The 56,897-nt window shown below is 65.3% G+C and carries 51 protein-coding genes (2 of these 51 only partly in view); 21 read left to right on the top strand and 30 right to left on the bottom strand.

Features of this window, described 5'->3' with window-relative positions; genetic code table 11:
* The 12 genes from gdhA to BZF61_RS02465 form a co-directional block, all read right to left on the bottom strand.
* Positions 1-490, bottom strand: partial view of an NADP-specific glutamate dehydrogenase gene (gene gdhA, locus BZF61_RS02520; RefSeq protein WP_086617060.1) — the start only. The gene continues 866 nt to the left of window position 1, outside the view; 490 of the gene's 1,356 nt are visible here — the first part of the coding sequence; its start codon is at positions 488-490; its stop codon lies off the left edge, out of view.
* 130 nt (positions 491-620) lie between these two features.
* A complete protein-coding gene (hemN, locus tag BZF61_RS02515; protein ID WP_086617059.1) occupies positions 621-1,931 on the bottom strand; it encodes an oxygen-independent coproporphyrinogen III oxidase in 1,311 nt (436 codons plus the stop codon).
* A gap of 79 nt (positions 1,932-2,010) precedes the next feature.
* Positions 2,011-2,244, bottom strand: coding sequence for a hypothetical protein (locus BZF61_RS02510; protein ID WP_086617058.1), 234 nt, complete (start codon positions 2,242-2,244; stop codon positions 2,011-2,013).
* Positions 2,241-2,393 carry a cbb3-type cytochrome oxidase assembly protein CcoS gene (ccoS, locus tag BZF61_RS02505; protein WP_086617057.1) on the bottom strand — a complete coding sequence of 51 codons (153 nt, stop codon included), beginning with the start codon at positions 2,391-2,393 and terminating at the stop codon, positions 2,241-2,243. Before ccoS ends, BZF61_RS02510 begins: the two co-directional genes overlap by 4 nt.
* On the bottom strand, positions 2,390-4,513 hold the full coding sequence (locus BZF61_RS02500; RefSeq protein WP_086617056.1) for a heavy metal translocating P-type ATPase: 2,124 nt from the start codon (positions 4,511-4,513) through the stop codon (positions 2,390-2,392). The genes ccoS and BZF61_RS02500 overlap by 4 nt, the downstream gene beginning before the upstream one ends.
* A complete protein-coding gene (locus BZF61_RS02495) occupies positions 4,510-4,965 on the bottom strand; it encodes a FixH family protein (RefSeq protein ID WP_086617055.1) in 456 nt (151 codons plus the stop codon). Before BZF61_RS02495 ends, BZF61_RS02500 begins: the two co-directional genes overlap by 4 nt.
* Positions 4,962-6,389: a cytochrome c oxidase accessory protein CcoG gene (ccoG, locus tag BZF61_RS02490; protein WP_086617171.1), complete on the bottom strand. Its 1,428-nt coding sequence runs from the start codon at positions 6,387-6,389 to the stop codon at positions 4,962-4,964. The genes BZF61_RS02495 and ccoG overlap by 4 nt, the downstream gene beginning before the upstream one ends.
* A 118-nt stretch (positions 6,390-6,507) precedes the next feature.
* Positions 6,508-7,437 (bottom strand): cytochrome-c oxidase, cbb3-type subunit III, encoded by a 930-nt coding sequence (gene ccoP, locus BZF61_RS02485; RefSeq protein WP_086617054.1) that lies wholly within the window; start codon positions 7,435-7,437, stop codon positions 6,508-6,510.
* Positions 7,418-7,591, bottom strand: a complete 174-nt coding sequence (locus BZF61_RS02480; RefSeq protein WP_086617053.1) for a cbb3-type cytochrome oxidase subunit 3 — start codon at positions 7,589-7,591, stop codon at positions 7,418-7,420. Before BZF61_RS02480 ends, ccoP begins: the two co-directional genes overlap by 20 nt.
* On the bottom strand, positions 7,588-8,355 hold the full coding sequence (ccoO, locus tag BZF61_RS02475) for a cytochrome-c oxidase, cbb3-type subunit II (RefSeq protein WP_086617052.1): 768 nt from the start codon (positions 8,353-8,355) through the stop codon (positions 7,588-7,590). Before ccoO ends, BZF61_RS02480 begins: the two co-directional genes overlap by 4 nt.
* Before the next feature lie 27 nt (positions 8,356-8,382).
* Entirely contained in the window at positions 8,383-10,047 is a 1,665-nt protein-coding gene (gene ccoN, locus BZF61_RS02470; protein WP_086617051.1) for a cytochrome-c oxidase, cbb3-type subunit I, read from the bottom strand.
* 74 nt (positions 10,048-10,121) lie between these two features.
* Complete coding sequence (locus tag BZF61_RS02465; RefSeq protein WP_086617050.1) at positions 10,122-10,877, bottom strand: Crp/Fnr family transcriptional regulator; 756 nt, start codon at positions 10,875-10,877, stop codon at positions 10,122-10,124.
* A gap of 147 nt (positions 10,878-11,024) precedes the next feature.
* On the opposite strand from BZF61_RS02465, the gene BZF61_RS02460 reads away from it, so the two are divergent.
* Both BZF61_RS02460 and acs read left to right on the top strand, forming a co-directional pair.
* Positions 11,025-11,723 (top strand): OmpW/AlkL family protein, encoded by a 699-nt coding sequence (locus BZF61_RS02460; RefSeq protein WP_086617049.1) that lies wholly within the window; start codon positions 11,025-11,027, stop codon positions 11,721-11,723.
* Between the two features lie 306 nt (positions 11,724-12,029).
* Complete coding sequence (acs, locus tag BZF61_RS02455) at positions 12,030-13,961, top strand: acetate--CoA ligase (protein ID WP_086617048.1); 1,932 nt, start codon at positions 12,030-12,032, stop codon at positions 13,959-13,961.
* Between the two features lie 20 nt (positions 13,962-13,981).
* Here acs and BZF61_RS02450 read toward each other — a convergent pair whose 3' ends face one another.
* From BZF61_RS02450 to BZF61_RS02425, 6 genes are all read right to left on the bottom strand, one after another.
* Positions 13,982-14,419 carry a hypothetical protein gene (locus BZF61_RS02450; RefSeq protein WP_086617047.1) on the bottom strand — a complete coding sequence of 146 codons (438 nt, stop codon included), beginning with the start codon at positions 14,417-14,419 and terminating at the stop codon, positions 13,982-13,984.
* Between the two features lie 84 nt (positions 14,420-14,503).
* On the bottom strand, positions 14,504-14,935 hold the full coding sequence (locus BZF61_RS02445; RefSeq protein ID WP_086617046.1) for an META domain-containing protein: 432 nt from the start codon (positions 14,933-14,935) through the stop codon (positions 14,504-14,506).
* A 2-nt stretch (positions 14,936-14,937) separates the two neighbouring features.
* On the bottom strand, positions 14,938-15,342 hold the full coding sequence (locus BZF61_RS02440; RefSeq protein WP_086617045.1) for a hypothetical protein: 405 nt from the start codon (positions 15,340-15,342) through the stop codon (positions 14,938-14,940).
* Positions 15,343-15,484: 142 nt separating this feature from the next.
* On the bottom strand, positions 15,485-15,784 hold the full coding sequence (locus BZF61_RS02435; protein WP_086617044.1) for a hypothetical protein: 300 nt from the start codon (positions 15,782-15,784) through the stop codon (positions 15,485-15,487).
* A gap of 157 nt (positions 15,785-15,941) precedes the next feature.
* Positions 15,942-18,797 (bottom strand): M16 family metallopeptidase, encoded by a 2,856-nt coding sequence (locus tag BZF61_RS02430; protein WP_086617043.1) that lies wholly within the window; start codon positions 18,795-18,797, stop codon positions 15,942-15,944.
* A 46-nt stretch (positions 18,798-18,843) separates the two neighbouring features.
* Entirely contained in the window at positions 18,844-21,063 is a 2,220-nt protein-coding gene (locus BZF61_RS02425) for an acylase (protein WP_086617042.1), read from the bottom strand.
* A 215-nt stretch (positions 21,064-21,278) separates the two neighbouring features.
* Between BZF61_RS02425 and clpB the strand changes: the two genes are divergently transcribed.
* The 3 genes from clpB (at position 21,279) to BZF61_RS02410 (ending at position 29,786) form a co-directional block, all read left to right on the top strand.
* A complete protein-coding gene (clpB, locus tag BZF61_RS02420; protein ID WP_086617041.1) occupies positions 21,279-23,855 on the top strand; it encodes an ATP-dependent chaperone ClpB in 2,577 nt (858 codons plus the stop codon).
* A 355-nt stretch (positions 23,856-24,210) separates the two neighbouring features.
* Positions 24,211-27,639, top strand: a complete 3,429-nt coding sequence (locus tag BZF61_RS02415) for a TonB-dependent receptor domain-containing protein (protein WP_086617040.1) — start codon at positions 24,211-24,213, stop codon at positions 27,637-27,639.
* Between the two features lie 152 nt (positions 27,640-27,791).
* A complete protein-coding gene (locus BZF61_RS02410) occupies positions 27,792-29,786 on the top strand; it encodes an alpha/beta hydrolase family protein (RefSeq protein WP_086617039.1) in 1,995 nt (664 codons plus the stop codon).
* A gap of 100 nt (positions 29,787-29,886) precedes the next feature.
* On the opposite strand, the gene BZF61_RS02405 is transcribed toward BZF61_RS02410, so the two are convergent.
* A complete protein-coding gene (locus BZF61_RS02405; RefSeq protein WP_086617038.1) occupies positions 29,887-30,216 on the bottom strand; it encodes a hypothetical protein in 330 nt (109 codons plus the stop codon).
* A gap of 105 nt (positions 30,217-30,321) precedes the next feature.
* Positions 30,322-33,297 (bottom strand): TonB-dependent receptor plug domain-containing protein, encoded by a 2,976-nt coding sequence (locus tag BZF61_RS02400; protein ID WP_169711927.1) that lies wholly within the window; start codon positions 33,295-33,297, stop codon positions 30,322-30,324.
* Between the two features lie 462 nt (positions 33,298-33,759).
* Here BZF61_RS02400 and BZF61_RS02395 point away from each other — a divergent pair, with 462 nt between their 5' ends.
* From BZF61_RS02395 to BZF61_RS02380, 4 genes are all read left to right on the top strand, one after another.
* Positions 33,760-34,929: an acetyl-CoA C-acetyltransferase gene (locus tag BZF61_RS02395; RefSeq protein ID WP_086617037.1), complete on the top strand. Its 1,170-nt coding sequence runs from the start codon at positions 33,760-33,762 to the stop codon at positions 34,927-34,929.
* Positions 34,930-35,017: 88 nt separating this feature from the next.
* A complete protein-coding gene (locus BZF61_RS02390) occupies positions 35,018-35,803 on the top strand; it encodes an SDR family NAD(P)-dependent oxidoreductase (protein WP_086617036.1) in 786 nt (261 codons plus the stop codon).
* 270 nt (positions 35,804-36,073) lie between these two features.
* A complete protein-coding gene (locus BZF61_RS02385) occupies positions 36,074-36,946 on the top strand; it encodes a crotonase/enoyl-CoA hydratase family protein (RefSeq protein WP_086617035.1) in 873 nt (290 codons plus the stop codon).
* Positions 36,939-37,400 (top strand): MarR family winged helix-turn-helix transcriptional regulator, encoded by a 462-nt coding sequence (locus BZF61_RS02380; RefSeq protein ID WP_086617034.1) that lies wholly within the window; start codon positions 36,939-36,941, stop codon positions 37,398-37,400. The genes BZF61_RS02385 and BZF61_RS02380 overlap by 8 nt, the downstream gene beginning before the upstream one ends.
* A gap of 63 nt (positions 37,401-37,463) precedes the next feature.
* On the opposite strand, the gene BZF61_RS02375 is transcribed toward BZF61_RS02380, so the two are convergent.
* The 7 genes from BZF61_RS02375 to BZF61_RS02345 form a co-directional block, all read right to left on the bottom strand.
* Complete coding sequence (locus BZF61_RS02375; protein WP_086617033.1) at positions 37,464-38,483, bottom strand: type II secretion system F family protein; 1,020 nt, start codon at positions 38,481-38,483, stop codon at positions 37,464-37,466.
* A gap of 15 nt (positions 38,484-38,498) precedes the next feature.
* The gene (locus BZF61_RS02370) at positions 38,499-39,470 is read right to left on the bottom strand and encodes a type II secretion system F family protein (RefSeq protein WP_086617032.1); all 972 of its coding nucleotides are present in this window, start codon (positions 39,468-39,470) and stop codon (positions 38,499-38,501) included.
* 99 nt (positions 39,471-39,569) lie between these two features.
* Positions 39,570-40,856, bottom strand: a complete 1,287-nt coding sequence (locus BZF61_RS02365) for a pilus assembly protein CpaE (RefSeq protein ID WP_086617031.1) — start codon at positions 40,854-40,856, stop codon at positions 39,570-39,572.
* 3 nt (positions 40,857-40,859) lie between these two features.
* Positions 40,860-41,534 (bottom strand): CpaD family pilus assembly protein, encoded by a 675-nt coding sequence (locus BZF61_RS02360; protein ID WP_169711926.1) that lies wholly within the window; start codon positions 41,532-41,534, stop codon positions 40,860-40,862.
* A gap of 43 nt (positions 41,535-41,577) precedes the next feature.
* A complete protein-coding gene (locus tag BZF61_RS02355) occupies positions 41,578-43,164 on the bottom strand; it encodes a type II and III secretion system protein family protein (protein WP_086617030.1) in 1,587 nt (528 codons plus the stop codon).
* A gap of 83 nt (positions 43,165-43,247) precedes the next feature.
* Positions 43,248-44,342: a Flp pilus assembly protein CpaB gene (gene cpaB, locus BZF61_RS02350; protein ID WP_086617029.1), complete on the bottom strand. Its 1,095-nt coding sequence runs from the start codon at positions 44,340-44,342 to the stop codon at positions 43,248-43,250.
* 89 nt (positions 44,343-44,431) lie between these two features.
* Positions 44,432-44,923: an A24 family peptidase gene (locus BZF61_RS02345; protein WP_086617028.1), complete on the bottom strand. Its 492-nt coding sequence runs from the start codon at positions 44,921-44,923 to the stop codon at positions 44,432-44,434.
* Positions 44,924-45,043: 120 nt separating this feature from the next.
* Here BZF61_RS02345 and BZF61_RS02340 point away from each other — a divergent pair, with 120 nt between their 5' ends.
* From BZF61_RS02340 to BZF61_RS02330, 3 genes are all read left to right on the top strand, one after another.
* On the top strand, positions 45,044-45,991 hold the full coding sequence (locus tag BZF61_RS02340; protein ID WP_086617168.1) for an alpha/beta fold hydrolase: 948 nt from the start codon (positions 45,044-45,046) through the stop codon (positions 45,989-45,991).
* Positions 45,988-47,106, top strand: a complete 1,119-nt coding sequence (locus tag BZF61_RS02335) for an NAD(P)/FAD-dependent oxidoreductase (protein ID WP_086617027.1) — start codon at positions 45,988-45,990, stop codon at positions 47,104-47,106. Before BZF61_RS02340 ends, BZF61_RS02335 begins: the two co-directional genes overlap by 4 nt.
* 62 nt (positions 47,107-47,168) lie before the next feature.
* Complete coding sequence (locus BZF61_RS02330) at positions 47,169-47,345, top strand: YegP family protein (protein WP_086617026.1); 177 nt, start codon at positions 47,169-47,171, stop codon at positions 47,343-47,345.
* A gap of 20 nt (positions 47,346-47,365) precedes the next feature.
* Here BZF61_RS02330 and rnhA read toward each other — a convergent pair whose 3' ends face one another.
* Genes rnhA through ispH form a run of 3 tightly spaced genes read right to left on the bottom strand, consistent with a single transcriptional unit; the run spans position 47,366 to position 49,823 of the window.
* On the bottom strand, positions 47,366-47,812 hold the full coding sequence (gene rnhA, locus BZF61_RS02325; RefSeq protein WP_086617025.1) for a ribonuclease HI: 447 nt from the start codon (positions 47,810-47,812) through the stop codon (positions 47,366-47,368).
* Between the two features lie 27 nt (positions 47,813-47,839).
* Entirely contained in the window at positions 47,840-48,811 is a 972-nt protein-coding gene (locus BZF61_RS02320; RefSeq protein ID WP_086617024.1) for a homoserine kinase, read from the bottom strand.
* A 19-nt stretch (positions 48,812-48,830) separates the two neighbouring features.
* Positions 48,831-49,823 (bottom strand): 4-hydroxy-3-methylbut-2-enyl diphosphate reductase, encoded by a 993-nt coding sequence (ispH, locus tag BZF61_RS02315; RefSeq protein ID WP_086617023.1) that lies wholly within the window; start codon positions 49,821-49,823, stop codon positions 48,831-48,833.
* A gap of 94 nt (positions 49,824-49,917) precedes the next feature.
* Between ispH and BZF61_RS02310 the strand changes: the two genes are divergently transcribed.
* From BZF61_RS02310 to tatC, 9 genes are all read left to right on the top strand, one after another.
* Positions 49,918-50,568 carry a hypothetical protein gene (locus BZF61_RS02310; protein ID WP_086617022.1) on the top strand — a complete coding sequence of 217 codons (651 nt, stop codon included), beginning with the start codon at positions 49,918-49,920 and terminating at the stop codon, positions 50,566-50,568.
* 222 nt (positions 50,569-50,790) lie between these two features.
* A complete protein-coding gene (gene argS, locus BZF61_RS02305; RefSeq protein WP_086617021.1) occupies positions 50,791-52,539 on the top strand; it encodes an arginine--tRNA ligase in 1,749 nt (582 codons plus the stop codon).
* Between the two features lie 25 nt (positions 52,540-52,564).
* Positions 52,565-53,245 (top strand): SPOR domain-containing protein, encoded by a 681-nt coding sequence (locus BZF61_RS02300; RefSeq protein ID WP_086617020.1) that lies wholly within the window; start codon positions 52,565-52,567, stop codon positions 53,243-53,245.
* 78 nt (positions 53,246-53,323) lie between these two features.
* Positions 53,324-54,346, top strand: a complete 1,023-nt coding sequence (gene nagZ / locus BZF61_RS02295) for a beta-N-acetylhexosaminidase (RefSeq protein ID WP_086617019.1) — start codon at positions 53,324-53,326, stop codon at positions 54,344-54,346.
* A 20-nt stretch (positions 54,347-54,366) separates the two neighbouring features.
* Positions 54,367-55,176 carry a segregation and condensation protein A gene (locus BZF61_RS02290; protein ID WP_245804484.1) on the top strand — a complete coding sequence of 270 codons (810 nt, stop codon included), beginning with the start codon at positions 54,367-54,369 and terminating at the stop codon, positions 55,174-55,176.
* The gene (scpB, locus tag BZF61_RS02285) at positions 55,173-55,793 is read left to right on the top strand and encodes an SMC-Scp complex subunit ScpB (protein WP_086617018.1); all 621 of its coding nucleotides are present in this window, start codon (positions 55,173-55,175) and stop codon (positions 55,791-55,793) included. The genes BZF61_RS02290 and scpB overlap by 4 nt, the downstream gene beginning before the upstream one ends.
* 107 nt (positions 55,794-55,900) lie before the next feature.
* Positions 55,901-56,143: a twin-arginine translocase TatA/TatE family subunit gene (locus BZF61_RS02280; RefSeq protein ID WP_086617017.1), complete on the top strand. Its 243-nt coding sequence runs from the start codon at positions 55,901-55,903 to the stop codon at positions 56,141-56,143.
* A 38-nt stretch (positions 56,144-56,181) separates the two neighbouring features.
* A complete protein-coding gene (gene tatB, locus BZF61_RS02275) occupies positions 56,182-56,541 on the top strand; it encodes a Sec-independent protein translocase protein TatB (RefSeq protein ID WP_086617016.1) in 360 nt (119 codons plus the stop codon).
* A protein-coding gene (gene tatC / locus BZF61_RS02270) for a twin-arginine translocase subunit TatC (protein ID WP_086617015.1) crosses the window boundary here: on the top strand, positions 56,534-56,897 show its beginning. Its footprint extends 446 nt past the window's final position; 364 of the gene's 810 nt are visible here — the first part of the coding sequence; it begins with the start codon at positions 56,534-56,536; the stop codon falls past the right edge of the window. Before tatB ends, tatC begins: the two co-directional genes overlap by 8 nt.

Below are 56,897 nucleotides of genomic sequence, written 5' to 3'. Positions count from 1 at the left end.
CATCGGCGCCGATGTGGCGATAGAGCTCGGTCATGAAGGACTGGCAGAAGCGCATGATCTCGCGCACCGACTTGCCCTTGGGATTGAAGTTGGCCCCGCCCTTTCCGCCGCCCATCGGCAGGCCGGTGAGCGCGTTCTTGAAGGTCTGTTCGAAGGCCAGAAACTTCAGCACCGACTCGTTCACCGAGGGGTGGAAGCGGATGCCGCCCTTGTAGGGGCCGATCGCATTGTTGTTCTGCACGCGCCAGCCGCGCTGCACGCGGATGTTGCCGTTGTCGTCCTCCCAGCACACCCGGAACGAGACCACGCGATCAGGCTCAGCGATGCGGCGCAGGATCTGCTGCGCGTGATACTCCTCCTTGTCCTGGATGAATTCGAAAATGTCCTCGGCCACTTCCTGCACGGCCTGGACGAATTCCGGCTGATGCGGATTGCGCTTCTTCACGCCCTCCATGAAGCCGTTCAAGTCGACGTGATCAGTAACCGCCATGAGATTCCCCCCCCCTCTCGAATAGATCTGATTATGCGATCGATGGAAACTCCGCTTGTCGTTATGCGGCAAATTATCAGCGCAAGGCGAGATTCCTGCAAGCGGGTTTCGGGAGGGTGTCGGGGCAGGTTTAGATGGCCGAACTGAAGCGGCGCCGGGTGACGGCACGATAGCTGTCGAACAGCGCGGCGATGCCGCGCGCATAGGGCAGGCCGCCTGGCATGATCCGCAAGATGTTGCCATCGAGGCTAGCAAGGCCGCGGGCAATGTAGGGCGCGAGCCGCGGACGCGCCTCGGCGATGAGGCAGGGCGAAAGCGCCGCTTCATGGCGGCATAGGAGCGCCGTAATCACCTCGCCGCGCAAACGGTCTTCGGGTGAGCGGATGATGCCGTGACTGGCCGAAAGCCGCCCCTCGGCTGACAGCGCGCGGTAGCGGCCATTGTGCTTCTCGTTCTGCGCGAGCAGACCGGGAAAGCCACTGATCGCGGTGGCGCCCATGCCGATCAGCACTTCGGCGCAATCATCGGTGAAGCCCTGAAAATTGCGCCTAAGCGTGCCGTCGTGCGTTGCCTTGGCCAGCGCGTCATGGGGCAGGGCGAAGTGATCGAAGCCGACCGCCGCATAGCCGCCTGCAGTGAGGAATTCATGCGCCTTGGCGGCCATGGCAAAGCGCGCTTCGGCACCCGGCAGGGCGTCTTCGGGGATCATCGTCTGGCGCGGCACCATGTGCGGCACATGGGCATAGCCGAACACCGCCACCCGGTCCGCGCCGAGCATTCGTGTATGTTCCAGACTGTCGAGCAAATCGACCATGGTCTGGTGCGGTAAACCGTACATCAAATCGAAATTGAGCGAGGTGACCCCGCCGCTGCGCAGCCAGTCGATGCTGCGGCAGATCATGCCGATGGGCTGTTCGCGCCCGATTGCCTTCTGGCAATGGGCGGCGAAGGTCTGCACCCCCATGCTCGCCCGGGTGATCCCGGCCTCGCGCACCAGATGGCTCCACTCGGCCGTCAGGCTGCGCGGATCGAGTTCGATCGACCATTCGGGCGCGACCAGCGGGAAGTGAGCGTGCAGCGCTTCCACAAGCGCCATGAATTCGCGCGGCTCAATCGCATTGGGGCTGCCGCCGCCAAAGGCGATGCGTCGCACACGTGCAGCTTGCGGCAGCAGGCTGGCGACCGTGGCGAGTTCCTGATGTAGCGCTGCAAGATAAGCCTCAACCCGCGCCCGCTTGCCCGATGCGCCGGTGTTGCAGCCGCAATAGTAGCAGATCTTCTCGCAGAACGGGATGTGGAGGTAGAGCGAGACATCGCCCTCGGCCCCGGCAATCGCGCGTTCGATCGCACCTTGTGCAAGCGGCCCGAAATCCGCGGCGGTGGGATAGCTGGTGTAGCGCGGCACCGGCGTGGCGAGCAGTTCGGGGTGATAGGTCCACATTTTTGTCGGGCGCTCCCTCTTTGCGGCAGACCGCCCGCCCCGCGGTTCGCGCCAGCAAACCCTCGATAAGGCAACGCCGTCAGGCGTCTTTGCGCGAGATCAATTTGCCCGATTTGTCCTTACGACAGGTGCCGGCGTGGCAGCCCTTGGGGTGGCAGTTGCGGTCTTGCTCCGGGGCGCCGTCGCCGACCGGAATGGTAATCGTCCCGCCGTTGCACAGCCGCGCGGTGATCGTGGCGCCTTGTGCCGGGAGCGGCCCGATCATCACCGGCACCAGCGCGGCAAGGGCAAAGGGGAGCAGGGCGGCGTTCATGCGTCCTCCTCCTCCTCATCGATCAGGATGCGGTTGGCTGCGCCTTCCAGGTCGTCATACTGCCCGTCCTTCATCGACCACAGGAAGGCGACAAGCCCCAGCAGCCCCATGCCGAGCGCGATCGGGATAAGGAAGGCGAGGCCGGTCATTGTGCCGCTTTCGCAAGGCGCAGCGAATTGGCGACCACCACCAGCGAGCTCACCGACATGGCAATCGCCGCAATCAGCGGGGTAACGAGGCCAAACAAGGCGAGCGGCACCGCGATCAGGTTATAGGCGATCGCGAAGGCGAAGTTCTCGCGCACGATCCGCATCGTCTTTCGCGCGACCTGCACTGCCAGAGCCACCGGCATCAGCTTTTCGCCGATGAACACCGCATCGGCGGCCTGCTGGCTGGCATCCGAGGCCGTGCCGGGCGCGATCGAGGCGTGGGCGGCGGCAAGCGCGGGGCCATCGTTAAGCCCATCGCCCACCATCAGCGGGCGGCGGCCTTGGGCTTTCAGAGCCTCAAGCGCGGCGAGCTTGGCTTGCGGGCTGGCCTCGGCCGTGGCGGCTAGGCCCAGCTCGCGGGCGAGGGTCTCGACCGGCGCGGCGCGATCGCCCGACAGGATGCTGGCGGACACGCCTTGTGCCGCGAGCGCGGCGAGCGTCGCGGCGGCATCGCAGCGCAGCGGATCGGTGAAGGCGATGATGTGACGCTCGCTACCGATCCTGAGGCAGGTGGCGAGGCCCTGGCCTGCATCCTCCGGTCGTTCGAGGGCAACCTCGATGCCCTCCCAGCGCCCCGTCAACCCGGCACCGCTGACTTCGCGGATAGCGCCCACCGCGGCAGGCTCGACCCCTTCGCGCACCAGCGTGGCGGCGAGGCCACGGCTGAGCGGATGGCGGCTCGTCTGCGCCAACCCCAGCGCGATCGCGCGCTGGTTCTGCGTGAGCGCTCCCACATCGGCGCGTGGGCTTCCAAGCGTAAGCGTGCCGGTTTTGTCGAGCAGGGCGATATCGCATTCGGCAAGGCGTTCGAGCGCGCTTCCGTCCTTCACCAGCAGGCCGCGCCGCAGCAGCGCGCCCGACGCCACCACCTGTGCGGCGGGCACCGCAAGGCCCATCGCGCAGGGGCAGGTGATGATCAGCACCGCGATGGCGATGACGAGCGACTGGTGCCAGCCCGCGCCCGCGATCATCCATCCGGCGAAGGCCAGCGCCGCAAGGCTGTGCACCACCGGGGCGTAAAGGCGCGAGGCGCGGTCGGCGATGCGGACATAGGAACTGCGCGATTGCCCCGCCTCGTCCATCAGCCGGGCGATTTCGGCGAGCGCGGTGTCCTCGGCCACATGGGTCAGGCGGATGCGCAAGGGAGCGGAAAGGTTGATCGCCCCGGCATGGACGATGCTGCCCGGCCCGACCGGCTCGGGCGCGCTTTCGCCGGTGAGCATCGCATTGTCGATCGCGCTGGTGCCGTCCACCACCTCGCCATCGGCGGCCAGCGCCTCGCCGGCCGCGACCAGCACAAGCATTCCCGGATCAAGTTCGGCGGCGGCCATCCGGCGGGTTGTGCCATCGGGGCCGATCACGCTGGCGCTCTTGCCCATCCGCCCGAGCAGCGCGCCAATCTCGGCACGCGTGCGGTCGCGCATCGCCGCATCGAGCGTGCGGCCCGCGAGCAGGAAGAACAGCAGCATCACCGCGCTTTCGAAATAGGCGTGCCCGCCCCCGGCGACGGTTTCGTAGAGGCTGAGCGCCGTAGCGAGGATCACCCCGATCGAGATCGGCACGTCCATGTTGGTGCGGCGGTGGCGCAGCGCCATCCATGCGCTGGCAAAGAACGGGCGGCCCGAATAGGCGATCACCGGCAGGGCGATCAGCGCGCTGAGCCAGTGGAACAGATCGCGCGTCGCGCCGTCCGCGCCCGACCAGATGCTGACCGAGAGCAGCATGATGTTCATCATGCCAAAGCCCGCCACGCCCAGCGCGCGGGTCAGGCGCTTGCGCTCCTTGTCCTCGATCCCCATCGGGTTGTCGGCCACCGGCTGGGCTTCGAAGCCGAGATCGCGCAGGGCTTCGACGAGGCGGCTTTCGTCCATTGCCGGATCGTGCCGGATCGCCACGCGCTTGGCCGAGAAATTGGCACGCGCGGCGGCGATGCCGGCAAGCTTGGGCAATTCTCGCTCGATCTTGGCGATGCACCCGGCGCAGCGCATTCCCGGCACGGTAAAACGGGTGGAGACGAGCGCGGAGGTCTCGCCAACGGGGGCAGGCGAGGGCGCGTTCATGGCAGGGTGCGCTCCTCGGCCCAGGCCCCTTGCGGTGCGACAATGGCGATGCGCATCCGCCAGCGTCCGTCCGCCAGAGCCTTGTCGGAAATCCACCGGCCTTCGCCCGCGCGGGCAAAGGCAAGCAGCCTCGCCTCGCAGTCGCCGAGCGGGCGCTCGGCCTCGGCGGTGACCCGTGCGGCCGTAGGAACCCCGGCGGTGTCGAGCACCACCCGGCCATCGGCGCGCTGCGATGCCTGCACTTGCCATCCGAGCCGGCGCGAGGCTTCGGCCTTGGCCAACCAGTCGTTGTAATTCTGGCTGGCGACGTAGGAATTTTCGACCACCGTGCCGTGGAAGCTGCCGACCGCAATGCGCGCCATTGCCAGATTGACCGCGATCACGATACCGAACCCGCCGGCCAGCGCCAGCGCCATGTGCTTGCCGGTGAAGGTGCCCGATTTGCGCATCATTCGTTCCCCGGCATGGCAAAGGTGGTTTCGGCGAGATCGCTTTCCCTTTGTTCGTCAAGGCTGGTGAGGCGGAAGCGGAAGCTGTTCGCGGCCTCGCCCGGCGGCAGCATGACATAGGCGCGCACCAGCTTGGTGGCGTTGGCGGGCACTTTGATTACCTGCTTGGGCGCGGCATTTTCCATGCTGACCGCCTCGGTCCACATCACCGCGCCCTGCGGCATTCCTTCGAGCGCCACTTCCATCTCGCGCGGGCGGGCTTCCATGTTGCGCAGGCGCAGGGTGTAGGCGTTGCGCACCGATCCATCCTTGAGCAGCATGAACGGCGGGTTGCGATCGGGCGAGACGGTGAGATCGGTATGGGTGCGGGTGCCGAGCGCGAACAGCAGCCCCGCGCCGATCGCCGCCCAGACGCTGAAATAGATGAAGATGCGCGGCCGCAACAGGGCTTTCCACGCCGGGGTGGCGGGCGCACCGGCGGCTTCGGCCTTGCACTGTTCGAGCGTGGCGTAGTCGATCAGCCCGCGCGGGCGGCCGACTTCCTTCATCACCTTGTCGCAGGCATCGATGCACAGCCCGCAGGTGATGCAGCCGATCTGCTGGCCTTCACGGATGTCCACGCCCGTCGGGCACACAGCCACGCACATGTTGCAGTCGATGCAGTCGCCGTATTGGTCAGGGTTCTTGGCTGCCTTCTTGAGGCTCCCGCGCGGTTCCCCGCGCCAGTCCTTGTAGGTGACGATGAGGCTCTTTTCATCGAGCATCGCGGTCTGGATGCGCGGCCAGGGGCACATGTAGATGCACACCTGTTCGCGCATGAAGCCGCCAAGCCAGAAGGTGGTGCCGGTGAGGATCGCGACCGTGGCATAGGCGACCGGCGCGGCGTTGCCGGTCCAGAAATCCACCGTCAGCGTCGGCGCGTCGGCGAAATACATGATCCACGCGCCGCCCGTCCAGAAGGCGATCGCGAGGTAGACCGCCCACTTGGCGGTGCGCCGGGCGATCTTGGAGGCGGTCCACGGGGCCTTGTCGAGCTTGATGCGGGCGTTGCGATCCCCGTCGAAGAAGCGGTCGACATGCTGGAACAGGTCGGTCCAAACCGTCTGCGGGCAGGCATAACCGCACCACGCCCGGCCAACGGCGGTGGTGACGAGGAACAGGCCGATGCCCGCCATGATCAGCATCCCGGCGACGAAGTAGAATTCGTGCGGCCATATCTCGATGTCGAACATGTAGAAGCGGCGGTTGGCGAGATCGATCAGCACGGCCTGATCGGGGGCATAGGGCCCGCGGTCCCAGCGGATCCACGGGGTGGCGTAATAGATCGTCAGCGTAACGAGCATCACCAGCCACTTGAAGCGCCGGAAGGGGCCGTTGATCCGCTTGTTGTGGATCGTCTTGCCCTTCTCGTAGAGCGCCGAACCCATGAAGCCCACGTCCTCCGCCACCGCGGCGAGGCGCGGGGTTTGGGCATCGGAACCGAGCGCACTGGCCCAGTCGGGAGGGGTGTCCGCCTGCGCGGCGGGGCGCTCGATGTCCTGCTGGTCAGCCATCATTTTCGGCCTTCGGGCTGTGGGCGACATCGCCCGTCGCTTCGCCTGCGGGGACGGCTGGGGCGGCCTGCTGGCCCCCGCCGCGCGAATGGACATAGGCCGCCAGCATCTTGATCGTCACCGGATCGAGCCGCTCGTTCCACGCCGGCATGACGCCGTGCTTGGGGCTGAGGATCTGCCTCTTCACATCGGCAGCCGTGCCGCCGTACAGCCAGATCGCATCGTTGAGCGCGGGCGCGCCCATCGCCACCATGCCTTCCCCGCCCGCGCCGTGGCAGGCCGCGCAGTTGTCGGCGAACAGCTGCGCGCCTGCGGCGTTGGGCTTGGCCTTGCCCGAGAGCGAGAGCACATGGCCTGCCAGCGCGTCCACCTGTGCGCTCTCGATCACGCCCGCAAAAGCAGGCATGAAGTTGGCGCGGGTTGCATCGGAACTTTCCCAGCGGATGCCGTGGGTGATGGTGTATTCGATGTCGCTGAGCGTGCCGCCCCAGATCCAGTCATCATCATTGAGGTTGGGATAGCCCGGCGAACCCGCCGCGCCCGCGCCGTGGCATTGCACGCAGTTGACCTTGAACGCTGCGGCGCCCCCGGCAATCGCGGCCTGCATCAGTTCGGGCGAAGCGGGGAGCTGTTCGATGTCGGTTGCGGCGATCTTGCGCACCACGGCTGCCCGCGCGGCCTGGGCGGCGCTCATTTCGCTGGCGAGCTGGCCACGGCTCGACCAGCCGAGCACGCCGGCCGTGGCCCGATCGATCATTGGCCAGGCCGGATAGAGCACCACATAGACCAGCGCGAAAAGGATCGTCGTGTAAAAGGTCCACAGCCACCAGCGCGGCAGCGGCGTGTTGAGTTCCTCGATGCCGTCCCATTCATGGCCGACGGTCTCGGTGCCGGTGGGTTGGTCAATCCGCTTGTTGGCCATGGTCTTCGTCCTTGAAAATCGAATGCTTGGCGGCGTCCACGTGGCGTTTGGCGCCGGGGCGGAAGTGCCACAGGCACAGCGTCAGATAGAGCGCGAAGATCACCGCCAGCCCGTAGCTGTCGGCAAAGTGGCGAAAGGTTTCGTAGGCGCTCACCGTCCCTTCTCCCCGGCGAGTACCTCCTGCGCCGCGGCGCTTTCGACATCGACCAGCGTGCCGAGCATCTGGAGATAGGCGACCAGCGCGTCCATCTCGGTCACGCGGGTGGGATCGCCGTCATAGTCGCGGATCTGCGCCTTGGGATAACGCTCCGCCAGATCGCCGGCATCGGCATCGGGATTGGCCTGTGCCATTAGATCGTCGGCCGCCTTGGCAATGTCGGTATCGCTGTAGGGCACCCCGACCCGCCGCAGCGCCGTCAGCGTCGCGGCCGGATCGGCCACCTTGAGCTCGGTTTCGGCAAGGAAGCTGTAACTCGGCATGATGCTTTCGGGCACCACGCTGCGCGGGGCCTTGAGATGCTGGACGTGCCAGGCGTCCGAATAGCGCCCGCCCACCCGTGCCAGGTCCGGCCCGGTGCGCTTTGATCCCCACTGGAAGGGGTGATCATACATCGATTCTGCGGCGAGGCTGTAATGGCCGTAGCGTTCGACCTCGTCCCTGAAGGGACGGATCATCTGGCTGTGGCAGACATAGCAACCTTCGCGAATGTAGATATCGCGACCCGCCTGTTCGAGCGGGGTGTAGGGGCGCATCCCCTCCACCTTCTCGATCGTGTTGTCGATCCAGAACAGCGGCGCGATTTCCACGATCCCCCCGGCCGCCACCACCACCAGGGTCGCCGCGGCCAGCAGGGTTATGTTCTTTTCCAGCCGCTTGTGGCTGTCGAAGATCCGGCTGGGTTGTGCATTCTTGCTCATTTTTCGCGTTTCCTTTGCGCCGCGCGCCTATTCAGCGGGCTGGGCTTGCTGGGCGAAGATCGGATGGTCGGCGACCGGGTCATGCGGGGTGTCGCCCAGTGGCGCTTCGGCGCGCTGCCTGCCGGCGATGGTCATGGCGATGTTGTAGGCCATGATGATTGCGCCACCGAGATACATCAGGCCGCCCACCATGCGCAGGACATACATCGGGTGGAGCGCGGCGACGGTGTCGACGAAGCTGTTCACCAGATAGCCATCCGAGCCATATTCGCGCCACATCAGGCCCTGGGTGATGCCCGCCACCCACATCGAAGCGGCGTAAAAAACGATCCCCAGCGTCGCGAGCCAGAAGTGCCAGTTGACCATCCGCAGGCTGTAGAGCCGCTCCTTCTGCCACAGGCGCGGCACGAGGTAGTACACGCAGGCGAAGGTGATCATCCCGTTCCACCCCAGCGCGCCGGAGTGCACGTGGCCGATCGTCCAGTCGGTGTAGTGCGAGAGCGAGTTTACGGCCTTGATCGAAAGCATCGGGCCTTCGAAGGTGCTCATCCCGTAGAAGGCGAGCGCCAGCACCATCATGCGGATGATCGGATCGGTGCGCACTTTGTCCCACGCGCCGTTCAGCGTCATCAGACCGTTGATCATCCCACCCCAGCTGGGCATCCACAGCATGATCGAGAACACCATCCCCAGCGTCTGCGCCCAGTCGGGCAGGGCGGTGTAATGGAGGTGGTGCGGGCCGGCCCAGATGTAGAGGAAGATCAGCGACCAGAAGTGGATGATCGACAGGCGGTAGGAATAGACCGGCCGCGCGGCCTGTTTGGGCACGAAGTAATACATCATCGCCAGAAAGCCGGCGGTGAGGAAGAAGCCCACCGCGTTATGGCCGTACCACCACTGGGTCAGCGCGTCCTGCACGCCCGCGAAGGCGCTGTAGCTCTTTGCCCCAAGCAGGCTGACCGGCAGTGCGAGGTTGTTGACCACGTGCAGCATCGCGATGGTGACGATGAAGGCGAGGTAGAACCAGTTGGCGACGTAGATATGCGGTTCGTGGCGGCGCAGGATGGTTGCGACGAAGACCGCCAGATAGGCCACCCACACGATCGTCAGCCACAGATCGACATACCATTCGGGTTCGGCATATTCGCGGCTCTGGGTGATGCCGAGCAGGTAGCCGGTCGCCGCCAGCACGATGAACAGCTGGTAGCCCCAGAACACGAAGCGGGCCACGCCGGGTAGGGCCAGCGTGGTGCGGCAGGTGCGCTGCACCACGTAGAAGCTGGTCGCGAGCAGCGCATTGCCGCCAAAGGCGAAGATCACCGCGCTGGTGTGCAGCGGGCGCAGCCGCCCGAAATTGAGGTAAGGCTCGAAATTGAGCCAGGGAAAGGCGAGCTGGGCGGCGACGAACACCCCCGCCAGCAGCCCGGCAAGCCCCCAGAACATGGTTGCGATCACGCCCCAGCGGATCACGTCATCGTCGTAGCGGCTCGGCCCCGGGGGCATCCGGAAGAGGCTCTGGGCCTTGGCCAGCGGATCATAGGTGCCCAGCGTGGCGATGATCAGGATCGCCGCCACCAGCGCGACGATGCCCATGTGGATCGCGAAACCGCTGTCCGGGGTCAGGGCGATGGCACAAATGGCTGCGAGCAGGACAAGCGCCCAAAGCCCCAACCGTCTTACGACTGCTTCCATGATATGTGTCCCTTTCGTCGGCCTGCTCTAGCAGGCTCGCGTGATCCCTGTTGTTGATTGAGATCAAAATTGCGTCAGGAGGTTTTGGGTGTCGCGCCTGATTGACTGTTTTTCAGTCCGGCCAGTCTGGCCAGCGCATCGACATCCGAGAGGCAGACTTTCGATCGTCCCTCGGTCTCCACCAGTCCGGCTTCGCGCAGTTCGGTGAGCTGGCGGCTCACCGTCTCGATCGTCAGGCCCAGACTGTCGCCGATATCCCTGCGGCTCATCGGCAGGGCAAAGGCGCAGGCACCCGAGGTGCAGCCCGCCAGCCGCTCGGCCATCGAGACAAGGAAGTCGGCGATCCGCTGTTGTGCGGTTTTGTGGCCCATTTGCATCATCCGCGAGCGGCTGCGGTGCAGCGCCTGCAGGCTGCGGGCGAGCACCGAGCGCAGCACCGCCGGATCGCTCTGGGCAATGTCGAGAAAGCGTTCCGCCGGGAACACGACGAGATCGCAGTCGGTGAGCGCCACGAGGCGGAAATCGCCCCACGCCTCCCGGGCGCTTTGGCGCAGCACCGAGATCATGTCCCCGGCGAAATGGAAGGCCAACACCTGCCGGCTCGGCGTGTCGGCAAGCGGTTGCGCGGCGAGCTTGGCCGAACCGGCGGCGATGTAGACCAGCCTGTCCTCGTGCCCGTCGGGCGCCAGTTCCTCCCCCTTGGCGAGATGCAGACAGAAACCGATCGCACACAGCCTGTCGGCTGTCAGCCCGCCGCCGGTTCCGGGGGGCAGAACGTCACGGAAGGCCTCCAAGCATTGCTGCCCGTAAGAGGTGCTGATCGTTGCCATGATGATGCGGCAATGCCGTGTGTCACGGCAAAGGTCTTTGATCCCGATCAATGAGCGAAGCCGTCAGCGGTGGCTAACGGGCCCGCACAGGCAGCAATCATCCTGGGCCGCGGAGGGCGGCCACTGCTGCTGACGAGGACGAATAGAATGAGGACGTTTGCGATACTTGCCAATCTTGTCTTGGGCGGGGCGGCGTTGGGGCTCGCCGCCACTCCGGCGATGGCTCAGGAAGGTGACACCGACCGCGCCGGAGACATCCAGTTCAAGGTGTTTGGCACCGCGGTGCTGCCCGACGGCAAGATCACCGACATCAACGTTAACCTGCCGGGTCTGCCCGCCACCACCCAGACCAGGGCGAGCGACAATTTCGTGCCGACCATCGCCGTCGAATATTACCTCAACGGCAATGTCTCGATCGAGACCATTGCCGGGGTGACCCAGCATGACGTCGACGCCACCGCCGGCCTGCCGGTAGGTGCCGAACTGGTGTCGGACGCGCTGCTGCTGCCGGCTACCGTTACCGCCAAGTATCACTTCGATCTGGACGGGGTGAAGCCCTATGTCGGCGGGGGCGTGGCCTATTTCATCTGGCTCAAGGACGATCCGGGCGCGGCCACCCTGCCGCTGGGCGTCACCGATACCGACCTTTCGGACGAATTCGGCTTCGCGCTGCAGGCCGGCTTCGACGTGCCGCTCGGGGATGATGGCTTTGGCCTCAGCTTCGATGCCAAGCGCTACTTCATCGACACCACCGCCCGCTGGTACGTCGGCAACACCTTGGCGATCGAGACCGAGCACAAGCTCGATCCCTGGGTGCTGAGCGCCGGGGTCACCTATCGTTTCTGAGGCAGGGCAAGATGCGGAACAGTCCCCGCTGGCCGGATGCGGCCGGCGGGGTTTTGCTTGGCCGCGCCCGATGCGCGATGGCGCGGCGGGGTGATGCCGCCAATACCGGCCATGCGCGGGTGATAGACCGATCATTGCCGGGCTAACTGTACCAGTTTGGCAAGGGTTTTCATCAAGACATACCGCAATGGCCCATCAGGCCGGCGGTTATTGTGCGCCAGCCAGCAGACGTCTGTAAGACCTTTGTCTGAGGGCGCGGGGCTGGTAGCCTGGTGTAACAAGGGGGCCAGAAAAGGGAGAGTCGAGATGATCCACGCCGTCGAGCGGCCCATTGCCCATATCCCCACCCATTGCACTTCCGAGCAGTATGAAGCGATGTATCGCGCCTCGGTGGAAACGCCCGATGCCTTCTGGCTTGAACAGGCACAGCGGCTCGACTGGTTCACCGCGCCCACCATCGCCGGGGATTGGTCCTATGATCCGGTGGCGATCAAGTGGTTCGAGGACGGCCAGCTCAACCTGTGCCACAACGCCGTCGACCGGCACCTTGCCACCCATGCCGACCGCACCGCGCTGATCTTCGAGCCCGATGATCCGGCAGCGGATGGCCGCAGCCTGACCTATGGCGAACTGCATCGCGAGGTGGTGCGCATGGCCAATGCGCTCAAGGCGCTCGGCGTGGCGCGCGGTGATCGCGTGACAATCTACCTGCCGATGATCCTCGAAGGCGTGGTTGCGATGCTCGCCTGCGCACGGCTGGGGGCGGTGCATTCGGTGGTGTTCGGCGGCTTTTCGCCCGAGGCGCTGGCCGGCCGGATCGAGGATTGCGCCAGCCGGTTCGTGATCACCGCGGACGAAGGCCTGAGGGGGGGAAAGCATGTGCCCTTGAAGGCCAATGTCGATGCTGCGCTTGCGCTAGCGGCGCATGCCACCCCGGTCGAAGGTGTTCTGGTGATCCGCCATACCGGCGGCGCGATTTCGATGCAGGAAGGCCGCGATCACTGGCTGGAAAGCCTTGCCAGCGATGCCGACTGCCCCTGCGAAGTGATGAATGCGGAAGACCCGCTGTTCATCCTCTACACCTCCGGTTCGACCGGCAAGCCCAAGGGCGTGCTCCACACCACCGGCGGTTACGGGGTGTGGACCGCGACAACCTTTCACTACATCTTCGACTACAGGCAAGGCGAGGTGTTCTGGTGCACGGCCGATATCGGCTGGGTCACGGGCCATTCCTATGTCGTCTATGGCCCGCTGATCAACGCGGCCACCGCGATGGTGTTTGAAGGCGTGCCCAACTATCCCGATCACGGAAGGTTCTGGGACGTGGTCGACAAGCACCAGGTCAACATCATCTACACTGCCCCCACCGCTATCCGCGCGCTGATGCGTGAAGGCGATAATCATGTGAAGCGCCGCTCGCGCGCCTCGCTGCGGCTGCTCGGGTCGGTTGGCGAGCCGATCAACCCCGAAGCCTGGCGCTGGTATTTCGACGTGGTGGGCGAGGGCCGCTGCCCGATCGTCGACACCTGGTGGCAGACCGAAACCGGTGGCTGCATGATCACCACCCTGCCCGGCGCGCACGACATGAAGCCGGGCAGTGCGGGCCTGCCGTTCTTCGGCATCCGCCCGCAACTGGTCGACAACGAGGGCGGAGTGCTTGAAGGCGCGGCCGAGGGCAACCTGTGCATCACCCATAGCTGGCCGGGCCAGGCGCGCACCGTCTATGGCGATCATGACCGCTTCGTGCAGACCTATTTCAGCACCTATGCTGGCAAGTATTTCACTGGCGATGGCTGCAAGCGCGACGCGGACGGCTATTACTGGATCACCGGCCGGGTCGATGACGTGATCAACGTTTCGGGCCACCGCATGGGCACCGCCGAGGTCGAAAGCGCGCTGGTGCTCCACCCCAAGGTGGCCGAGGCGGCGGTGGTCGGCTTTCCGCACGACATCAAGGGCCAGGGCATCTATTGCTATGTCACTCTCAACGCCGGCGAGGAGGGGAGCGAGGCCCTGCTGGGCGAGTTGAAGGCCCATGTCCGCAAGGAAATCGGCCCGATCGCCACGCCCGACGTGATCCACTTCACCGACGGGTTGCCCAAGACCCGCTCCGGCAAGATCATGCGCCGCATCCTGCGCAAAATCGCCGAGAACGATTTCGGATCGCTGGGCGACACCTCGACGCTGGCCGATCCTTCGCTGGTCGACCGGCTCATCGAAGGCCGACAGAACCGCTGACGCCATCATCGGCTGCATCATCATCGCCGAGGATCATCCGCCATACCGCACCCCGGCTGCGCCGCAGGCGGGGTGCGGCAGGGTTCATTCCCAAGTCCCGCGAGCCGTGGTCCGATGCGCGAAGGGCTCGCCGCCGTTTGCGACGGCGACGGGTGATGCCCGGCTGGCGATGACAGCGGCGCGGACGATGTGCGGCCCGCATCGTCAGTCGCTCCTCGCCGCAGCGCCGCATTCTCGGCGGGTTCCGGCAGGGCCTGCGCAACAGGCAGATCGCCTGTCCAATCGCCATCTTCGCGGCCGGCGGCAAAGGCAGCGGGCGCGATGTTCATTGCGGTGGCCTCGTTCACCGCGGCAAAGAGCAGGGCCAAAATGATCGGCGCCCGCAGGCGGCAGAGGTTAAAATCATCCCACGCGAACACCGCGCCCGGCGACCAAGCCGGGACGATGCGCTTCGCCATTGCGCTTGCCGCGTGGTGCCTGGGCAGGTCGCCGTCGGCTGGCGCCGCCAAACATGCGCCCCTCTTGCGCCCGCGGCGCCGCGCTCATCTGATGGCGGCGAAGGTGAAGCGCAGCGTGCCGGTCTCGATCACCAGTTCGCGGGCATCGGCGGTCAGGACATAGCTGCGCGCCTCGGCGAGACTGGCAACCTGGTTGCCGAAGCTCGGCTCGGGGCACAGCATCCGGGTGCTGGCGACGGGGCCGATGGAGAGCGTCCCGGCCCCATTGCGCGGTTTGCCCGCGGCCCAGCTGGCACGCCCGCGGTTGCAGTCGAGCTGGAGCGCGAGCGCCCCATCGGGGCCGAAGGCGAGCCTATGGCGCGCCTGCAGCGCAGGGGTGAGCGTCGTGGTGCTACCCGAGGTGTGGATCTCGGTGAGCTGCCATTCGCTCCCTTCCAGCGGATGCGGATTGCCGGGGGAGACGCAGGCGGCGAGCATCATCAGCGCGCCGCCCGCCACCAGGGTCTTGAACGCCATGCCTATTCGGCCGCCGGGGCGGCGGCTTCGGCCGGGGGCGCCATGGTATCGCCTTTCGGCACGCTCACCAGCGTGATGCCCTCGATGGTTTCGAGCACCTTGCCGCCAAGCGCCTCGGCCGAGGCCTTGTCCGGGCAGCCGACCAGCACCGCGCTGTCATCGAGGAAGTTCACGGTTGCCTCGGACTCGCCAAGGTTGCGGCACGGATCGCCAGCCTTGGGATAGCCCTCGCCAAAGGCGGCGAGGCTTTCGGGGAAAGCGGCAGGCGTGGCGCTCGCCTCGGGCGCGGGCGGATTGGCGGCGGCCTCGGCAGCCGCGGCACGCTCGGCATTGCCCTTGGCGGTGTTGCCGCTGCAGGCGGCGAGTGCGAGCACGCCGGCGGCGATGAAAATAGTCTTGTGGTTCATTCTGGGTCTCTCCCTCCCTCCCTTGTCTGGGCAGGCGAGAGTAACCTGCGCCGCCCCTTGCCGACAAGCAGCATTTGGCGCGTGCGAAAAAGGCCGCCGGAGCGCCAGCGGCCTTTGCCTATCCCCCGCAGGGGAAGCGCGATCAGGCTTCGCGGGTGCCCGACAGCGGCATCGCGCCGAAAGCGCCGGCGTTGACGGTGCCCGTCAGATTGTCGCCGTCGATGGTCGCTTCGCAATCAAGCGTCATCGGCATCGGCACGGTCATGTTCATCTGCCACTTGATGGTATTGCCGCTGATGGTGCCGCCGGTGATGTCCATCGAGCCGAGGCTGCCGACCAGCGAACCGCTGAAGGTATCGCCGTCCGGCACCACGGTGAGGGTGCCGGTCTGATCGCCCATCGGGCTCTTGACGATGGTCTTGTAGGTACCTGCAACAGACATTTTTCAACTCCTGATTTGCGCGCGAAGCATCGGCCGCGCACGCCTGACATCTCGATGTGGCAGGGCCCTCCCGACCACGCGGCTGCACTGTTATTTACAGCAATGTCAGCGCGCATCAACCGGATTTGGTTGCGGCCACGCTGAGGTCATGGCGTGCTTACTCCCGTTCCATCTCGCGCACTTCCACCGGCAGGCCGACCGCTTCGAGCTGGGGCGCGACCTTGGCCGCATCGCCCACCACGACCCACACGAAATCATCGACATCGAGCGCCGCGCGCGCTGCGGCATCGAGCGATTGGCGGGTCTGGCCTTCGTAGCGCGCGACCAGCGTTTCGTAGTAGTTGTTGGGGCGGCCGTAGAGCGCATTGCTCTGCATCGCGCCAAGCACGGCGGGCGAGGTTTCGAAGCTGCCCGGCAGCTCGCCGATCTCAGCGGCGACATTGCGGGTCAGTTCTTCCTCGGTCACGCCTTTGACGGTCAGGAACTCGCGGGTTTCCCTGATCATCTCGGCAAGCGAATCTCCGGTGCGGTCGGCCTGCACACCGCCGCTGATGGCATAGACCACCGCGTTTTCGTAGGTCTGCGGCGCGCCGCGCACACCATAGCTCCAGCCCTTGGTCTCGCGCAGGTTCATGTTGAGCCGCGCAAGGAAGTTGCCACCCAGCGCATTGTTGGCGTTGGTGAAATCCTCCCAGGCCGGATCGCGTGGATCGAGATTGGCGCGCTGTGCGCCGAGGATGAAGCTTTGCGGCGAATTGGGGCGGTTGATCAGCACCACGCGCTTACCCGCGGGCTGGCCTGCGGCGAGTGCTGCAAAATCCTTGGTGCCCTTGGACGTGGCGGGTGCGGCCCAGTCGCCGAAGGCGGTGTTGAGCGCGGCAAGGATCTCGCCCAGCGGACGATCGGAAATCACGAATACCTCGCCGTTGTCAGGACGGATCCAGCGCTCCTTGAACGCGATCACATCCTCGCGGCTGATCGCCGCGACGCTGGCGATGGTTGATACCCGGCCATAGGGCGCAGCCGGGCCGAACAGTTCGGTGCCGATCGCGCGGCTGGCAATCCCTTGCGGCGAGCGCATCTGCTGGCGGATGGCGGTGATGGTCTGCGCCTTGACGCGGTCGATATCGCTCTGGTTGAAAGCCGGCTCGCGCACGATCTGGCGCAGCAGATCGAGCGAGGGGGCAAGGTTGCTCGACAGCGCCGAGAGCGTGAAGCTCGAACGATCGGCGCTGCCTCCGGCCGTTATCGAGACGCCCAGCCGTTCCCGCGCCTCGGCGATCTGCTGCGCGCTGAGCATTGCGGTGCCTTCCTGGAACAGGCCCATGGTCATGCCCTGCAGGCCCGGCAGGTTGGCCGGATCGGCCGCGCTGCCGGCGTTGAAGGACAGCGTCACATAGGTCGCCGGCACCGCGTTGCGGCGGGCGTAGGTCACCTTCATCCCGTTGGCGAGCGTGGCGCGCTCGATGTCGGGAAAGTCGAGCTTGGCGATGGTGGCGATCGGCGGGGCCGGGCGCTGTACCGAGACGTTGATGGTCTCGGCTGTACGGTCACGCTCGGAGGCGTTGCCTTCGGCCTTGACCGAGGCGGCTTCCGCGTAGGCGGCATCGCGCGGGCCGGGTTCGAGCACCACGGTCATTGCCGGGCGGGTCAACCAGCGCGCCATCGCTGCCTTGACGTCGGCCGGGGTAAGCCGGGCGAGGGCTTCGAACTCGCGCGCGTAGAAGGCCGGATCGCCGGCCAGCACCTTGCCCTCGGCGAGCGTCTGAGCCTTGCCGCTGAAGCCGCCGACCTGCTCCAGGCCGCGGATCGTGCGGGCCAGCGTGCTGGTGACGGCGCGGCGCACCTCGTCCTCGGTCGGGCCTTCGGCGATCATCTGCTTGATCACTGCATCCATCCGCGCCTCCAGCACGGCCGGATCGACACCATCCTTGGCGGTCGCCCCGACTTCGAGCATCCCGACCCGCTGGAAGGCGGAATTGCCCGCCGAGACATTGACGGCGAGCTGCGCCTCGCGCACCAGTTCCCGGTCGAGCCGGCTCGATGCCAGCCCGCCGAGGATCGCCGCGCCCACGTCGAGCGCGATGCGATCCTTGCCGGTGATGCCTTCGACCGCCCAGTAGCGGGTGACGCTGGTGGCCGCGACCTGATCCTTGAAGGTCTTGCGCACCGGCGCGGCCAGGGTCGGCACCTCGGCCTCGGCCGGATCGTTCACCGGCCCGCGCGCGATCGGGCCGAAATACTTCTCCACCAGCGGCCGCGCCTCGGCAGCGGAAATGTCGCCGGCAAGCACCAGCGTCGCATTGTTGGGGCCGTAATTGTCGCGGAACCACTGGCGCACGTCCTCCATCGAAGCCGCGTCGAGATCAGCCATCGAGCCGATCGTGCTGTGGCGATAGGGGTGGCCTTCGGGAAACAGCGTTTCGAGCACCTCGTAATAGACCAGCCCGCCCGGCTGGTTGTCGCCCTGGCGCTTCTCGTTCTGCACCACGCCGCGCTGGTTATCGAGTTTCTCCTGGGTCACCGCGCCGAGCAGGTAGCCCATCCGGTCGCTTTCCAGCCACAAGGCGCGTTCGAGCGCGGGGCGCGGCACGGTCTGGAAGTAGTTGGTGCGATCGAACCAGGTGGTGCCATTGTAATCGGTCGCACCCATCTCGGAGAGATACTGGAAGTAGTCGTTGGGCGCGTTTTCCGAGCCGTTGAACATCAGGTGTTCGAACAGGTGGGCAAAGCCGGTCTTGCCCTCGGGCTCGTCCTTGGAGCCGACATTGTACCACACCGTGACGTTGACGATCGGTGCCTTGCGGTCCTCGTGTACCAGCACGGTGAGGCCGTTGGCGAGCCGGAACTCCTCGTAGGGAATCTTGACCTGCGCCACCAGCGCGGAAAGGTCCGCCCCGGCCTGCTGCGCGGTTGCGCCTGCGGCATGGCTATCCGCCAGCGCAGGCGTCAGCGGCGCAGCCAGCGCAAGGGCAAGCGCGGCACGGCTCGCGGTGGCAAAACGATAGCTCATGGAATTCTCTCCCTATGGGAAAAACCTTGGTTACGGGAAGGCAGGATCAGCGCACGCGGCTGCCGGCGTTGGTGACGCGCAGGCGTTTGCTGGCATGCGCCAGCACATCCTCGCGCCAGAAATGCACCGGCTTCAGCCGATGTTCGACAAACAGCTTCATCTGGTCGGTGTAATGCCGACTCTGCGGCCGGGTGCTGGCCGAACCGAAGGGCTGGATCGAGCGCGAGAACACCCGCTTGCCCGGCTGCCATTCGACCCACTGGATGAAGCTGTCGCCATGCTTGAGGCTGAGGCGGCCGTCATCGTCGATATCCCAGGTGGTCGAGGCGCGCAGGGTGTCCGAGCCGCCGTCGAGCGGCAGGTCGAGCCCGCCCTGCCTGAGGCGCAAAAGCTCCCCCATCGGCGGATCGAGCCGACCGAAATGGGTGAGCAGGTGCGCGCCGGCCGCGGCCAGCTTTTCGGCCACGTTGGGGAAAGGCTTGTTGTTGTAGTCGGCTGACATGAAGTCGCGGATCACCAGCAGCGCCAGCGCATCGGCGCGGCCCCTGCCGTCGGCGGTGAAATCCCAGCTCAGCAGCAGATCGCGCGCCTCGGCAAGCCTGCCCTTGGCCTTGAGTGCGGCCAGTTCGTCGAACAGCCGCGCGACATAACCCCGGCGCTCGTAGCCGGTATCGTATTTGATCGCCTCGAGCGCCTTGCGGTCGAGCACGCTGGCCTGCGACAGCAGCCGGTAGGCGCGCCACGAGCGGTTGGTCTGCTTGAGTTCGATGCCCAGCAGCGGCGAGAAGGCCGCAGGATCAAGATCGCTCCCGCGGCCTGCTGCGGTGAAGGGGGTGTTGTTGGAATTGTAGAGCCAGCCGCTGGCCGGGTTCACGATCCGCGGCAGCGCCTCGTAATCGACCGCGCCCTGCCAGATCAGGTCCGAACGGTTGCCGGGCAGGACATTGCGCCAGTCGGCCTTCACATTCTCGGGTCGATCGGGGATCGCGGCATTATAGACATAGGCGATGGTGCCCTTTTCATCGGCATAGATGAAGTTGGTGGAGGGGATCGCGAGGCGGGCGATCTGCGCCTCCCACTCGGCAAAGCTGGTGGCCTTGTTGAGGCGGTAATAGGCATCGAGCTGTTCGAGCCGCCCGATTCCGCCGTAACGGATGGCAAAGGCGCCCTTGTCGTTGCGGATGACCGGGCCGTGGACCGAGCGCAGCACCTCGCGCCGGACCGGCAGCACCACCGGCCCTATCTTGACCGGCAGCGTTACCCACGTGCTCTCTAGGTCGTGCCATCGCCCGTCGAGCCGGTAGCGGGTGCCGCTCGCGTCGAGTTCGAGACTGTAGACATCGATCATGTCGGGCGTGTTGACCGTGTTGGTCCAGCCGAGATGCTCGTTGTGGCCCAGGAAGGGGAACGGCGAGCCGGGGAAGTTCGCACCGGCAAAATGCCAGCCCTCACCGCTTTCGACGACGAGTTCATACCACGCCACCCCGCCGCGCAGCGGCTGGTGCGAATTGGAAATCAGCGTCGTCGTCCCGCCGCCCTTCCGCGGCGCGACGGCAAAGGCGTTGGAGCCAAGCTGTTCGGCATCCTCGCCCAGCGGCAGCACCAGACGGCGGGCCTGCCTTGGTGCAACGGCAGGTTCGGGCGGCGCGGCGACCGGCAGCGGCGGACGCGGGAAGCCGGGTATGTCGGGGCCGTGCTCGCGGCGCAGGTTCTCGCCTGCCACCAGCGGGCCGATCACCCCGTCCAGGCCGAAGAAGAATGGCTGGCGCAGCGCGAAACCGGCGGCCACATCGATCCCGCTGATCGGGAACAGGTTGGCAAGCTTGACTTCGTCCGGATGCCTGGCGGCATAGTGGTTGAGGCCCGCGGCATAGGCTTCGAACAGCGCGCGGGTGTCCTCGGGCAGCTTGGGGTAATTGGCCTCGGCGGTGCCGCGTGCGTCGATCAGGTGATAGACGTAATCGATCTTGGCCCCGTCCTCGCCCGCAATCGCGCCATATCGTCCGCGCGCCATGGCGACGACATCCTGCAGGGTGAAGAAATCGTCCTCGGCATGGGCAACCGCGATCCCGAAGGCGGCGTCGGCGTCGGTCTTGCCGTAGATATGCGGCACGCCCCATTCGTCGCGGATGATCTCGGCCGAATAGTCCCGGCCCCTGGGCGGATTGGCCGCGCTGGCGAAGTGCGGTTCCCATGTGGCCAGCACCGCGAAGACCAGAACGCACAGCGCCACCAGCGCAATCGCGCCGTGCTTCAACCACTTCATGCCACTTCTCTCCTGCCTCGGCGGGCCGCTTCATCGCCCGCGCGGGGGGAGAGGTCAAGCACGGCGCCATTTGTCGTGCCGGCCCTTGTTTTGCGTCAAGGACGAAACCACTTAGCCGGGCAAGACATGTGCCGGGCCGTTTTTTCAGGGCGCGCCTTGTGTTGCAAAAAAGCAACACTATTTGGACGGGGCAACCTTTGGAGGGGTTAGAGCAGATGAATCTCGAAAAATTCACCGACCGCGCGAAAGGCTTCCTGCAGGCCGCCCAGACCATCGCGATCCGTCTCAATCACCAGCGCATCACTCCGCTGCATATCGCCAAGGCCTTGCTGGACGACAGCGAGGGCATGGCTGCGGGCCTGATCCAGCGCGCCGGTGGCGATGCCCCGCTGGCTTCGACCGGAGTGGATGCGGGGCTGGCGAAGATCCCGGCGGTCACCGGTAGCGGCGCACAGGCGACTCCGGGGCTCGATAATGATGCGGTGCGGGTGCTCGATACCGCGGAACAGCTCGCCGACAAGGCGGGAGATTCCTACGTCACGGTCGAGCGGATACTGACTGCGCTGGTCCTTTCGCAGGGCCCTGCAGGCGAGGCGCTCAAGGCCGCCGGCGTGACCCCGCAGAACCTCAACGCCGCGATCGAGCAGTTGCGTCGCGGCAAGCGCGCCGACAGCGCCGGGGCCGAGAGCACCTATGACGCATTGGAGAAGTTCGCCCGCGACCTCACCAAGGCTGCGCGCGAGGGCAAGCTCGATCCGGTGATCGGCCGCGACGAGGAAATCCGTCGCACGATCCAGATCCTTGCCCGCCGCACCAAGAACAACCCCGCGCTGATCGGTGAGCCAGGCACCGGCAAGACCGCGATTGCCGAGGGCCTCGCGCTGCGCATCGCCAATGGCGACGTGCCCGACAGCCTCAAGGGCCGCACGCTCATGGCACTCGACATGGGCGCGCTGATCGCAGGGGCGAAGTATCGCGGCGAGTTCGAGGAGCGGCTCAAGTCGGTGCTCGACGAGGTCAAGCACGCCGAGGGCCAGATCATCCTGTTCATCGACGAGATGCACACGCTGATCGGGGCGGGCGCGTCGGAAGGCTCGATGGATGCATCGAACCTCTTGAAGCCCGCGCTTGCGCGCGGCGAACTGCACTGCATCGGCGCAACCACGCTCGACGAATACCAGAAATATGTCGAGAAGGATCCCGCGCTCCAGCGGCGGTTCCAGCCGGTCTACATCTCCGAGCCGACGGTCGAGGACACGATCTCGATCCTGCGCGGGATCAAGGACAAGTACGAGCTGCACCACGGCGTGCGCATCACCGACGGCGCGATTGTCGCGGCGGCGAAGCTGTCCGACCGCTATATCCAGAACCGCTTCCTGCCCGACAAGGCGATCGACCTGATGGACGAGGCCGCCAGCCGCATCCGGATGGAAGTGGAAAGCAAGCCCGAGGAGATCGAGGCGCTCGACCGACGGATCATCCAGCTCAAGATCGAGGAACAGGCGCTCCAGAAGGAGACAGACCAGAACTCCAAGGATCGCCTCGTCGCCCTGCGCGAGGAGTTGGCCAACCTCGAGCAGCAGTCGGCCGAACTGACCACCCGCTGGCAGATCGAGCGCGACAAGATCGAAGCCGAAGGCAAGCTCAAGGAAGCGCTCGATGCCGCGCGGCTCGAACTCGAGCAGGCCCAGCGCGAAGGCGATCTGGCGAGGGCCGGGGAGCTGTCCTACGGGCGTATCCCGGAGCTCGAAAGGCAGCTCGCCGAAGCCCAGGGCCAGGCCGCCAACGCGATGCTGCGCGAGGAGGTGACCGAGGAGGACATCGCCGGAGTCGTTAGTCGCTGGACGGGCGTGCCGGTGGACAAGATGATGGAAGGCGAGCGCGAGAAGCTGCTGAAGATGGAGAGCATCCTCGGCGAGCGCGTGATTGGCCAGACGCAGGCGATCGAAGCCGTGTCCAAGGCCGTGCGGCGTGCGCGTGCCGGTTTGCAGGACCCTGGGCGCCCGCTCGGCTCCTTCCTGTTCCTCGGCCCGACCGGCGTCGGCAAGACCGAGCTGACCAAGGCGCTGGCCGGGTTCCTGTTCGACGATGACAGCGCGATGGTGCGGATCGACATGAGCGAGTTCATGGAGAAGCACGCCGTCGCCCGCCTGATCGGCGCGCCGCCGGGCTATGTCGGTTATGAAGAGGGCGGGGTGCTGACGGAAGCCGTGCGTCGCCGCCCCTACCAGGTGGTGCTGTTCGACGAGGTCGAGAAGGCGCACTCGGATGTCTTCAACGTGCTGCTTCAGGTGCTCGACGATGGACGCCTCACCGACGGGCAGGGCCGCGTGGTCGATTTCAGCAACACGCTGATCATCCTCACCTCAAACCTCGGCAGCCAGTATCTCGCCAATCTTCCCGACGGAGCGGACGTGTCCAGCGTCGAGAAGGACGTGATGGATGTGGTGCGCGCGCATTTCCGGCCCGAATTCCTCAACCGCCTGGACGAGATCATCCTGTTCCACCGGCTGGGTCCGGAGCACATGGCCCCGATCGTCGAGATCCAGGTCAAGCGGGTCCAGAAACTGCTGGCGGATCGCAAGATCACGATCGAACTGACCGATGCCGCGCTGCGCTGGCTCGGGCGGGTGGGCTATGACCCGGTCTACGGCGCGCGTCCGCTCAAGCGGGCGGTGCAGCGCTACCTGCAGGATCCGCTTGCCGAGATGCTGCTCGAAGGCAAGCTGCCCGACGGCAGCACGCTGGTGATCGACGAGGGTGACGGCCAGCTGGAGATGACGATTCGCTGATCACGGGCCGAAACGCCTTGCGTAAGATTATTGCAAGCCTTGGCCTCATTCGGCAAGCAGGGCGGTTTGTTGCGTGCAAGCCGCCCTATTTTTTAACATTCAAAAAGTCACAAATTAACAAAATTTCGATCATGGCCCGTGTCGGCCCCTGAATGTGGGATTGACGCAACACCGTCAGGAAAAGTGCCCCCTGCGTGGCCAGCGCTTTGACATCAATGTAACGCTATTGCACAAATCGGGCACTGCGGGGACTGATTTAGACAACCATCGATCCGAAGTCCTGTCACATGGGGCAATGATGTGACGGGTACCGGGGTTGTTTTTGCTGTCTCCGGTTTGGGCAACTGGAGTGATCATGAAGAAATTTCAGAGCAATTCGCTGAAGGCGCTGGCCTTCTCGGCCTCGGCCCTTGCTTTCCTTGCGGCAGGCCCCGTTTTGGCGCAGGATGAGGCCGCGCAGGAAAAGGAAAAGGAAGAGCCGGCTTCCGTCACCACCGACGCCGAAGGCAAGCCGGTTACGGGCGGCAACATCACCGTGACCGGTTCGCGCATCGTGCGCGACACCTATAGCTCGATCTCGCCGCTTCAGGTGCTCACCACCGAAAACCAGCAGGCGGTCGGTGCCTTCGATCCGGCGCAGATTCTCCAGCGTTCGGCGGCGGCTGCGGGCACCCAGATCGACGCGACCTTCAACGGTTTCGTGCTCGATAACGGTCCGGGTTCGCAGACCGTCAACCTGCGCGGCCTCGATCCCAGCCGTACGCTGCTGCTGGTCAACGGCCGCCGCCTCGCCCCGGCGGGCGTGGAGGGTGCGCCGACCAGCCCCTCGGTCAACCTGATCCCTGCCACGCTCGTGGATCGCTTCGACATCCTCACCGACGGCGCTTCCTCGATCTATGGTTCGGATGCGGTCGCGGGGGTGATCAACATCATCCTGCGCAAGGATTTCGATGGCCTCGAACTTCAGGCCGTGGGGGATGTCAACCCGCAGGGCGAAGGCGAAGATTACACCATCTCGGCGGCCTGGGGTAAGAATTTCGATCGCGGCGTGTTCGGCATCGGCGCCGAGTACCAGGTGCGCGAGGAGTGGAAATTGCGCGACCGCGATTTCCTGCGCGGATGCACCACCAATCTCGAAGAGGATGCCGACGGAAACATCTACCGCCTCGGCATCTCCGACAACGCCTTGGTGCGCTCGCGCTCCAACAACACCATTCGCGTTTCGGAAAGCGAATGCATCATTTCCGGGATCGGGGGGCGGATCTTCCAGCCTTACGCCCGTTTCGGTTCGGTCTATTTCCCGGCCAACGGAAATATCGCCAACTTCCCGATCGATCCGCGCACGGGCCGTCCTTTCAACTGGGCGGAAAACACCAATGCTTTCGGCCGTGAACTGGACACCAACGGCGACGGCATCCGTGACGTCGACTTCCAGAACGTCAACACCAACGCGAGCCCGGAAGAACTCGATCGCACCATCGTTTCGGGCCAGGAGCTGATCAACGTCTTTGCCTACGGGGAATACACCTTCCCCGGCGATGCCAACATCACCCCGTTCTTCGAGGCCGCCTATACCCGCGCGGAAATCAAGAACACCGGCGCTGGCCTGCCGCAGATCTTCCCCTCGGTCCCCGCCCAGAACATCTTCAACCCGTGCAACTTCGTGACCAACGCCAGTGGTGTCGACTGCCGCTCGGTCGACAACGCGCTGAACGGCCTTACCAATGGCAGGCCGCCGGCGCTGTCGGTCGGCATTCCGCTGCCGACCATTCCGATCGTGTCGATCATCGGCGACCGCAACAATTTCGAGGTCACGCAGGAACAGTATCGCGGTGTGCTCGGCGTGCGCGGCGACCTGCCCTTCATCGGTTCGAGCTGGACCTTCGAAGTGGCCGGGACCTACTCGCGTTCGGTCGGCAAATCGTCGCGCTTCGGGATCCGCGAGGATCGCCTCGCGCTCGCGATCGGTCTCGATCCGACGGCCGATTATGACGGCGATGGCGTGTTCGACAATGACGGCGATGGCATTGCCGACGACTACAACGACGGCATCGATGTCTTCTTCGGCAACCCGCTCTACATCGGGGAGTGCAACGTCGCCGGCCTTGCCAATCCGGGCGCTGCGGCGCCGGGGCTGACCGAAGGGTGCGTGCCGGTCAACCTGTTCGCGCCGAGCGTGATGACCGGTGCGGTCGGCGATTTTGCCTCGCAGGCCGAACGCGATTACCTGTTCGACAACCGCAGCTTCAGGACCACCTACGAGCAGATCATGCTCTCGGCCTACGTCACCGGTGATCTGTTCGAACTGCCGGCCGGCTCGGTCGGGGTGTCGTTCGGCGGTGAATGGCGGGAGGATACGATCAACTCCCAGCCGAGCTTCATTGCCTCGAACGGCCTGCTGTTCGGCTTCTTTGCCGATGGCGGTGCTTCGGGTTCGAAGTGGATCCGCGAGCTGTTCGGCGAAATCGACGTGCCGCTGATCGCGGGTGAGCCGATGGTCGAAGAGCTGACCGTCAACATTTCGGGCCGTCTGACCGACGAGGAGTTCTACGGCACCAACGGCACCTTCTCGCTCAAGGGCGGCTGGCGTCCGGTGGCTCCGCTCCTGCTCAAGTTCAGCTATGGCACTTCGTTCCGTGCACCGAACCTGCGCGAGAACTTCCTGCGCGGCCAGTCCGGCTTTACCACCCTGTTCGATCCTTGCGCCGTGCCGGATGCGGCCTTTGTCAACGGGGCCTATGATCCGACGCTCGATCAGCGTGAGAGCTTCGTTCTCGCCAATTGCCGGCGGGAAGGCCGCGATCCGACCCGCGTCGGCATCGATTCGGAAAACCTCAACACGATCCAGACGGTCAGCGGCGAGATAACCCAAGGCGGTTCGCTCGATATCGAGGCGGAAACCTCGCGCTCGATCACGGCTGGCTTTGCCTTCGAGGAGGACTGGGCGAGCAGCTTCCGCTTTGCCTTCAACTTCAATTACTACGACATCAAGATCAAGGGCGCGATCATCGAGCCGACGGGACAGTTCATCATCAATGACTGCTATCTGCGCGAGGATTCGGCACGCAGCGAATTCTGCGACCGTATCGAGATCGACCCGACCGATCGTGCGCTGATCAGCGGGGTGCAGGCCGGCTTCCTCAACCGTGACCAGGAATCGGTGCGCGGGATCGACCTGAACTCGACCTTCGGCTATGACCTGAATGTCGGCGGCGAGACCATTGGCCTGTCGCTCAATCTTCAGGCCAACCACCTGATCGAGCGCTCCAACGTCCAGCGGACCGGGGTCGACACTTTTGTGACGACCAATTTCACCGACCGCTTCGGCTTCCCCGACTGGACGGGTCTTGCGACCTTTGGCGCAAGCTGGAACGATTTCCGGTTCATCTATCAGGTGCGCTACATCGACGCGATCGGCAACTCGGACTCGAATGGCGTGCGCTGGCGTGACCGCATCGGCTTTGGCGATGCCTTCAGCCGTGGTCCGAACGGCGAATTCTCGCCGACCTGTCTCGGCAACGGTTCGGCCAATGGCGTCGTCCCCGGCGATGGCGTCTTCTGCCGCCCGGTCGGCACGGCGCCCGAGTATTTCGAGCACACCGCCTCGGTGCGCTGGGATAATGGTGACCTGCGCCTGATCCTCGGGGTCCGCAACATCTTCGACGAGGCTCCGCCGCAGGTTTCGCCGCGTTCGGGGATCCTTCAGGTTTCCAACACGCCGATCGGTAACGGCTACGACCTCAACGGCCGGGAATTCTTCGGTCAGGTCCTGTACCGCTTCTGATCGAGGGACGACCTGAAAAGGCAAAGAAAAGCGGCCTCTCGCGCAATGTGGGGGGCCGTTTTTCTGTTCGCGTACAAGGTGGGCGAGACACCCGCACCTGATTGCGATAGTCTCATCGCTTGGTTTGGCTTCACACGGGTAGAGTCGCACGCATGAAATTTCTCAAGACCCCCCTTTGGGCCGCGATGGTAGGTGTGTCCGTCATCGGCCTGTCGCTTGCCGCGCCTGCCGATACGCAGGCGCAAAGCGCGGTGCCGATCGACGTCTGGGCGCTGCGCGAAGTCGTCAATGCGGTGCAGGTCTCGCCCGATGGCAAGCACGTGCTGGTGCACAAGATCGAGAGCAAGGACGGCGAGTATATCCTCGAGATCTACAAGACCAACGACCTGTCCAAGCCGTTCCGCCGCCTCAACGCCGATCCGATGGAGATCATCAGCGCGCAGTGGGTCAGCAATGATTTCATCTTCGGCAGCGCATGGCAGGTCAATCGCACGACGGTGAAGGGGCCGGAACAGGATGTGCGCGACTATCTTGCCTATTCCTACAGTCTCGAAGCCAACAAGTTCACCCGCGTCGATGGCAATTTCGGCATCGTCAACACGCTGCCGAACGATCCCGATCACGTGCTGATCAGCACCGGCACGGCAGTGGCCGATCCGACCGGCGTCGATCCGCTCGCCGCCTTCCGACCGCGTTCCTACTACAAGTTCAACCTCAAGACCGGCGCGCGCGAACTGGTGCTGCGCACCGGTGGCAAGATCCGTTCGGTATCCGCCTGGGACAATGAAGGCAATCCGCGCTTCGCCGTCTCGCCCGATCTCGATGCCGGCAAATATATCTACTATTACCGCAAGCCCGGCGACAGCGACTGGACCAAGTTCCAGGAGCTCGACATCGAAGATCCCAAGAACATCTACCGCGTGCTGAGCGGGTTCCACGGGATCGCCGGCTTCGATCCGAACAATCCTAATATCGGCTACTTGATCGACAATCCCAACGGGGAAGACAAGGCCGGCCTCTACGAGTTCGATTTCACCACGGGCCAGATCGGCAAAAAGCTATTCCAGGCCGAGGATGCCGACGTGATGGGCATCCAGTTGCACTCCATCCCCGGCAACGAGAAGCTGGTGGCCGCGCGCTACCCCGGCCAGAAGATGGAACGTTTCTGGTTCGACGAGGAGGAAAAGGCGCTCCACGAGGCGCTCGAACAGCAGATCCCTTACGCCTGGCAAGTGTCGATCTCCAGCCGTTCGCTCGACGGCAAGACGATGATCGTCACCAATCGCGGGCCGCACGATCCAGGCTCGTTCTGGCTGGTGATGGACGGCAAGCTCGCCAAGCTCGGCAGCCGCAATCCGCTGGTCGATCCCGCACAGCTCTCGGACGTGAAATATATCCGCTACAAGGCCCGCGACGGGCTGATCATCCCCGGCTACGTGACGATTCCCAAGGGCAAGCCGCCGTTTCCGCTGATCGTCCAGCACAATGGCGGCCCGGCGGTGAACGGCATGGTGAGCTATGACGAGATGGGCCAGATGCTCGCCTCGGCTGGCTACATGGTGTTCCACCCCGAAAACCGCATTTCGACCGGATGGGGGCAGAGGCATTTCGATGCCGGCTACAAGCAGCACGGTCTCGCCATGCAGGACGACAAGGACGACGGGGTGAAGTACCTGATCGAACAGGGGCTTGCCGATCCCAACCGGGTCGCCTTCTTCGGCTGGTCTTATGGTGGCTATGCCGCGCTGGTCGCATTGAGCCGCGAGGAGCAGCTCTACCAGTGCGCGATCGCGGTGGCGGCGGTGGCCGATGCCGAGAAGCAGTATCTCGGCCGGCGCGATCCCACGCTCAAGACGCTCGACGACTGGAACCGCCACCGCGGCGGAACCACCGTCAACCCGATAAACGAGGTTTCGAAGGTCAACATTCCGCTGCTGATGGTGCACGGCGATGTCGACCGGCGGGTGATGTATTACCACCTCAAGGACTACCAGAAGGCTTTCGAGGCGGCGGGCAAGACCGGCGAATTCATCACGCTGAAGGGGGCGGACCACTTCGGTAACACGCTGATGTTCAGCCACCAGCAGCAGCTCTACACCAAGATGCTCGACTTCCTCGCCAACGACTGCGGCCCCGGCGGGCTGTAGGAAGGCGGGCTTCAGGCCCAAAGCAAAAGGGGCCTGGCCGCAACAAGGCTGGGCCCTTTTGGTTTTGTGCCGGACAGGGCCACGTCGCGCCGAGCGGCGATTACTGGCCGTTCATGCCGACCTGCTGGCTTTCCACGATGTCACGCGCACCGCGATTGCCCGTGCGGGCGGCAATCTCCCATTCGCGGTTGGTCATGCAGGTTTTCTTGCGCTTGGCGAGCGAACCGATCACTCGCTCGCTGCGGCAGCGCACGTATTCGGGGTGATTCTTGTCGGTGATTTCTTCGGCTGCGGCGAGTTTGGCCGTTTCCTGGTTCGTCACGGCGGTGCCGGTCGCCCGCTGCTGTTCAGGCTCCTTTTGTTGCGGCGCGGCCGCGGTGGCCTGCAGGAGAAGCACGGCAGGGAGCGCGGTAGAGAGGGTGAAGATCATGAGAGTTCTCCCTGAAAAGCGGTGGATCCAGCATACAGAGTTAGGCAGATAAAGAAAGAGGACGGGCCTTGCGACCCGCCCCCTTTTTTGCGTTTCCGGCTTTGATCAGAAGCGGAACTGAACCGCCGCTGAGTAGCGACGACCCAGAGCGTCGTAGGTCGACGGGAACACGTTACCGCTGTTGAAGGCGGTGGTGCCGATGGTCGAACCAACAACGGTCGGCTGGTTGTCGAACAGGTTGGTTACGGTCAGCGTCAGCGTCAGATTGTCCATCGCATAGAACTGCGCCGTGAGGTCGAAGTAGCTTTCCGAGGGGATCTGCGTGAAGTCGACGTCACCGAACACCGGCGAGTTGCCCGAGAAGGCCGGACCCTGCGAAGCGATGTCCAGCGGCTCCTGCTCGGTTCCGCTCAGATAGCGCCAGCGCAGCGAAAGCATCGCATCGTCATCGAAGCGGAAGGACCCGCGGGTGTCGAACACGAACTCCGGCTGGATCGAGTCGCAGTTGACCGAGTAGAACCCGACGCAGTTACGGAACGGCGAGGTGGGCGAACCGGCAATCGCTTGGAAGCGGTTCTGGTTGGTCCATGTGCCATTCACCGACAGATCGAAGCCGATCAAGCTGGTGATATCGGTGCCCCAGTTCAGCGACACGTCGATCCCGTCAGTCTTGATCCGACCGAGGTTGGTCAGGTTCAGCAGCAGGCCGCGCAGTTCGCTTGGCGCACCGTCAAGACCGCCAGTGAGCGGGTTACGTTCGATCAGCTGGCAGAAGGGGTTGGAGCCGAAGTTCAGGTTGCCGCTGGCGTAGCAGCCATCAATGATGTCACCGATCTCGGGCGAATTGATCGCACCGTCAAGCTTGATGTTGAAGTAGTCGACCGAGAACGACAGACGCGGAAGCGCCGCGGGAGTCGCAACGAAGCCGACCGTCCAGGTCTTGGCGATCTCGAAGTCCAGATCGATGTTGCCACCTGTGGTCACGTTGATCTGGCCGGCAGCGGGTTGCAGAATGCTGCCGATCGTCCCCGCCGGAGCGCCCTGCGCTTGGCAGACCGCCGCAAGCTGGGGATTGCTGAGCGGCGCAGCACCGGCGCACGGGTCAACAGCGAGGTTGTCCAGCCCGGTCGTTGCCGGGAAGAACAGTTCGCCGATGTTCGGCGCACGCGCGGCGCGCGAGTAGTTGCCGCGGATACGCAGACCCTGGACCGGCTCCCACGAACCGCCCGCCTTCCAGGTGAATTCCGAACCCACGATGTTGATGTCGGAATAACGGCCACCCAGTTCGAGGGTCAGACTTTCGGCGAAAGGCACGCCTTCGAGCAGCGGAACGATAAGTTCCCCGAACAGGTCGATGTTCTCGTATTCACCGGTGAAGTTCGGGTCAGCACCGCCGCCGCCGACCACCGCACCCGGGGTCTGCGACGCTTCATCCGACTCTTGGCCAGTGGCGTAGCGGCGGTAGTCTGCACCGATCGCGAAGGCGACCGGGGTTGACGAGATCGCGAAGGGCAGGTCGCCCGAGATCAGGCCGCTGACCGTGCCGATTTCCGAGGTGTCCACAACCTGCTGGGTCAGGTTAAAGGCGAAGCCGATCGCCTCCGGCGAGCCGAGGTTGCCTTCGGTGCCGAACAGGTTGATGGGAGCGCAACCACGTGAGGTGTCGATGCAGCGCACGCCACCCGAACCATCAGGGATCGCCAGCACCGCCTGCTGCAGGCGGTCGAGACGGGCAAAGCCGCCCTGACGCTGGATACGCTCGGATTCACCATAGGTGGCCGACACTTCCCAGTTGATGTCATCGGTGATGCCGCCGCGGGCACCGACCACCAGGTTGAACAGGGTGGTGGTGAAGTCGGAGAAGCGAACGCCCGCTTCGACCGAACGACGACGCACCTGCGCGCCGAACTCGACGTAGTCCGGGTTGGCCGCACCGTTGGGCAGGGTCGGACCAAACGGCGTGTTGCGCGCGGCAGCATACTGCGCCGGCGTCAGACCGAGACGATTGCCGAAGCGCTGGGCGATGGCTTCCGGGATGAACGGGTTGTTGAGGTTGAACCTGTAGGTGTTGAAGAACGAACCACCCGGAGCGATGATCGTCGAGACGGTCTGCCGGGAGAACACCCCTTGAGTGAACAGTTCGACCGCGTCCGACACTTCGTAGTTTGCCGAACCGTAGATATTGTAGCGTTCGAACGGGGTCTGAAAGATGTTGAACGGGTTGAAGTTGAACGGACGGTCGAACGGCCCGATATCGGTGCCGGCCTCGTTGATCTGGCCGACAACGGCCGGCCCGGGGCCCGGAGGGCCGATGATAACGGCCGGGACCGCGTTCGACGAGCCGCCGGCAGTGCCGGTGAAGGAGTCGACGTTGAATTCCGAGAAGGAACGGTCACCCTGAAAGACTTCGTCGACCTTCTGGTAGCCGATGCTGAACACCGCGTTGCCACGACCGTCAGCGAAGTTGCCGCCCATGGTCACGTCGACACGGTGGGTGAGGCCGTCGCCACGCTCGGTGATGAGCGAGCTGGCATCAACCTGGACGCCTTCGAAATCCTTCTTGGTGATGAAGTTCACCACGCCCGAGATCGCGTCAGCGCCATAGGTGGTGGTGGCGCCACCGGTCAGGACTTCGGTGCGCTCGATTACGGCGAGCGGGATGTTGTTGAGGTCGACGCGGCCGGTTTCGTCCGCCGGGACGAAGCGGCGACCATCAAGCAGCACGAGGTTACGCTGCGAGCCGATGCCACGCAGGTTGACGAAGGCCGCACCGCCGTTACCGTTGTTCACCGCCGAACCGATGCTCGGCACCGCCGAGGGAAGTTCGCGCAGGAACTGTTCGGCGTTGTTGATCTGGCGCAGCTGGAGTTCGGTCTCGCTGACGACGCCGACCGGGCTCGAGAGCTTGAGGTTGGGGTTCTCGATGCGCGAACCAGTGACGATGATCGTCTGACCCGAAGTGGGCTCATCGGTCGCGGTCTCGGCTTCTCCAGCATCCTGCGCGAACGCAGGCGTTGCCGAAAGGGCAAGGCCGAGCGCGATCGTGCCGACGCCCAGCCTGAGATTGGTCGAGATCTTCATATTTTTACGTTCCCTTTGCTCATGTCCGGCCCGGAAAGGCCGACCCAAGATGTTACCGAGTGACGGAGCCGGATAGCTGGCCCGCCAAAGCGGCCATTTATCAGGTGCGAAAATTCACCCCTTGCGAGGCGAGATCACACGTAGTGCTGTCCTTGTCCCATGCCCGCATGGAAGCCAAGCATTTCCGACGCGCAGCACGCCGTTCACGCTGCGATTGTCACTTGAACGCAACAGTGCGTTATGGCGGCTTCAGGTGATTCGTGATGCAAGGATGCAGTGCCCTCGGATCGGACCGGCACGACCACCGCTGGGCGCCCGCAGTACCATCATTTTGCTGGCTTGATTTGCGCCTGCGGCTTCAATAGGCGGTTGGCCCAAGGCAAGTGGCGATACGCAACTGATTATCCGCCTGCCCGCGCCCGGCCTGACAAGGTCCGACATTCGGATTGCATGGAGAAAGACATGAGCACTGCCTATATCGTCGAAGCCGTCCGCACCGCCGGGGGCCGCCGCGGTGGCCGGCTGGCCGGGGTGCACCCGGTCGATCTGCTGGCCAAGTCGCTGGACGCGGTGGTCGAGCGTTCGGGCATCGACCCCAAGGCGATCGACGACGTGATCACCGGCTGTGTCTCACAGGCGGGCGAGCAGGCGATGCAGGTCGGCCGCATGGGCGTGCTGGCGTCGAAGCTCCTGCCCCAGTCCACGCCCGCGGTCACGATTGATCGCCAGTGCGGCTCCTCGCAGCAGGCGATCCACTTCGCCGCGCAGGCGGTGATGAGCGGCGTGCAGGACGTGGTGATCGCCAGCGGCGTGGAAAGCATGAGCCGCGTGCCGATGGGCTCCAACGTCACGCTGCACATGAAAGAAGGCCTCTACAGCAAGGCGGCCGGCCTTGAGGAAAAGTTCCCCGGCATCAATTTCAGCCAGTTCATGGGCGCCGAAATGATCGTCAAGAAGCACGGCTTCACCAAGGACGAGCTTGATCGCTTCGCCCTGACCAGCCACGAACGCGCGATTGCGGCGACCAGGGCGGGCGCCTTCGAGCGCGAGATCGTGCCAGTCGAAGTCGAGACCCCCGAGGGCACCCAGCTGCACACCGTCGATGAAGGCATCCGCTTCGATGCGACGCTGGAAGGGATTGCGGGCGTCAAGCTGCTATCGCCCGACGGAGCGCTCACCGCGGCGACATCGAGCCAGATCTGCGACGGTTCCTCGGCGGTGCTGGTGGTGTCCGAAGCGGCGCTGAAGGCGCACGGACTTACCCCGCTGGCGCGCATCCACAACCTCACCGTCACCGCCGGCGACCCGGTGATCATGCTCGAAGAACCGCTCTTCGCCACCGACCGCGCGCTGGAGCGGGCCGGGATGAAAATCGCCGACATCGACCTTTACGAAGTCAACGAAGCCTTTGCCTCGGTGCCGCTGGCATGGCTCAAGCACACCGGCGCCGATCCGGAGAAGCTCAACGTCAACGGCGGCGCGATCGCCCTCGGCCACCCGCTCGGCGCCAGCGGCACCAAGCTGATGGCGACCCTCGTCCACGCCCTGCGCGCGCGCGGCAAGAAATATGGCCTGCAGACGATGTGCGAAGGCGGCGGCGTCGCCAATGTCACCATCATCGAGGCGCTCTGATGCGTTTTTGCCTGCGCTTCGCCGGCCAGGATCCTCGCTCAAGCGCCGCCCGGGCTGAATTGATCATCCCAATCTGAGAGGAAAGCCAATGGAAGTTTCTGCCAATACCCCTGCCGTCGTCACCGGCGGTGCCTCGGGCCTCGGCGCGGCCACGGCCCGTGCGCTGGCGGCGAAGGGCGCCAAGGTTGCGATCTTCGATATGAACGAGGAGAAGGGCAACGCCGTGGCTGCCGAAATCGGCGGCATCTTCTGCAAGGTCAACGTGACGAGCGATGCGGAAGTTGACGCCGGTTTTGCCAAGGCGCGCGAAGCCCATGGGCAGGAGCGCATCCTCGTCAACTGCGCGGGGATCGGAAATGCGATCAAGACCGCAAGCCGCTCGAAGGAAGACGGCTCGATCAAGCACTTCCCGATTTCGGCCTTCGATTTCGTGATCCAAGTTAATCTGATCGGCACCTTCCGCTGCATCGCTAAGTCGGCTGCCGGGATGCTGACTCTCGATCCGATCGACGCGTTCGGCGAGCGTGGCGCGATCGTCAACACCGCCTCGGTCGCTGCCGAAGACGGTCAGATGGGCCAGGCCGCCTATTCGGCATCGAAGGCTGGCGTGGTCGGCATGACCCTGCCGATCGCCCGCGACCTGATGGCCGAAGGCATCCGCGTCAACACCATCCTGCCTGGCATCTTCGACACCCCGCTGCTCGCCGCCGCGCCGCAGAACGTGCGCGATGCGCTGGCTGCGTCGGTGCCGTTCCCCAAGCGCCTTGGGATGCCGGAGGAATATGCCAAGCTGGCGCTGTGCATGATCGAAACCGGCTATTTCAACGGCGAGGACGTGCGCCTCGACGGCGCCATCCGCATGGCGCCGCGCTGAGCCGATATCGCAATCAGCCAATTGCCGCCCCCCGCGCCGCCCGGCGCGGGGGGCGGTTGCCTTTCCGGCTCGCAGGTTTTCCAGGCGAAGGGCCGCTTTCCTACATCCGGGCGCGTCCTCTGGCATGTCCCCATGCCGCGCGCCTGGCCCTTCCTGCTTTCGTCCCCTGTCAAAATCGCACCCCTGCGCGAGGCTTGTTTTCGTGTTCTGGACAGTGTCTCATGTGTCTCCAACAGCCCCGAAGATGAACGGCGTGCAGAGAGGATTCCCATGAGCGATTACACCCAGATCATCGTCACCAAGGCGGGCGGCATCGCCACCATCACCCTCAACCGTCCGGAGAAGATGAACGCCTATACCCGCACGATGGGTGAGGAGATCATCGCGGCGATGGACGATATCGACGCCGATGATGCGGTGCGCGCGGTGATCTTCACCGGCAGCGGCGAGCGGGCCTTTTGTGCCGGTGCTGACCTGACGCCCGAGGGCGGAGGGCAGGTGTTTTCCGATCCGACCGAGGTCGAGGATCTTTCCGACCCGAGGGTGCGTGACGGCGGGGGCCTGCTGACGCTCAGGCTGTTTGAATCGAAGAAGCCGCTGATTTGCGCCTGCAACGGCGTGGCCGTCGGTGTCGGCGCGACGATGCAGCTGGCGATGGACATCCGTCTGGCCAGCGCCACCGCGCGCTATGGCTTCGTCTTCGCCCGGCGCGGGATCGTGCCCGAGGCCGCTTCGAGCTGGTTCCTGCCGCGTATCGTCGGGATCAGCCAGGCGCTTGAATGGTGCTATACCGGCCGCATCTTCGATGCCGAAGAGGCCAAGGCGGGCGGGCTGGTGCGGTCGATCCATCCGCCCGAGGATTTGCTGATCGCCGCGCGCACGCTGGCAAGCGAGATTGCCGAGAACACCTCGGCGATCTCGGTGGCGATGACGCGGGCGATGATGTGGCGCCTGTCTGCCGCCGATCACCCGATGGAGGCGCACAAGATCGACAGCCGCGCGATCTATCGCCTCAGCCGCGGAGCCGATGCCAAGGAGGGTATCGCCAGCTTCCTTGAGAAGCGGCGGCCAGCCTATCCGGGCAAGGTCAGCGCCGACATGCCCGACTTCTACCCGTGGTGGGAAGCGCGACCCTATGCATGATACGGGGGCAGGGCGGCTCGCAGGGTTTCTGCCTTACCAGCTGTCGATCGCGTCCAATGCGGTGAGCGATCTGATCGCCGAGCGCTATCGCAAGCGCTTCGCGCTCAAGATCCCCGAATGGCGGGTGATGGCGATTCTCGGTGACGCAGGCAGCATGACCCAGCGTGCGCTGACGGCGGCGACGCTGATGGACAAGGTCGCGGTCAACCGTGCGGTCAAGGTGCTGGAGGAGCGCGGGTTGGTGGCGCGGGCGGCCAACCCGGAGGATGGACGCTCCTATCTGCTCGAACTGACCGGCGAGGGCAGGGCGATCCACGAGGAGGTGATGCCGCTGGCGCTGGCGACCGAGCGCGACTTGCTGAGCGGGTTCGCGCCCCAGGAGCAGACAATGCTGCGCGAGATGCTCGCGGCGCTCCGGCTGCGGGCGGGCGAGCTGGCGCGCGGTCAATCCTAGCCCCGAACGGCGCACCCCGCCGCGCCGGAGCCAGCACGGCGGGATGACGCCTCGGAAGGCGGGCTACTTGCCGGCCATGGCGCCGTTGGGGCCCATCAGCGCGTCGCTGATCGAGCAGGCCGCCGGGCCGAGAATGACGACAAACAGCGTGGGCAGAATGAACAGGATCAGCGGCACGGTCATGATCGCCGGCAGACGGGCCGCTTTCTCCTCGGCGCGCATCATGCGTTCGTTGCGAAATTCGGCCGAGAGCACCCGCAGCGCCGAGGCCAGCGGGGTCCCGTAGCGTTCGGTCTGGATCATCGTCGTCACAACGCCCTTCACCGCTTCCAGATTGACGCGGTAAGCAAGGTTGTTGAACGCCATCTTGCGCTCGTTGAGGAACGAAAGCTCGATCGCGGTGAGCGCGAATTCGTCGCCGAGTTCGGGATAGGCGCGGCCCAGTTCCTTGGCGACGCGGTTGAAGGCAGCATCGACGGTAAGGCCGGCCTCGGCGCAGATCACCAGCAGGTCGAGCGCGTCGGGCAGGCCCTTCTGGATCTCCTTGGTGCGCTTGGCGGCCTTGTTGCTGAGGTAGATTTCCGGGCCCTTGTACGACAGGATGAGGGTGGCAGCGAAGGCCCCGAAGCGGGTCATCGGACCCCAGTCGGGCCAGAACTCGATGCCGTAGATCAGCAGCGCGGCAATCCCGCCGAGCACGATCGGCGCAATCGCGCGGGCGACGATGATGAAATAGGCCAGCTCCTTGTTGCGGTAGCCGGCATGGGCCAGCTTCTGCTGGATCGCCTTGATCTGGCTGTCCTGAAGGACGTTGAGCTTGCTGAGGTTTTCCTTGACCTTGTCGGTCGAACCGGTGCGACGCGTCAGGCGGTTGCGCTTCTTCGCCGAGGAGGTGACGATTCCCGCCTTGAGCTGTTCGCGCCGGGCTTCGAGCACCTTGACGCGCTTGGCCATCGGATCGCGGATGGTAATCGCGGCGTAAATCGCCAGCATCATCGCGAAGGCGGCGAGACCGGCGAGCACGGTCCCGACCATGATCACGTCGAAGCCGAGCAGCGTTGGTCCGGAAGGTTGTTCGATCATCGTCTTTGTCCCGGATCAGATCTCGAAGTTGACCATCTTGGCCATGATGAACACACCGATGCCCATCCAGCACAGGCCGCCCAGGCCCGCGACGATCAGGCGGTCGTCGGTAAAGAAGCCCCCGATATATTCGGGGTTGACCCACATGATCATGGCGAAGACGATGAAGGGCAGCGCGCCGACGATATAGGCCGAGGCCTTGGATTCGGAACTCATCGCCTTGATCTTGAGCTTCATCTGGCCGCGTTTGCGCAGCACGTCGGCGAGGTTCGAGAGCGTTTCGGCAAGGTTGCCGCCGGTCTCGCGCTGGATCGCCAGCGTGATGGTGAAGAAGTTGAATTCGGGGATGCCGAGCCGGTCACCGGCATCCTGCAGCGCATCTTCCATGGTCTTGCCGACCTTGATCCGGTCAACCACGCCGCGGAACTCGATGCCGACCGGCCCGGGCACTTCCTGCGCCACCACGCTGAGTGTCTCGGTAACGGGCAGGCCCGAACGCAGGCCGCGCACCAGCAACTCCAGCGCATCCGGAAACTTGCTGACGAAGGCATTGGTGCGCTTGCTGATCTGGAAGTTGACAATCAGGTGCGGGACGCCTGCACCGACAGCCGCACCGACCCCCAGCGAGAGCAGCAGCGCGCCGGTCTGGATGAAAATCACCACCGCCACGGCCAGCGCAAGGCCGATCGAGGCGTAGAAATACTGGGTCACCGTCCAGCCCTTGCCGGTCCGGTCGAGCCGCACCGCGAGGGCTTCCAGACGCGAGCCGGAGCCTGCGAGCTTGTAGGTCTTAGGCTTGCGCGCCGCGATTGCGCGCTTGAGCTGCGCATCGACCTTGGCATCGACGCTTTCCGAGTGACGATAGCGCAGCGCCTGCATCCTGCGCTTCTGCGCCTTGGACGCGCCCGAGCCGCTGAACAGCACGTAGCCGAGCACGAGCATGGAGAAGATCATCAGCGTGATCAGCAGGGTTTGGAGGATGTCCATATTGTCACGTCCTGCCTTGTGCCGCGCGGCTGCGGCGCTCGTTCACATTGGTTGGGGCGCGCGGGGGCCGGACCGAGCCGGTTCCGCGCGCCGCCAGCATCATTCCCCGGCCGTCTCGGGTTCGGGCTTGGCCTTCTTGGTGAGCAGGGCCTTGAAGTCGAACCCGCCGAGCAACGACTTCTTCTCTGCGCCGGACGCAGCCGCCAGATCGTCCGCATTGGCTCCGATCACCCGCTCGGCGATCTGGCGGATCGCTGCGGTCGCCTTGCTGGAACGGTTGGCATCGACGAACACCTGACCCAGCTTCGCCGCATTCGAGGCCGCCTTGATGTCGTAGGGGATCACGAAATCCACCTTGCGTTCGATCGAGGCCTCGAAATCGGCCTTGCTGATCTCCGCAAAGTTCGGTTGCGCCTTGTTGACGACGATCATCGGATGGGCATGGGCGGCATTGGTCTTGAGCCACGACAGGATCCGGATCGCGTCGCGCGCCGAGGCGAGCGTGAACTCGCAGGTCAGCAGGACGATGTTCACGTCGGCCAGCAACTGCGGGAAGTTGATCAGCATGTTGCGCGGCAGATCGATCACCGTCATCTCGAACGCCTGGCGGAACTCGTCCTCCAGCTGCACGAAGGCCGAACCATCGGTCATCAGCGGCTGGCTGATCGGGGCCTCGGCCGAGAGGATCGAGAGGTTGTCGCCCGCACGCACCATGGCGCGCTCGATGAACAACGGGTCGATACGGCTGGGGTTTTCGATCGCGTCGGTCAGGCCGCGGCCTGGTTCGAGATCGAGGGTCAGCGCGCCGGTGCCGAAATGCACGTCAAGATCGAGCAGCGCGGTCGAAGACTTGTGGTTCTCGCTGAACAGCCATGCAAGCGAGGTCGCGATGGTCGAAGCCCCGACCCCGCCCCGCGTCCCGACCACCGCGGTCGAGATATGACGGCGCGCGCTATCCGCATCGCCCCCCCTAGGGGCCATGAACACCGCCAGCGCCTGGTTGAGCGCATCATGCACCTGCTGGGCCGAGAGTGGCTTGAGCAGATAGTCCTGGATCCCGCTCGAGAGCAGGTCGCGGTAGAGCCGCACGTCGTTGACCTGGCCGATAGCGATCACCACCGTGCCCGGCTCGCACACTTCGGCAAGCGCGTTGATGTCGTTGAGCGGATCGCCGCTTTCCGACAGGTCGACGATCAGGATCGCCGGGGAAGCGCTGACCGAGAGCGATTGCACCGCATTACGCAGGCCGCCCTTGTAGCATTTTTCCGGCGCCCAGCCGAGCTCGACCACCACCGGACGCAGCACGTCGAGCGCGTTGTCGTCGCAGATATAGGCCGCAAACGGATCACGATTTCCGGGCAAGCCCGATTTCCAGGGAGCATTCATGGCTTAGTTACCTCCTCCGCCGCCGGCACCGCCGCCGCCGCCACCGGTGCTCGCATCCATCAGACCGCCCGCACCCGTCGGTTCGGCCTCGCGGAATGTCGCGATCGCCTTGTTTGAGGTGGCGATGACGGTCTCACCCGAGCCTTTCTTGCCCTCGAGCAGATCCTGAGGATCAGCCACCATCGCGGCAAGGTTGCTGTTGATCGCGCAGCCATAGTTGGTGCTGGTGGCATTGTTGTAGTTCATGTCCGACTTGGCCGACCAGTCGGGGCAGCCGGGCACCGTAGCCGAGCTGCGAGTGATAACCACGCGCGCCTGGCCGGGCTGGAGGATCCCTGGGGTGGCCGGGGCCACGTCGCTGATCATCAGGCCATAGCGCCCGGCAATCTCGCGGATCGCGTTGGTCACGGCCGGGTTCTGGCCAGGGTTCTCGATCGCGATCCGATCGCCGTAGCGTAGGTCCATCGTCTCGAACCAGCCGTTTAGCCGCTGCTGTTCGGAAATCGGCAGGCCCGCCGAGCTGGTGGTCACATCGAGCGTGAAATTGGTCCGATCGACCACCGGCTGCTTGATGCTGTACAGGCTCGTGTTGGTCGGCATCCCGCCGCAGCCGGCGAGCCCCAGACCAAGCGTGAGCGCCAGTGCGAGGGCAGGCGCGCGGCCCAGCCGTCCCGCCATGCTATTGGGTCGTGCAACAGGCATCATACTCACCTTTCTCACGTTAGAGGCTGAAACCGGGGGCCGCAGTGCGGGCCTCGCGTTCGGTCTTGCGGGTTTCCTTGTCGGCCCGACGCGGCTTTTCCGGCTGGTTCGGGACGATCGCAGCCGGATCGGCATTGCTCACGCCGGGGCGCGGGGCTTCCGGCTGCGCGGAAACCGGGCCGGGGCGCTGTTCGCCCGAGCGGCCCGAATTGCTCTGGTAGCCGAGGAACTGCTCAAGCTCGGTCGACGAATGATAGCCGTCGGTCGGAAGCTTGATGTCCTTGGCGTCGACCGGCTTGACCAGATAGGGGGTGACGATGATCACCAGTTCGGTCTCGCCCTTGCGGAATTGGCGGCTGCGGAACAGGTTGCCGAGTATCGGCACGTCACCGAGGCCCGGAGCCTTGTCGAGCAGGTTCTGCGAGTTGGCGCTCATAAGGCCGGCGATCATGAAGCTCTGACCCGAACCCAGCTCCACCGTGGTTTCGGTGCGGCGGGTGGTCAGCGCAGGAACCTGGAAGCCGTTGAGCGTGATCGAACCCTGGGTCGACAGCTCGGACACTTCCGGACGCACCCGCATCGAGATCCGGCCGTTCGAGAGCACGGTCGGCGTGTAGGCAAGGCTCACCCCGAACTGGCGGAACTGCACCGTCACCTGGCCGAGGCCCTGGGCGATCGGGATCGGGAACTCGCCGCCCGCGAGAAAGGTCGCGGTTTCGCCCGAGAGCGCGGTGAGATTGGGCTCGGTCAGGGTGTTGACGAGGCCGAGACGCTCGGACAGGTCGAGCGCGCCGAGCATGTCGATGCCGAACAGCTTTCCGAGGCCCGACAGCGTGGTGCCGCCGTTGGAGTTGACCGAGTAGCCGGGGATTTTGGTCCCGTCGGGCAGCACGAAGGCAGCATCGCCCACGCCGTTGCCGACGAACAGGGGGCCGGATGGTCCGCTCGGGTCGCCGGTTATCGGACGCCCCGTGCCCACACCGAAGCGAAAGCCTCCGGTGCCATCGAAGGAGGTCAGGTTGCCGCCGATCTCGCGCAGCAGCGAGCGGCTGACTTCGGCGATGGTCACCTTGAGGTTGACCTGAAGCGGAGTGGCGGTGCGCAGTCGGCTGATGACGTTGGTGCCTTCGCCGGTGAAGGCCTGCACCAGCCTTTCAGCTTCGGCAGCATCTTCGGGCGCACCCACGGTGCCGGTCAAGAGCACGGTGTTCGTGCCCATGGTCGACACGCTGATCTTGGCATCGGGCATGGCGAGGGCGAGCATCTGGTCGACGCTGCCGATGTTCGAGCCGACCCGGATATTGGCCGAGAAGATCACATCGCCGCGTTCGTTGCTGGCGTAGATCGTGGTCTCCCCGCCGGCCTTGCCGAACACATAGAGCTGGCGCTGCGACTTGACCTGGACATCGGCGACCGCTTCGTTGGCGACGAACACATCGGTCATGTTACCCGGCACGGTCACCAGTTCGCCGCGGCCGATCGACAGGACGATTTCCTGCGAGGGCTTGACGACCTGCTGCGCGGTAGCGGTGGCAGTCGGCACGGCTGCAACCGGCGCGGCCATCACGGCAGCGAGCAGCAGCTTGGCTTTCAGGTTCAGTTTCATTCTCCGGCTCCCCTCGGGTTGGCCTGTGACCGTTGCTTGCGACAGCGGACGAAACGGATTGCGCGTGGCCATCATCACTCCCTTCAGTAGCTCAGGGTCGAGGTTACGGCCTGGCCACCGCGGCGGGTGGCCTCGCCCTGGGTGCGCAGCATGCCGCCCGCCGAGGCCTGCGGGCTGACCGGGATTTCCTCGGTCGCCTTGCCACGGGTGACGCGGACGCTCGGGCCACGATAGACCGGCTGGCTATCGACCTTGGCCGGCACGCTGGGCGAGGGCGGGGCGTATTGCGGCGCCCGGGCGCTTTCCTGCACGGGCATGGTCTTGCGCTGGAAGCGCGAGACATCGCCGCCGGTCACGAAGGTCGTGCCCTTGTCGATCGGACGGGACATCGCCGCCTTGAGCAGACGCTCCTCCTGTTCGGGGGTGGCGTTGTCGGGGATGGTGATATCGCCCGCAGCAATCGCGCGTTCGAGTTCGGCTTCGCTGTCTGCCAGCGAGCGCAGCGCGAGGCTGAGCGTGCCGATAGTCTGAGCGACGGCGACCTTCTCGGCGATTTTGGGCGTCACTTCGAGCGTGACGGTGCGGAACGCGTTGACGACAGTCTTGCCGTTTTCGTCGGTGGTGGTTTCGGTGGTCTGGTCGGTGGCCAGCACGCGCAGGTTGCGGATCACCGTTTCGGCCGTCTTGAGATCCTGGCCGCCGTCGCCGCTGACCGTCTGGGTCAGCACCAGGTCGACACGGTCGCCCGGAAAGACGAAGCCGGCCACACCTGTCATCGCCGACACCGGCACGGTGATCGCCCGCATCCCCGGCCCGAGCGCTGCTGCGAGGAAGCCGCGGTCGCCCGGGCTCACCAGCGAGCCTTGCGTCACCGGCTCGCCCGCCGTGATCGGATAGCGCACGACCGTGCCGATCAGCTTGTTCATGTCGGCTTCGCCGTCGATGAAATAAGCGTCCTTGACCAGCTCCTTGGGCCAGGGCTGGAAGCTGAGCGCGTCGGCGGTGATGATCGTTCCGGCGGTGAGGGCGCGCTTGGCGACCAGCACGCGCGGCCCGGTGGGCTGCGCCGCTTCGGCTGTAGGGGCTCCGCCTCCGGCGAAGATGCTCCGTGCAGCAAAGGCCGTTCCGATCGCGATGATCAGAGCGCCGATCAGCAGAACCAGTTTCTTCCTATCCATGGCTGAAATAGCCCCCTCGTAGTCGCCCTCGGTTGGTTAGCGGGCAGGTATGTTTTCGATGCGTAGGTCCCGACTGGTTAAAATCGAGTTCACGCCGCAACTGCCGCCATGGCGGCAGCGGGCAGATAGTTGGCGGCGAGCACCCACAGGCCGCCGAAAGCGATCGCGACACCGTAAGGGATTGCCAGCTTGTCGCGCTGGCGGCGCATGACGTGCCACAAGCCCATGACGATCGTCAGCACCCCGCCGGCCAGCGCCATGATCACCAGCAGCTGTGCAAAAGCTTCGGGCCGCACCCACAGCGCGAGCACGCTCAGCAGCTTGACGTCTCCGCCGCCCATCATCCTGAGTGCAAATAGTCCGGCCAGCAGCACGAAGGCGGCCAATGCCACGCCCAGCTGCATCGCCACGTCGGGCCACAGCGCCAGGCCGCTCGACCACCAGAACAGCGGCGCGCCCAATGCGATCGCGCCGTTCAGCCAGTTGTCGATCTGGCGGCGACGAATGTCGGTAAAGGCCGCGAAAACCAGCGCGATTGCCAAGGCAATCAGCAGTCCGTAGTGAAGGGTGGTCGTCAACATCGTGCCCCCGAAGTTGCCGTGCGCGGGACGCGTCGCGGTGCTTCTTGGGGCGGTGCTACAGGTACTTGCTTACCAAAAAGTAACCAAGCTCGGAGGCCTGAGATTCACGACCATCGCGACATTGCGGCGATCGATCGCCGAGCCATTCCGCCAGCCGCGCGCGAAGGCATCTGGCGCGCGGCGGACGGGCATGCGATCCGCCGGATCGACTGGCCTGGCGACGCCGCCACGCCGCGCGGTTCGATCCTGTTCCTTCCCGGACGCGGTGATGCCTACGAGAAATATCTCGAAACGCTGGAGGAATGGCACCGCGCCGGCTGGCGGGTGACGGCGGCAGACTGGCGCGGGCAGGCAGGATCGGGAAGGCTCGGCAAGGATGCGGTGACCGGCCACATCGAGGATTTCGCGATCTGGATTGCCGATCTTGCCCGCCTCTGGAGCGACTGGGCGAGCGAAACCCCCGGGCCGCACGTCCTTGCAGCGCATTCGATGGGCGGGCATCTGGTGATGCGCGCATTGGTCGAGCGGCGGGTCAATCCCGATGCAGTGGTTTTGAGCGCGCCGATGATCGGCGTGAACGGACCGCCACTGCCACTGCCGGTGCTCCACCTTGTCGCCCGGCTGATCTGTCGCTTGGGCGACCCGACGCGGCCGGCATGGAAATGGAGCGAGAAACCCGGTGAACTGCCTGCGGGTCGCGCCCTGCTGCTCACCCACGATCCCGATCGCTATGCCGACGAGCAATGGTGGCGCGATGCCCGGCCTGAGCTGGTGATGGGTCCGGCAAGCTGGCGTTGGGTCGAGCGGGCCTATGCCTCTGCGCGCCTGCTCGAAGCGCCCGGTGCCATCGAGGCAGTGGCAGTGCCGGTGCTGATTCTGTCCACCAGTGCCGACAAGCTGGTGAGTCACGCGGCCGCGCTGCGCACCGCCCGACGGCTACCGCGCGGCGAAATCTTCGCCTTCGGGCCGGAGGCGGCACACGAGATCCTGCGCGAGTCCGATCCGGTGCGCCGCCGCGCGATGGCGGCGATCGCGGCCTTCCTTGATCGGGTGGTGCCTGCTGCATGAGCGCCAGAATCTGGGACTTTGCCGTCATCGGGGCCGGGATGGCCGGCGCAAGCCTGGCGGCCGAACTTGCCCCCCATGCCCGCGTGCTGCTGCTCGAGGCGGAGGACGTGCCGGGCTATCATGCGACCGGGCGCTCGGCGGCGTTCTGGGACGAATGCTACGGCGGCCCCGGTGTGGTGCCGCTCACGCTTGCCTCGGGGCCGTTCCTGCGGACGCACGGTTTTCTCACCACGCGCGGCGCGCTCCATCTCGCGCGCGCGCAGGACAGCGCCGCGCTCGCGCAATTCTTCGCCACCTTTGCCGGGACAGGAGTGGCGATCGAACGGCTCGATCGTGCCGCCATCGAACAGCGCGTGCCGGGGGTGCGGCCCGAATGGTGCGCGGCAATCCACGAGCCGGCCTGCGCCGATATCGACGTGGCCGGGCTGCATCAGCACTATCTCGCCGCGGCGCGCCGGGCGGGCGGGGAGATGGTTTGCCGTGCAAGGGTCGATCGGCTTGCGCGTGACGATGGCGGCTGGCGCATCGTGACGGCCACCGGCGCGGAATATCGCGCCGCGCGGATCGTCAACGCTGCCGGCGCCTGGGCCGACAGGATCGCGAGGCTCGCGGGTGTCGCGCCGCTCGGCATCCGGCCCTTGCGCCGTACCGTGGTGCAGCTGCGGGTCGATCCGCCGGCACCGGCCGATCTGCCGCTGGTGCTCGACATCAATGGCGGCTTCTATTTCAAGCCCGATAATGGCCGCCTGTGGCTATCTCCGCATGACGAGATCCCCGACGAGCCGGGTGATGTCGCGCCCGAAGAGATCGATGTCGCCATCGCCATCGACCGGTTCGAGGCCGTGACCAACTGGCGCATCACCGCGCTCGAACGGCGCTGGGCCGGCCTCAGGAGCTTCGCGCCCGACCGGCTGCCGGTCTATGGCCCCGATCCGAACCTTGGCAGCTTCTTCTGGTGCGCAGGACAGGGCGGCTTCGGCATCCAGACCGCTCCCGCCGCCGCGCGCATGGCCGCGCAGATCGCGCTCGGGCTGCAGGCGGATGCAATGACGCGGGCGATCGACCCTGCGGCCTATTCGCCCGCCCGCTTTGCGGCTGCATCACAATCGGCCTAGCCAAGCCCGCGCCCTTCTGGCATTTTCCCCAAGTCCATTAATTACTTCGGGAGGGAAAGGCGATGGCCCACAAGTTTGAGATCTACAAGGACAAGGCCGGCCAGTTCCGGGTGCGGTTCAAGTACAATTCGGAAGTGATGTTCTCGACCGAAGGCTATGCCAGCAAGGCAAGCGCGCAGAACGCAATCGATTCGATCAAGAAGAACGGCCCGGGCGCCGAGGTCGAAGACAACAGCTGATCATGACGGGGGCGGCGGGGTCAGGCGTTCCCCGCCGCAATCCGCGCCGCTTCGGCGCTTGCCAGCGCATCGGCGCGTTCGTTTTCCGGGTGGCCGGAATGGCCCTTGACCCATTCCCACCGCACCTTGTGCGGCCGCGCGGCGGCGATCAGTTCGCGCCACAGATCAGCGTTGGCCACCGGCTTTTTGGCGGCATTCACCCAGCCGCGCTTCTGCCAGCCGCAGATCCACCGGGTCATGCCGTCGATGACATAGCGGCTGTCGGTGTGGATGGTCACCGCACAAGGTTCCTTGAGCGCTGCGAGGCCGCGCAGCACAGCTGTCATCTCCATACGGTTGTTGGTCGTCTCCGGCTCGCCGCCGGTCAGTTCCTTCTCGTGTGCGCCCATGCGCAGGATCGCCGCCCACCCGCCCGGGCCGGGATTGTGTTTGCACGCGCCGTCGGTGAAGATGTCGACCTGTTTCATCGCGCCGGGCACTAGGCGGCCAAAGGCTCAGTCTGCAAGCAGGCCCGCCCCGCTTTCATGGTAAAACCGCCAGCGTGCTGCGAATTGCATCGGATCCTTGCGGGTGACGAGCGCATCATCGGGGGTTTCCAGCCAGTCCTCGGCGCGCGAGGCGACGAAGCGCAGACAGGCGCCCTTGGCCACCTCGTGGAACAGCGCCAGTTCAGCCGCTTCGAGCCGGCGGACGCGCTGGTAACCCTCGAACAGCGCCGTGCCGCAATCGGCGCGGTAGGCATTTTCGCTGTCGAAACACCAGGCCGCGTGTGTCACTGCCAGATCGAGCACCATCGGCCCGGTGCAGGCGAAGTAGAAATCGATCAGGCCCGTCACCTGATCACCCAGCATCAGGACATTGTCGGGAAAAAGATCGGTGTGGATCTGCGACTGCGGCAGCGCCGAAAGATCGAGCGCGGCGGCTGCACGGGCGTGCTCCAGCATCGCCGGCAGGCCGGGGTCGATCCTTGCCAGCCGTTCACCTCCGCAGGCATCGAGGATCGCCGCGCTCGCGGCGAAATCCATCATATTGGCGCGTGTCAGCGGAAAGTCGCGGGCCGCCAGATGCAGCGCGGCCAGCACCTCGCCCACCGCGCGCACCTGTTGCGGTGTCGGGCGGGTGGGGGACACCCCGGGCAGGAATTCGATCAGTGCCGCGGCCTTGCCCTGCTCCATCCGGAAAGAGGCACCGCTGCGGTCATGCATGGTGCGCGGCACCGGACAGCCCTTCGCGGCGAGATGATCGAGCAGATCGAGGAAATAGGGCAGATCGGCATAGTCGATCCGCCGTTCGTAGAGCGTCAGGATGAAGCGCGTGCCGCTCGCACCCGAACCGGTGGTCTCGATCAGCCAGTTGGAATTGGAGACGCCTTCCGCGATGCCCTTGGCCGAAACCAGCTCGCCGACATCATACTGGGCGATCAGCCGGGCAAGTTGCTCTGCCCCAAGGTGGGTGTAGACCGCCATGTCCGCGTCGCTCTTCGGCCTATTCGGTCAGCTGGCGCGGGAGCTTGAACACCATTTTCTCGACCGTTGCGGTGATTTCCTTCTCGCGGATGGTGCGGTGCTCGGCGAGCGCTGCGACCACTTCGCGCACGAGGATTTCCGGAGCCGAGGCCCCCGCGGTCAGGCCCAGCGTTTCGACCCCTTCGAGCCAACCGAAGTCGATCTCGGAGGCGCGCTGGATTAGCTTGGCGGGCGTGCCGAGCCGCTCCGACACTTCGACCAGGCGCAACGAGTTGGACGAATTGGGCGCGCCGATCACCAGCACCAGATCGCAGTCATGCGCCAGTTCCTTGACCGCGGCCTGCCGGTTGGAAGTGGCGTAGCAGATGTCCTCGGCGCGCGGGCCGGAGATGTTGGGATAGCGCCATTCGAGCGCCTGAATCACCTCGCGCGTGTCGTCGACCGACAGCGTCGTCTGGGTCAGGTAGGCCAGTTCCTGGTCGGAATCGAAGGGCAGCTTCTCGACATCCTCGATCGTTTCCACCAGCGTCATCTGGCCGGGTTCGACCTGACCCATAGTGCCGATCACCTCGGGGTGGCCTTCATGACCGATGAAGATGATGTGACGGCCCTTTTCGATCTGGCGCTCGGCCTGACGGTGGACCTTGCTCACCAGTGGGCAAGTGGCATCGACATAGAGCAGGTTGCGGCGCTTGGCCTCGGCCGGGACCGACTTGGGCACACCGTGGGCGCTGAACACCACCGGGGCATCGTCCGGCACCTCGTCCAGCTCCTCGACGAAAATCGCGCCCTTGGCCTTCAGCCCTTCGACCACATATTTGTTGTGGACGATCTCATGGCGGACATAGACCGGCCGGCCATAGCGCTCGAGCGCCTTCTCGACGATCTCGATCGCCCGGTCGACCCCGGCGCAGAATCCGCGCGGAGCGGCGATCAGGAGGTTAAGCGGCGGGCGGGCGGCGACCGAGTCGTCGCTGCCAGCGGCATCGGCTGCGGGAAAGGGCGCGTTCATGATGACCTCTCTAGCGCTTTGCGCTGCGTCTCGCTAGGGCGTGCATATGCGCTTGTCGCGCAGTTGGATCCGGTTTTTCTAGGACGGCCTTTCGATGATGTTTCGCACCCGCGCCCTGCCTGCCCTTGCCGCAACGGCCGCCTTGGCCGCATGCGCCGGCGAAGGTGAACTTGTTCTCGATCAGGGTGTCGGGATCACCTCGGTGCTGAGCACCTGTCCGGCGGTCGGCATTCCGGATTACACCGGGGACATCACCATCTTCCGCTCCCAAACGGATCGCAGCGCGGCGAGCCTCGATGTCAGCGCGGCGATGACCAATCTGCGCACCAGCTGCAACGATACCGGCGAGAAGGTCTATAGCGAGGCAACCTTCGATGTGCACGCCCGCCGTACCGACACGCGCGGCGCTCGCACAGTGGTCCTGCCCTATTTCGTCACGGTGCTCCGCGGGGGAAGCGCGGTGGTCAGCAAGCGCGTGGGCGAGGTCACCCTGAGCTTTGCCGATGGTCAGGAACGCGCGATGGGAACCGCCAAGGTCGGCTCCTTCGTCAACCGTGCCGATGCCACGCTGCCCGAGGATATCCGCAAGAAGATCACCCGCCGACGACGTCCGGGCGACGTGGATGCCGCGCTCGATCCGCTGGCCGATCCCGAAGTCAAGGCGGCGATTGCCCGCACCCGCTTCGAGATGCTGGTTGGCTTCCAGCTGACCGAGGAACAGCTGGCCTATAACGTGACGCGCTGATGTTGTTGCGAAGGCGCCTGCGCGCCTTCGTCCTCGGCGCGCATCCGTCGCTTGGCGATGGCCACCTGCGGGGGGCCGGTCGGCCTTGCGGCGCTACCGGCGGCGAACCAGCGGCTCAAGCGAGCGCGCTTTTGGCGTTCCCTTTTCCGTCCCGGGCTTGACCCGGCCCTATGCTTGCCTTTTTGCACGCGCGATACCCCGCGCACACCGCAAGAGAACAGGATGACCAAGCCCAAGACCCTCTATGCCGCCTATGCGGCGCTGATCGAAACCGTGCTGACCGACCTCGTCGACGAGGGCGTGCTGCCTGCCGATACCAGCTTCGCCAATGTCACGCTCGAACCGCCGCGCGATGTGGCGCATGGCGATCTGGCGACCAATGCCGCGATGGTGCTGGCCAAGGGTGCAGGGATGAACCCGCGCGCGCTGGCCGAGGCGATTGCCGCGAGGCTTTCCGCGCATCCGATGATCACCAGCGCCGAAATTGCCGGGCCGGGCTTCATCAATCTGCGCCTGGATCGGCAGGTGTGGCTGGATGAGCTTGTCGTCATCGCGCAGCTGGGCGCTGATTACGGACGTTCGGACATGGGCGGGGGCCGGGTCGTCAATGTCGAATATGTCTCGGCCAACCCCACTGGTCCCATGCACATGGGCCATTGCCGTGGCGCGGTGGTGGGCGATGCGCTGGCGGGCCTGCTCGAGTTCGCCGGGCACAAGGTCATCAAGGAATACTACGTCAACGACGCCGGCGCGCAGGTCGATGTCCTCGCCCGCTCGGTGCACCTGCGCTACCGCGAGGCGCTCGGGGAGCAAATCACTATCCCCGAAGGGCTTTATCCGGGTGACTATCTCGTGCCTGTCGGCCAGCAGCTCGCCGCCGAGTTCGGCAGCCGTTACGTATCGGCGCCCGAGGCTGAATGGCTGATGCTGTTCCGCACCCGCGCGGTCGCGGCGATGATGGACATGATCCGCGCCGACCTCGCCACCTTGGGCATCAAGCACGATCTTTTCTCCTCCGAGGCTGAATTGCAGGCTTCGGGCAAGGTCGATGCCGCCGAGGCGTGGCTGCGCGCGCATGACCTCGTCTATGACGGCGTGCTCGAAGCTCCCAAGGGCAAGGCCCCGCCCGAGGATTGGGAGCCGGTCTCGCTGCCGCTGTTCCGTTCGACCCGGTTCGGCGACGACCAGGATCGCCCGATCAAGAAATCGAACGGCGCGTGGACCTATTTCGGGGCCGACCTTGCCTACCACTTCCAGAAGGCGCAGACCGCCGATGCTCTGGTCGATATCTGGGGCGCCGATCATGCGGGCACCGTCAAGCGGATCAAGGCCGCAGTGGCCGCGCTCACCAGTGCCGACGGGGCGCCGCCCAAGCCCTTCGAGGTCAAGCTGGTGCAGATGGTGCAACTGATGAAGGGCGGCCAGCCGTTCAAGATGTCGAAGCGCGCGGGCAATTTCGTCACGCTCGCGGATGTGGTCGAGATGGTTGGCAAGGACGTGGTGCGTTTCACCATGCTCACCCGCAAGCCCGACGCGCAGATGGAATTCGACTTCGACAAGGTGGTCGAGGCCTCGAAAGACAATCCGGTGTTCTATGTCCAATATGCTCATGCCCGGATCCGCTCGACGCTGCGCAAGGCGGCGGAGGCGGGGCTTGCCCCGTCTGATGCCGCGCTCGACCGGCTCGGCTCCGAGGAACTGGCGCTGGTCGCGCGCGCTGCGCAGTTCCCGCGCGAGATCGAGGCGGCGGCCCGGGCGCGCGAACCGCACCGGATCGCCTTCTACCTTTACGAACTCGCCGCTGATCTCCATTCCTACTGGAACCTCGGTAATGACCGTCCGGAAAAGCGCTTCATCGTGGAACAGGACGCAGAGCTGACCGGGGCGAGGCTTTTCCTCGCCAATGCAATCGGGCAAGTGATCCGTGGCGGTCTCGGCGTGCTCGGTGTGGAGGCGGTCGAGAGCATGTGAAAACCGGGGGACAAGAGGTTTCACCATGATCGATGCCGAATATGAGGAACTGGACGCGGGTGATGGCGAGCTCGATCTCGCCCGCACCGACAACCTGCCATGGCTCGAAGCCGACACGGATGACGCGGAAGCAGGCGGGTTTGACATTGGCCAGATCCTCGCTTTTGCTGGCGTCCTGCTCTTGGTGCTGGCGGCGATCGTCGGGGCGGTGTGGTATGTCTCCAATCGCGCCAGCTCGGCCGATGTCGTTGCTGACGGCAGCGTGATCGAAGCCCCCGCCGGCCCGATCAAGGAACGTCCGCAGGATCCGGGCGGAAAGCAGTTCGCCGGCACCGGCAATCTCGCTCCGCTGGTCGGCGAGGGCGAGACCCGCGAGGCCGTGGTCGCTGCGCCGGCTGCTGCGACATCCTCGGCTTCCACGCCCGCGCCGGCTGCGGGTGCGCGCGCGGCGCCCCCCCTCGCGCCGGCTCTGTCCGGCGTGGGCGTGCAGCTTGCCGCCTACAGCACCCGTGCCCGCGCCGAACAGGGCTGGAGCGAATTGTTGCGCCGCACCGAGGCGCTGGCCGGGGTCAAGCACCGCGTGGTCGAGGGCAAGGTCGATATCGGTACGGTCTATCGTTTGCAGGCCGTGGCCGGCAGCCGCGCCGAGGCCGAGCGGCTGTGTGCCGCGCTCAAGGCCGATGGGCTCGATTGCCAGATAAAGTAGGGGGCGGGACAGGGCTTTTCCCCGTTCCGGTTGGTCACGCTGCTTGCCTGACGCGGGCTTCCTTGCGAACCTTAGCGCATGATTCCGGCGATCTTCGGTCTTGGCGGCCCGCATCTCACCGCGGACGAGCGCGCCTTCTTCCGCGAGGCCGATCCGGCGGGCTATATCCTGTTCGGCCGCAATTGCGTCGACCCTGAGCAGCTGCGCGCGCTGACCGATGATCTCAGGAGCATCCACGGGCGCGACCGGCTGCTGATCTCGATCGATCAGGAAGGCGGACGGGTGGCACGGTTGCGCCCGCCGCATTGGTCGGCCTATCCGTGCGGCGAGGTTTTCGCCCGGCTCTATCAGACGGCTCCGGCCAGCGCGATCGCGGCCGCGCGTGCCAATGCCACTGCGATGGGGCTTGAATTGGCAGCCATGGGCATCACGGTCAATTATCACCCGCCGCTCGATCTGAGGGTGCCGGGTGCGCATGACGTGATCGGCGACCGCGCCTTCGGGGCCGATCCGGTGCAGGTCGCCGCGCTCGGGCGGGCGGTGCTCGAAGGCCTGGCAGCGGGCGGCGTGACCGGCTGCATAAAGCACATGCCGGGCCATGGCCGCAGCGATGTCGATACCCACAAGGCGCTCCCCACGGTCACTGCCAGCGCGGCAGAGCTGGAGGCCGACCTTGCCCCGTTCCGGAGGCTCAACCATGCGCTGATCGGCATGACCGGCCACCTCGTCTTCACCGCCTGGGACGCGGAGAACCCCGCGACGCTATCGCCGATCGTGATCCGCGAAGTCATCCGCGGCGCGATCGGTTTCGATGGCCTGCTGCTGACCGATGATATCGACATGGAGGCGCTCGGCGGCGCGATTGTGGAGCGCGCTGCCCGCGCGCATGCGGCGGGGTGCGACATCATCCTCAACTGCTGGGCGAAGATGGATGACATGGCAGGCATCTGCGAGGTGCTCCCCGCCATGTCCGATGCCACGGCCGCACGGCTTGACCGGGCGCTGGCCGGGACGCGGATTGCTCCGGCGCTCGCCACCGAACAGCGCGAACTCCTCGCCACGCGCGATGCGTTGCTGGCGCTGGCGGAGCAAGCGGCGTGAGCGGCATCGAGCAGCCCTTTATGCTCGCAGACGCGGGCGCAGGCGAGGGCGACGCCGCGCTGGTGCAGGGCGCCAAGCCGGGCGAGGAAGCGCTCTATCTCGAACTCGATGGGTGGGAAGGCCCGCTCGACCTGCTGCTCGATCTGGCGCGACGGCAGAAGGTCGATCTTAGGCAGATCTCGATACTCGCCTTGGTCGATCAATATCTCGGCTACATCGCGCGGGCCGGGGCGCTCAGGCTGGAGCTGGCCGCCGATTATCTCGTGATGGCCGCATGGCTGGCCTATCTCAAATCGGCGCTGCTGCTGCCCAAGGAGGAGCAGGAGGATCCCAGCCCCGAAGAGCTGGCGCTGCGTCTGCAACTGCGGCTGCAACGGCTCGGCGCGATGCGCGAGGCCGCGGCGCGGCTGATGGCGCGCGACCGGATCGGGCGTGACGTGTTTCTGCGCGGCGCGCCCGAGGGGCTGCGCACCGACCGCAAGACCGTGTGGCGGAGCGATCTTTTCACGCTGATCCAGGCCTATGGTCAGGTCAAGGCGCGCACCGCGCCGCGCATCTACCACGTGGCCAACCGCCCGGTGATCACGCTCGATTCGGCGCTGGAGCGGGTCTCGGCGATGCTGGGCGTGACGCTCGAATGGATGGAGATCCGCGATTTCCTGCCGCCGCATGCCTCGCCCGAACTCAAGCGCTCGGCGCTGGCGTCGAGCTTTGTGGCGGCGCTTGAGTTGGCCAAGCGCGGCCGGGCTGAGCTCGCGCAGGAGGGTGCCTTTGCCCCCCTGCGCATCCGTCGACTCAAGAACAGCGCGCAGGCGCGTGTCGAGGCATGAGCGCGCAAGCCAGCCTCGAACGTACGCTCGAGGCGACGCTGTTTGCCGCTGAAGAGCCGTTGAGCGTCGATGCCCTCGCCGCTCATCTCGGCTTGCCGGACCCGGCCGAGGTGCGCGCTGCGCTGGCCGCCTTGCAGAGGCATTACACCGCGCGCGGCGTGCATCTGGTCGAGCGCGGCGGACGCTGGCATTTCCAGACCGCCCCCGATCTGGCCCACCTGCTGCGGCGCGAGAAGGAGCAGGTGCGCCGCCTCAGCCGTGCGGCCACCGAGGTGCTGGCGATCATCGCCTATCACGAGCCGGTCAGCCGCGCCGAGATCGAATCGATCCGCGGGGTGCAGACCAGTGCAGGCACGCTCGACGTGCTGATGGAAGCCGGCTGGGTGAGCCCTGCCGGGCGGCGCGAGGTCCCGGGGCGCCCGGTGGTCTATGCCACCACCCCGGAATTTCTTGACCATTTCGGCCTTGCCAGTCGCCGCGACCTGCCGGGGATCGACGAATTGCGCGCCTCCGGCCTGCTCGATCCGCTCGACGAGGCGATGGAAGCGGCAATGCGTTTCGAGCCCGACGAGGATGGCGATGGGGCCGGCGAAGCAGACGAGAATCTGGCGGACTGACTGGCAATTCGCGAAGGCTTGTCCTAGATAGGCAGTGTTCGCGTACCGGGCGCGATGTCCGGTTTGCGGCATCGCGCCTGCTGCGGTCGCATTCAGGAGTAGAGACAATGGGTTTTTCGTCGATCTGGCATTGGGTCATCGTCCTGCTGATCGTGCTGATCCTGTTCGGGCGTGGCCGCATTGCCGAGATGATGGGCGATTTCGGCAAGGGCATCGCGAGCTTCAAGAAGGGCCTTAACGAGACCGAGGAAACCGCGGCCAATGTCGCGCGGATCGAACCGCCTGCCGCTGCCCCCGCGCCTGCCGAGACCCCGGCACCGGCTGAAAAGACCGACACCACCGGCGCCTGACAGCTCCTTGAAGGAGGCGGGCTGACCGCACCCGACATATGTTCGACATCGGCATCGGAGAACTGCTGGTCATCCTGATCGTTGCGGTGGTGGTGATCGGGCCGAAAGACCTTCCGCTCGCGATGCGCACCGCCGGCCGCTGGATCGGCAGGTTGCGGCGCATCTCGGCCCATTTCCGCTCCGGCATCGATGCCATGGTGCGCGAGGCCGAGTTGGAGGAAATGGAAAAGAAGTGGAAAGCGCAAAACGAGGAGATCATGCGCCGTTCCGCGGCGCTGACCGAGGCCGAGGCCGGCGCGCCGGTGATGACGGGGCCGCCTGCGCTGCCCGCGGAAACCCAGCAGTCCGCCGGACCTGCGCCCGGGGCCGACACACCCAAGGGCGCGGCCGATGTTTGAGATCAAGGATCTCGACGAAACCCGCGCGCCGCTGCTCGACCATCTGATCGAACTGCGCACCAGGGTGATCCGCGCGCTGCTGGCGCTGGGCATCGGCTTTGCGGTATGCCTCTATTTCGCCGACGAAATCCTCGGCATCCTCGTCTGGCCGCTGAAACAGGCTTTCCCCGCAGGCCAAGGCCAGTTGATCTTCACCAAGCTGCCCGAAGTGTTCTTCGTCGAGCTGAAGGTCGCGCTGTTTGCGGGGTTCATGGTGAGCTTTCCGGTGATCGCCAACCAGCTTTGGGCCTTCGTCGCACCAGGGCTTTATGCGCGCGAGAAAAAGGCCTTCCTGCCGTTCCTGATCGCCACGCCGG

Source organism: Erythrobacter tepidarius, assembly GCF_002155695.1.
Lineage (GTDB): Bacteria > Pseudomonadota > Alphaproteobacteria > Sphingomonadales > Sphingomonadaceae > Erythrobacter > Erythrobacter tepidarius.
Note: the sequence above shows the minus strand (reverse complement) of the source record. Positions and strands in the feature narration are given on the sequence as shown.

What these genes read in the sequence shown, in the direction of transcription:
- hemN (WP_086617059.1), bottom strand. Translation starts at nt 1,931, where the DNA reads ATGTGGACCTATCACCCCGAACTGCTCGCCACGCCGGTGCCGCGCTAC.
- BZF61_RS02510 (WP_086617058.1), bottom strand. Translation starts at nt 2,244, where the DNA reads ATGAACGCCGCCCTGCTCCCCTTTGCCCTTGCCGCGCTGGTGCCGGTG.
- ccoS (WP_086617057.1), bottom strand. Translation starts at nt 2,393, where the DNA reads ATGACCGGCCTCGCCTTCCTTATCCCGATCGCGCTCGGCATGGGGCTG.
- BZF61_RS02500 (WP_086617056.1), bottom strand. Translation starts at nt 4,513, where the DNA reads ATGAACGCGCCCTCGCCTGCCCCCGTTGGCGAGACCTCCGCGCTCGTC.
- BZF61_RS02495 (WP_086617055.1), bottom strand. Translation starts at nt 4,965, where the DNA reads ATGATGCGCAAATCGGGCACCTTCACCGGCAAGCACATGGCGCTGGCG.
- ccoG (WP_086617171.1), bottom strand. Translation starts at nt 6,389, where the DNA reads ATGGGTTCGGCGCTCTACGAGAAGGGCAAGACGATCCACAACAAGCGG.
- ccoP (WP_086617054.1), bottom strand. Translation starts at nt 7,437, where the DNA reads ATGGCCAACAAGCGGATTGACCAACCCACCGGCACCGAGACCGTCGGC.
- ccoO (WP_086617052.1), bottom strand. Translation starts at nt 8,355, where the DNA reads ATGAGCAAGAATGCACAACCCAGCCGGATCTTCGACAGCCACAAGCGG.
- ccoN (WP_086617051.1), bottom strand. Translation starts at nt 10,047, where the DNA reads ATGGAAGCAGTCGTAAGACGGTTGGGGCTTTGGGCGCTTGTCCTGCTC.
- BZF61_RS02465 (WP_086617050.1), bottom strand. Translation starts at nt 10,877, where the DNA reads ATGGCAACGATCAGCACCTCTTACGGGCAGCAATGCTTGGAGGCCTTC.
- BZF61_RS02460 (WP_086617049.1), top strand. Translation starts at nt 11,025, where the DNA reads ATGAGGACGTTTGCGATACTTGCCAATCTTGTCTTGGGCGGGGCGGCG.
- acs (WP_086617048.1), top strand. Translation starts at nt 12,030, where the DNA reads ATGATCCACGCCGTCGAGCGGCCCATTGCCCATATCCCCACCCATTGC.
- BZF61_RS02450 (WP_086617047.1), bottom strand. Translation starts at nt 14,419, where the DNA reads ATGGCGAAGCGCATCGTCCCGGCTTGGTCGCCGGGCGCGGTGTTCGCG.
- BZF61_RS02445 (WP_086617046.1), bottom strand. Translation starts at nt 14,935, where the DNA reads ATGGCGTTCAAGACCCTGGTGGCGGGCGGCGCGCTGATGATGCTCGCC.
- BZF61_RS02440 (WP_086617045.1), bottom strand. Translation starts at nt 15,342, where the DNA reads ATGAACCACAAGACTATTTTCATCGCCGCCGGCGTGCTCGCACTCGCC.
- BZF61_RS02435 (WP_086617044.1), bottom strand. Translation starts at nt 15,784, where the DNA reads ATGTCTGTTGCAGGTACCTACAAGACCATCGTCAAGAGCCCGATGGGC.
- BZF61_RS02430 (WP_086617043.1), bottom strand. Translation starts at nt 18,797, where the DNA reads ATGAGCTATCGTTTTGCCACCGCGAGCCGTGCCGCGCTTGCCCTTGCG.
- BZF61_RS02425 (WP_086617042.1), bottom strand. Translation starts at nt 21,063, where the DNA reads ATGAAGTGGTTGAAGCACGGCGCGATTGCGCTGGTGGCGCTGTGCGTT.
- clpB (WP_086617041.1), top strand. Translation starts at nt 21,279, where the DNA reads ATGAATCTCGAAAAATTCACCGACCGCGCGAAAGGCTTCCTGCAGGCC.
- BZF61_RS02415 (WP_086617040.1), top strand. Translation starts at nt 24,211, where the DNA reads ATGAAGAAATTTCAGAGCAATTCGCTGAAGGCGCTGGCCTTCTCGGCC.
- BZF61_RS02410 (WP_086617039.1), top strand. Translation starts at nt 27,792, where the DNA reads ATGAAATTTCTCAAGACCCCCCTTTGGGCCGCGATGGTAGGTGTGTCC.
- BZF61_RS02405 (WP_086617038.1), bottom strand. Translation starts at nt 30,216, where the DNA reads ATGATCTTCACCCTCTCTACCGCGCTCCCTGCCGTGCTTCTCCTGCAG.
- BZF61_RS02400 (WP_169711927.1), bottom strand. Translation starts at nt 33,297, where the DNA reads ATGAAGATCTCGACCAATCTCAGGCTGGGCGTCGGCACGATCGCGCTC.
- BZF61_RS02395 (WP_086617037.1), top strand. Translation starts at nt 33,760, where the DNA reads ATGAGCACTGCCTATATCGTCGAAGCCGTCCGCACCGCCGGGGGCCGC.
- BZF61_RS02390 (WP_086617036.1), top strand. Translation starts at nt 35,018, where the DNA reads ATGGAAGTTTCTGCCAATACCCCTGCCGTCGTCACCGGCGGTGCCTCG.
- BZF61_RS02385 (WP_086617035.1), top strand. Translation starts at nt 36,074, where the DNA reads ATGAGCGATTACACCCAGATCATCGTCACCAAGGCGGGCGGCATCGCC.
- BZF61_RS02380 (WP_086617034.1), top strand. Translation starts at nt 36,939, where the DNA reads ATGCATGATACGGGGGCAGGGCGGCTCGCAGGGTTTCTGCCTTACCAG.
- BZF61_RS02375 (WP_086617033.1), bottom strand. Translation starts at nt 38,483, where the DNA reads ATGATCGAACAACCTTCCGGACCAACGCTGCTCGGCTTCGACGTGATC.
- BZF61_RS02370 (WP_086617032.1), bottom strand. Translation starts at nt 39,470, where the DNA reads ATGGACATCCTCCAAACCCTGCTGATCACGCTGATGATCTTCTCCATG.
- BZF61_RS02365 (WP_086617031.1), bottom strand. Translation starts at nt 40,856, where the DNA reads ATGAATGCTCCCTGGAAATCGGGCTTGCCCGGAAATCGTGATCCGTTT.
- BZF61_RS02360 (WP_169711926.1), bottom strand. Translation starts at nt 41,534, where the DNA reads ATGGCGGGACGGCTGGGCCGCGCGCCTGCCCTCGCACTGGCGCTCACG.
- BZF61_RS02355 (WP_086617030.1), bottom strand. Translation starts at nt 43,164, where the DNA reads ATGAAACTGAACCTGAAAGCCAAGCTGCTGCTCGCTGCCGTGATGGCC.
- cpaB (WP_086617029.1), bottom strand. Translation starts at nt 44,342, where the DNA reads ATGGATAGGAAGAAACTGGTTCTGCTGATCGGCGCTCTGATCATCGCG.
- BZF61_RS02345 (WP_086617028.1), bottom strand. Translation starts at nt 44,923, where the DNA reads ATGTTGACGACCACCCTTCACTACGGACTGCTGATTGCCTTGGCAATC.
- BZF61_RS02335 (WP_086617027.1), top strand. Translation starts at nt 45,988, where the DNA reads ATGAGCGCCAGAATCTGGGACTTTGCCGTCATCGGGGCCGGGATGGCC.
- BZF61_RS02330 (WP_086617026.1), top strand. Translation starts at nt 47,169, where the DNA reads ATGGCCCACAAGTTTGAGATCTACAAGGACAAGGCCGGCCAGTTCCGG.
- rnhA (WP_086617025.1), bottom strand. Translation starts at nt 47,812, where the DNA reads ATGAAACAGGTCGACATCTTCACCGACGGCGCGTGCAAACACAATCCC.
- BZF61_RS02320 (WP_086617024.1), bottom strand. Translation starts at nt 48,811, where the DNA reads ATGGCGGTCTACACCCACCTTGGGGCAGAGCAACTTGCCCGGCTGATC.
- ispH (WP_086617023.1), bottom strand. Translation starts at nt 49,823, where the DNA reads ATGAACGCGCCCTTTCCCGCAGCCGATGCCGCTGGCAGCGACGACTCG.
- BZF61_RS02310 (WP_086617022.1), top strand. Translation starts at nt 49,918, where the DNA reads ATGATGTTTCGCACCCGCGCCCTGCCTGCCCTTGCCGCAACGGCCGCC.
- argS (WP_086617021.1), top strand. Translation starts at nt 50,791, where the DNA reads ATGACCAAGCCCAAGACCCTCTATGCCGCCTATGCGGCGCTGATCGAA.
- BZF61_RS02300 (WP_086617020.1), top strand. Translation starts at nt 52,565, where the DNA reads ATGATCGATGCCGAATATGAGGAACTGGACGCGGGTGATGGCGAGCTC.
- nagZ (WP_086617019.1), top strand. Translation starts at nt 53,324, where the DNA reads ATGATTCCGGCGATCTTCGGTCTTGGCGGCCCGCATCTCACCGCGGAC.
- BZF61_RS02290 (WP_245804484.1), top strand. Translation starts at nt 54,367, where the DNA reads ATGCTCGCAGACGCGGGCGCAGGCGAGGGCGACGCCGCGCTGGTGCAG.
- scpB (WP_086617018.1), top strand. Translation starts at nt 55,173, where the DNA reads ATGAGCGCGCAAGCCAGCCTCGAACGTACGCTCGAGGCGACGCTGTTT.
- BZF61_RS02280 (WP_086617017.1), top strand. Translation starts at nt 55,901, where the DNA reads ATGGGTTTTTCGTCGATCTGGCATTGGGTCATCGTCCTGCTGATCGTG.
- tatB (WP_086617016.1), top strand. Translation starts at nt 56,182, where the DNA reads ATGTTCGACATCGGCATCGGAGAACTGCTGGTCATCCTGATCGTTGCG.